Source organism: Bacillus sp. CR71, assembly GCF_003429245.1.
GTDB classification, from domain to species: Bacteria; Bacillota; Bacilli; order Bacillales; family Bacillaceae_G; genus Bacillus_A; species Bacillus_A thuringiensis_S.
In genome coordinates this window covers 1527688-1585358 of record NZ_CP031748.1, presented here as the reverse complement: position 1 = coordinate 1585358, position 57671 = coordinate 1527688, and the positions used below count along the sequence as shown (strand labels likewise).

Genomic DNA, 57671 nt, shown 5'->3' with positions numbered 1-57671 from the left:
CAACTTTCTATTTCTGCTATTATCGGATGTCTATGTATTTTCCTGGGCATGATTTTTGTTGAATGGCCTTCCAAAACAAAAAAAGAAGCGCAGGCTGCGTGAAGTTATGCTTGTAACTTCCGCATAAAAGCCTTAGCGCTTTTTTTATCTGTAATTTCTTCCTCTTTCAATCGTTCTAATAACGCAACGAAATAACTACCATCAAACTGCAATTGATGTTTAATTGTCGCTTCTATTGCTGCGTTCACAATCCCATCAGACGCACCAGTATATCCTTGTCCGAACATAATAAACCCTTGTGCTTCCTCTGATAATTTAAATCCTTTCGTATGTAAGAATGAAAGATAATCTTCTACTGTTTGCATGTTATTCCCACCTACTCAAAAATTCTCCATCTCCTATCATACATGTTTTTACACGCTATGAGAATGAAATTTCTTTGACAACTTTGTAAATCGCTCTTCTAATTCGCTTGCAATGGAGGATTTCCTAACAATCTGAAGGAATATGTACAGTGGAACTTATTTCATATTAAAGGGGAGACACGATGAAACAAGCACTATTAATTATCGACGCTCAACAAGAATTAATTGATGGAAATGAGCAAGAAAATGAAGTTTTTCGTAAAACCGAGCTATTATCTACACTAAATACAGCCATGCAGAAAGCAATAGATTCCAATGCTCTTATTGTTTTCGTAAGAGATATCGATGTTGCTTCTGGCAGCGGAGAAGGATTTGAAGTACATAATCAAATTCAAGTACCTCAGTCTGCAATCTTTATTAATAAAGCAGCAACCAATTCATTCTACGGCACTTCTTTACTTGAACTTTTAAAAGAAGAGAAAATTGGCCATATCGTTATCGGTGGATGTAAAACAGAGCATTGTATCGACACCGCAGTTAGAACTGCGACTGTACAAGGATTTGATGTTACATTAATTAAAAACGGTCATTCCACAACTGATTCTAACGTATTATCTGCAGAGCAAATTATTGCTCATCACAATAAAACTTTACACGGTCATTATAACGTTGATCATTTTTCTATGGTGAGAGATATCGAGGAAGACCTCTTTCAGCCAACTCATGACCAATATCGTGATTAAATTAGCTCAAAAAAGAATCCTTCATTTAAAAGGATTCTTTCTTTATCCAAAAATTTGTGCTGCAATACTATATAGTTCACTATTTCTTTTTATTAACCGATTACTATTTTTCATCATAATTGGTGGTGTATTCACCTTTTTAAAACCAGCAATCTCTAATTCTTTCATGAAATCGTTCTTTCCTTCTGGTACATCCATTCTTAATTTTCCATTATGCCCTCTTGCTAAATCATGTACCATTCTCATCGCCATCGCATTATTTTTAGCAACGACTGGTCCTATTATTTTATTTTCTGGCGTTTGTATACTTATACCGTATCCTACTACATTTTCTTTCGTATCCTTTACAACGACACACTGCTCACTTTGCATAATTCTTTGTTTTAAAAACTCGTTTCGGCTTGTCCCAAATGCGCCTTTATCTATTTTTATTATTCCTTCTAAATCACTCTCTTTATAAACCATCATATATTCTTCATTTTCTGCACATTTATGATTCGCATTGTACGAGTTACAAATATATTTAGAAACATAGCTTACTACCCTAAATCCTAATGTTTCATATAAGGGCTTCCCTTCATCCGTAGCAATAAGCATACATGGAGTTTGAGCTGATACGCTATTCATACATGAATTCGTTATCATCTTTCCAATCCCTCTCCCCTTATAATCTGGATGTACAATTACCATTCCAATAGATGCCAACGCCTCCCCGTATAATATAATTGCTGCGCTAGCAATAAGTTCCTTTCTCTCATTCCAGACGCCGTATACAATACCTGAGTTAAAAACTGCTTCAATTTCTTCTCTGTTATAATCCCAGCCAATATAAGAAGATAACGCTACAATATCGCCTATTTGTTCTTTCCTAAGACGCTCCACCCTAATTTCCAATTCAATCATACTCCATCCCCTTATCTAGACATTTAAATCATTATTACTAAATCAACTTGTACATGTTTCCCTTTATTTGTCACACACATATGTTATTTTGACCAAGACTATATTGTAAATGAGGTGACAACATGCCCATTACGAATCGATTTTCTACCACCACTAACGGCGCACTCGCTATTACAGGTAATACTTTAGGCTTAAGTAAAATTAGTAATCAAAACCGTGCTGGTACAATCGGGGCCATTGGTGCGTTCGTAACTACGAATACAGCTTTACAAGTTCCTACTTTTCCTGCTGGTACAACATTAAACTATACACAAAATAGTTCTACCGCTATTTTAAATATCCCTGCTGGCAGTACTATTCTTTACGCAGAACTCATATGGGGAGGAAATTATTTAACTCGCGATCAAAATATTACAAGTGTTCTAGGAAATCCCGTTTCATTTACGACACCCGTTTCAACATACTCAATTACTCCTTCAGCTGTTACAGCTTCAAATCAAACATTCGTTTCAAACTCTATTACATTTGGCTTTTATACTCGTTCAGCAGACGTAACAACTCTTATTCAAGCGGGAGGTTCTGGTTCCTATACTACAGGAGCTGTCCCTGGACTTGTTGATCCTTTAGATGCTTCAAATGGATCTATTAACTCGGCTGGATGGACACTCATTGTCGCTTATCAAAACGGAACATTGCCTGCAAGAAACTTAACCATTTACGTAGCTGGTAACCGTGTTTCTGCTGATACTGGTAGTGCAGATGTAGCTGTTTCAGGATTTTTAACACCCGCAGGAGGACCTGTAAGCGGGAGATTATTCTTAAGCTCCACTGAAGGAGATGCAGATTTAACCGGGGATCAAGCATTATTTGGACCAAATTTCAGTTCATTAAATGCTTTATCTGGGCCAAATAATGCTGTAAATAACTTCTTCGGTTCTCAAATTAATAATGCTGCTGGAAACTTAGATACAACTGGGACATTTGGAACGCGAAATCAAAGTGCTTCTACAGGCACAAACATCTCCGCTGGGAGACAGGGCTGGGATATTACTTCTATTGATATTTCTCCTTATTTAACAAACTCACAAGTGTCCGCCGCAATCCGTTTAACAACTAACGGAGATGCGTATATGTTAAATACAGTCGGTTTACAAATCAACATAAATTCACCTACTATACAAGCAACGAAAAGCGTGAATAAAAGTGTTGCTGCAATTGGAGATATTCTCACTTATACAGTTACGATCCCTAACACCGGACTTCTTCCGGCGAATAATGTTACCTTTACAGACATTCTCCCTAACGGGACTTCCTTTATACCTGGCACTGTAACAGTAGATAATGTCCCGCAAACAAACGCAAATCCCGCCGCTGGTATATCTCTTGGAACAATCAATAATGGTGCTTCTCGTACAGTAACTTTCCAAGCTACTGTCGTTTCTCTCCCAAGTCAAAACCCTATCTCTAATACCGCTAATATTACATTTCAATATACACCTATCGCCGGAGGAACAACCTTTAATGGTCTTGCAACAAGCAATTCTGCTGGGACACAAATTAACCTGGCAGATATTAATGGAACAAAATCAGTCAACAAAATCTTTACCGATATTGGTGAAACATTAACTTACAGTATTGCCTTAGCTAATATAGGAAATATCGCTGCAACGAACGTTATATATACGGATCCAATCCCTAGCGGAACTACTTTCATTCCAGGAAGTGTAACTGTTAACGGAGTTACTCAAGCTGGAGCGAATCCCGCTAATGGTATATCAATTGGTTCGATTGCCGCAAATTCCACTACTACTATTTCATTCCAAGTGCTCGTTCCTTCTATCCCTCAAACAAATCCAATATTAAATAGTGGAACAACAACATATCAATATATTCCTATACCAAATCAACCTGCAGTAAGTGGGACTGATACGACAAATATCGTATCTACTCAAGTGAATAACGCTACTGTAACAATGGTAAAAGCAGTAGATAAAAATTTTGCAGATATTGGTGATACACTAACGTACACCGTTTCTTTTACAGGTACAGGTAATACAAATGCGAACAATATTATTTTTACAGATGTCATTCCTACTGGAACAACTTTTGTTTTAAACAGTTTAACAATAGATGGCACTACACAAGTGGGCGCAAATCCCGCTAACGGCGTGAACATTGGATCCATCCCAAGCGGCACAACAAAAAATGTTACATTTCAAGTAGTAATAAACACAATACCCGCGTCAAATGTCGTATCTAATGGATCAAATGCTTCTTATCAATATACCGTCAATCCTATCCAATCACCCGTTACAAAAAACATTTCTTCTAATCTCGTTTCCACTCAAATTAACAATGCGAATGTAACATTAACAAAATTAACTAACAAACAATTTGCCACAATTGGTGAAACGATAGGTTATACAATTCTTATTACAAACAGTGGAAATACAGCCGCTAATAACGTACAACTAACAGATCCACTTCCAAATGGAACGATATTAACATTAGGTTCGGTAACGCTCAACGGCGTTTTGCAAAATGTAGATTCTCTCGTTGCTTTACCTATTGGCACAATTCCTGCTGGAGCTACTTTTATCCTCTCTTTCCAAGTAACAGTTATTAATATTACTTCACAAAATCCTATCCTTAATAACGCTTTTGCCTCTTACATTTACACTGTAAATCCAGGTCTGCCACCAACTTCAAAAACAGCAAATTCTAATTCTGTTACATCTACAATTAGACTAGCAAATCTCCATGCTAATAAATCTGTAGATAAGACGTTTGCGGAAGTTGGCGATGTATTAACTTACACCTTTGCTCTTACTAACGATGGAAATGTTGCAGCAAACAACGTATTACTATCCGATTCCATCGCGAATGGCACTTCCTTTGTACCGAACAGTGTTATAGTTAACGGTGTTACTCAGCCGGGCATAACACCAGCTAGCATCAATATTGGTAGCATCAATGCTAATACTACAATTACAGCTTCATTCCAAGTAGTAATAACTAGCATTCCAAATCCAAACCCTATTTCAAATAGCGCTTTCGTCTCCTACAACTTTATCGTTGATCCAAACGCTTCACCTGTAAATAAAAACACTACTTCAACCACTACATTTACTCAAGTAAACGATGCAAATGTCATTTCAGCAAAAACAGTGGATCAAGCGTTCGCTACCGTAGGGGATATATTAACTTATACTGTTACTTTGACGAATGCAGGAAGTGTTTCTGCTGATAGTCCTACTTTCGTAGATACAAATCCAGACGGTACTACCTTTATTCCAAACACTTTTCTTATTAATGGTGTACTCCAAAATAACGCAGATCCAAATATAGGTGTTCCACTACCTTCCATTCCTGCTAACGGCTCACTTACCGTCTCTTATCAAGTAACCGTCACCTCTTTACCAACACAAAACCCAACGATAAATTCATCTAGTACACAGTATAGTTTTATTCTAAATCCGGGAGATCCACCAACTATAGAAATATCTGTAAGTAACACTGTAAGTACACAAATTAATTTAGCTAATGTAGTTATTGTCAAAGAAGTAGATTTAACTATCGCCGATGTAGGGCAACCAATCACATATACAATTTCTTTAGCTAATCTTGGCAATACTACAGCAAATAATGTTATTGTTACTGATATAATCCCTAATGGCACCACTATCGTACCAAATAGTATTTTTATAGGTGGTGCTTTACAACTAGGTGCAGATCCCAGTACCGGTCTTCAAGTCGGCTCCATTCCTTCGGGTGGTTTTACAACGATTGTTTTTCAAATAAGTGCAAATGGGCTACCTTCACCAAATCCAATTCAAAACAGCGCTTCACTTCAATATAGCTTTATCGTTGATCCAAATTTACCCGCTCTTGTTAGAAACGCTGCTAGCAATATAGTAACTACACAAATTAATACTGCTAATATCATTGCTACAAAGCTAACAAGCACAAACTTTGCTGATGTCGGTGATATCATATTATATGCGACTATTTTAACAAATAACGGGAATATCCCTGCTGCTAATGTAACGTTTACAGATATCATTCCAGCGGGTACCCTCTTCATTCCTAATACTGTAACGATTAATAATGTCCCTATAGCTAATGCAAATCCTGCTAACGGCATTTCGATTGGTACGATAGGAGCAAATTCATCACGCACCGTTGCATTCCAAGTTTTTGTACCAACTATCCCTGCTGTAAATCCGATTACAAATCAATCAGGCACAACATTCCAATATACGTATGATCCATCCAAACCCGCTGTGATGCAGATGGTTGCTTCTAACACTGTACAGACAACTATTAATAACGCCTCAATTGCCGCTACTAAATCGGCAGATAAACAGTTTGCTAACGTAAATGATATTATTACGTACACGACTACTTTAACGAATAACGGGAATACACTTGCATCAAATGTAATATTTACAGATGTAATCCCAAACGGGACATCGTTCATTCCTAATAGTGTTACTGTAAACGGGAATGCACTGCCTAATGTCAATCCAGCTAGCGGAATTGCAATCGATCCAATAGATCCGAATACAAATACGATCATCTCGTTCCAAGTACAAGTAAATTCTATCCCGAACCCGAATCCAATCCCGAACCAAAGTAATACAACGTATCAGTATGTCATAGATCCTAACTTACCTCCAGCATCCGCTAATGCGCTGAGTAACGTAATAACAACTCAAATCAATAATGCCACGATTATCGCTACAAAATCAGTGAACACACCGAATGCTACAATTGGAGATATCGTTACTTATACAATTGCAGTTACGAACACAGGAAATATCCCTGCTAGTGCTACAGTTTTAACAGATGGGCTTGGACCTGGTGCATCCTTCATCCCAAATTCCGTTACAATAAATAACGTTTCCCAACCTGGATTAGATCCTTCATTAGGGATTCATTTAGACGATATTTCACCAGGAAACACTACTTTCATTACATTCCAAGTGAAAATTCTGGCTATTCCACCTAGTGGAACTTTAACGAATAATGCTCTTGTAAACTACGAATATGCAGTGAATCCAGCTGAAACGCCAGCTATTGGTAGTACCGTTACAAACACAACAGTTACACCGATTATTGACGCTACTTTAGTAATAAATAAAAGTGCTAGTACAACTTTCGCTACGATTGGTGATACAATTACATTCACTTCATCTGTTACAAACACAGGAAATACTACTGCGAACAACATTGTTTTTACAGATACAATTCCAAACGGTACTACCCTTGTCCCAAATAGCTTTAAGATAAATGGTGTAACCGTCCCGAATGCAAATCCACAAAACGGTATCAATATTGGTAACTTAAATTCAAATGCATCGGTTACACTCAGTTTCCAAGTAAACATCACAACGCTTCCAAACCCTAATCCAATTCCGAACAAATCATCGCTTCAATATAGCTTTATTGTTGATATAAATGAACCGCCTGTTTCACGAACAGTTCAATCCAATACAACTTTTACGCAAGTAAATTCAGCTTCCGTTATCGCAACGAAAACTGCGAGCAGTGCATTTGCCGCTGTTGGCGATACAATTACGTATACAACTACTCTCACTAATAGCGGAAATACTACCGCAAACACACCTGTTTTTATCGATATATTACCACCTGAACTTTCATTCGTTCCTGATAGCGTACAAATTAATACCATCCCACAACTTGGATTTAGACCAGATAGCGGAATCTCTTTAGACTCAATTCCAGTTGGAGGAACGACAACAATTAGCTTTCAAGCTATCGTTGGCTCAATACCAGCTACAAATCCAACTTTGAACCAATCCAGTACGACATACTTGATCATTGTTGACCCTACCCAGCCACCGGTGACAGAAACAGCTACAAGTAATCCAACTTTAGTTCAAATTAATGAAGCAATTATTCAAGCAACGAAAAGTGTGGATCGACTATTTTCTGACGTAGCACCTGGAAATTCATTTTTAACGTATACAGTTTTATTAGAAAATGTAGGGAACACAACTGCTACGAATATCATTTTTACAGATCCTATTCCAAATAACACAATATTTATAGAAGATAGCGTTCGAGTCGGCGGAGTTTTATTGCCTGGGGTAAATCCAGCGAATGGAATACCAATTGGGGATATTATTGCAGGAGATTTTACAAACGTCACCTTCCGCGTTCAAGTAGTTAGTATTCCAAATCCAATTTTCACAATTGGACCTGGTGGACCAAACTCACCGGTTGTAAATAGTGCCTCCATTGACTATCAATTTATTACAGGACCTAATTTACCACTCGTTTCAAGAAGTACGACATCCAATCCCGTTGCGACACAAATAAATTCCGGAGAAATTGTGGCAATCAAATCTGTAGATAAAACTTTCGCAACGATTGGCGATACAATTTCTTATACAATTACATTAAGTAACCCTGGAAATGTCACTTCACAAAATATAATTTTCACAGATATTTTACCTGACGGAACGACATTCATATCTGGCACTCTTACAAACGATTCTGGTACACAGCAAATCGGAAATCCAGCTAGCGGGATACAGATTGGAAATATAAACCCAAATGGAACGGCCGTTATTTCTCTCAACGTACTTGTTACAAACATTCCAAGTATAAATCCTATCTCTAATTTTAGTTCCATACAATTTGAACATGTGATTGATCCTAGCCAACCTTCTGCATTACAAACAGCTGTATCTAATACAGTTTCAACGACCATTAATAGCGCAGTATTAACTACAACAAAAAGTGTTGATAAATCTATTATTTCCGTCGGGGATACACTTACGTATACAACGACTATTACGAATACAGGAAATACACCAGCTACAAATATAACTTTTACAAGTGCGATTCCTCCTAGTACTACTTTTGTACCAGATTCGGTCACTATAAATGGCATCCAGCAGCTTGGTGCACAGCCAGCACTCGGAGTAAATATACCAAATATCGCTCCTGGTGAAACAGTAACTGTTACTTTCCAAGTAAATGTGATTTCTGTTCCCCCTTCAAGCTCAATTATGGGTAACGATACAATTTTATATTCTTATACTGTTGATCCAAACGGAACTCCTGCTACTACTTCTACTTCAACAAACATTGTTACAAACCCTGTATTAGATGCTATGATAATGATGATTAAATCAGTTGATCAAACACTTGTAACGCTAGGTGATACCATTACCTATACGACAATTTTAACGAATAATGGTAATACAAATGCAACGAATATTACTTTCACCGACCTTATACCAGATGGTACAACGTTTATTACTGATAGCGTTACAATAGATGGCATCACGCAAATTGGTCTTAATCCTAATATAGGTATAACGATTGGAGCAATTGCTCCTAACAGCTCAATATCTATAGCATTTCAAGTGACGGCTACTTCTACACCTGTTCAAAATCCTATTGCCAATTCCGCTAGTGCTTCTTACACATTTATCGCTGATCCAAATGCCCCTATTGTTTCAAGAAATGTTACTTCAAACACAGTGTTCACTACGATTAATACAGCTACCATTCTTTCATTAAAACAAGTCGATAAATCCTTTAGTCGTATTGGAGACACACTCACTTATACTGTCGCTTTAACAAACAATGGAAACTCATCCGCACAAAATATTATATTTACAGATACAATGCCGAGCGGAACTACTTTTATTGCAAACACATTCTCTATTAATGGGGTTCCTCAAAGTGGTGCGGATCCATCGAATGGTGTGAATATTGGGACTATAACAGCCGGGACTACAGTAACCGTTTCGTTCCAAGTTACTGTAACGTCATTACCAACGGAAAACCCCATTGTAAATTTCTCATCAACATCGTACCAATTAGTCTCACCACCTGATGCAGAAACTTCAATTAGCAATCCTGTTTCAACGCAAATTAAAGAAGCCATATTATCCATGACGAAAAATGAAAGTGTATCCTTTGCAGATATCGGGCAAACTGCTTTTTATACTACTTCTATTACCAATGTAGGAAATACCGATGCAACTAACATTGTTTTCACAGATGTATTACCAAGTGGACTCACATTTGTTCCTAACACATTAACTGTCAATGGCGTTTTACAACCTAACGCGAATCCAAATACAGGTGTATTACTTGCAACACTTCCACCAAATGAAATATATAGTATCGTCTTTCAAGTGACAGTGAACAGTATTCCTCCTAGTAACCCAGCACCAAATACAGCATCAACGACGTATGAGTTTACTGTTGATCCAGGTAATCCGCCAGTATCGAGTACAGCTACTTCCAACACTACACTCCTTCAAATAAACAACGCAACTATTATTAGCACAAAAACAGCAGATCTTACTTTCGCGGATGTTGGTAATACAATAACATTTACACTTAACCTCCCTAATACCGGGAATGTGACTGCAACTGATGTAACTATTATTGACATTCTTGATAGTAATTTAAGTTTCGTTCCAAATAGTTTCACAGTTAATGGGCAAACCATCCCAAACGCTGATTTATCTACTGGTGTAAATATTGGTTCCATTAATGGTGGTAATACGGCAATCGTTACATTCCAAGCAACTGTTATTACACTTCCAACACTTAATCCCATTTCTAACTCTGCTTCTATCACATATCATTATGTCGTTGATCCTAGCCAGCCACCTATTACAACTTCCAATCAATCTAATACAACGACAACACAAATTAATAGCGCTACCCTTACTGCACAAAAAAATTCAAATGTATCTACGGTAGATATCGGGCAGGATATTACCTACACCGTTACAATTACAAATAGCGGAAATGTTAGTGCGACGAATGTTATTTTTACCGACCTTATTCCAGACGGAACTTCCTTTGAACCGAATAGTTTTACACTGAACGGAACTAGCATCCCAAATGCAAATATCATTACAGGCGTTCCAATTGGTGATATTGCGCCAAACGAATCTGTCATCGTAGCATTCCATATTAATGCCAATGAAATTCCGCCTATAAATCCAATTACTAATCAAGCTAGCGTTAGCTTTCAATATATCGTTAATCCAGCTAATCCTCCAGTTTCAAAAAACATTACTTCTAATAGCGTTTCAACACAAATTGAAAGTGCTATTTTAAATACGATTAAAATAGGAGATACAGCATTTGCAACGATTGGTGATACGATTACGTATACAACAACTATTACGAATACAGGAAATATCCCAGCTAACAATGTTGTATTCTCAGACCCTATACCATCGTGGACACAATTTGTTGCAGGATCAGTTGTTGTTGATGGAACTCCATTAACATCCGCTTCTATCATTGACGGCGTTGGCATAAATACAATAACTCCAAATCAAATCGTAACAATCGTATTCCAAGTTCAAATTGTAAGCAACCCAACAACGCTCACACCTGAACTCCAAAACTTAGGATTTGTTAACTTCCAATATAACGTAGGCAATGCATTACAGGCTCAACCTGGCAATGTGGAAACGAACGTCTTCGTTACCTCTATTAATTCAGCAATACTTTCAGCTGTAAAAACTACTAATACAGCCTTTGCAAATATTGGAGATACAATCACTTATACAGTTTTGATTCAAAATAATGGCAATACAAACGCTACGAATGTAAATTTCTCAGACATGGTTCCAGCAGGAACAACCTTTGTTGAAAATAGTTTTACTGTAAATGGAAGTAGCCTTCCAGGCGCAAATCCAAATAACGGAGTTAATATCGGAACAGTTAACGCGGGTAGTTCCTTAACCGTTACTTTCCAAGTCATTGTTACATCAACCCCACCTTCAAATCCGATTACAAACGTAGCATCTATTCAATACGCATTCATCGTTGATCCAGCCTCTCCTCCTGTTACAAGTACGATAAATTCTAATAGCGCTTCAACACAAATTAATAACGCGACTGTTACAACTGTTTTACAAGCAAATCGAACAATCGTATCTATCGGAGATGTAATTACGTATACAGCAACATTAACGAATACTGGAAACTTCCCTGCAAACTCTGTATTACTCATAAACGGAGTTCCTGAGGGAGCATTATTTGTTCCAAATAGTGTCACGCTCAACGGAGTTTCACTTCCAGATGCAAGTCCAACTCTCGGTATTCCAGTTGGTATTATCGCACCAGGTGATTCTGCTACTATTACGTTCCAATTTCTCGCTAGTTCTATTCCACCGCAAGGAGCAATTATCAATCAAGCCATTACAAGTTACACGTATATCGTCAATCCAAGTCAACCTCCAGTTACAGCAACATCCTCATCTAATACGGTTAACACAGCTGTTGTTGATGCATCGTTATCCGCAATTAAAAATACAGATTCTCTCGTACAATCTACTGACGGTACAATCACTTACACAGTAGTCGTTCAAAACAACGGAAATACTACTGCAAATACAGTTACTTTAACAGATTTGGTCCCAGAAGGAACTGCATTTATTCCGAATAGCGTAACTATTAATAGTGTTTCCGTTCCAGGTGCCGACCCTAACGTAGGAATACCATTAAACCCCATCGCACCGTCAGAAATCGTCACTGTAACATTCCAGGTTATCGTTCAATCTATTCCAAGCGTGAACCCAATTTCTAATACAGCCCGTATTGACTATACTTTTATCGCCGATCCAACTGCTCCTATCATCTCTCGAACAATTACTTCGAATCCAGCTTTCACACAAATTTCGGATGCGACTATCCTTTCTTTAAAAGCAGTCAATGCACAACAAGCAACAACAGGTGATATTTTGACTTATACAATAACATTAGAAAATACAGGAAATATCCCAACTACGAATCTCACATTTTCAGACACTATCCCTCAAGGGACTACCTTTGTAGAAAATAGTTTTACACTTAACGGAACAGCTATACTTGATGCCAATCCTAATGTAGGTGTTACTTTGCCTAACCTAGCTGCAAACGCTACGCACCTTATTTCGTTCCAAATTCTTATTAACGATTCATTCTCGCAAGAATCAATTACAAATCAATCCAACACAACTTATACAATTCAGCCAGACCCAGGGCAACCGCCTATTACTGAAACATCTACTAGTAATATCGTCATTACAAATTTCGTGCAAGCACAATTGACAATTACAAAAACATCCAATCCAACAACTGTTGATATTGGCGGAACTATACTTTATATTTCTGAAGTAAAAAATATCGGCAATGTTGACGCAATAAATATTAATTTCACAGATTCTATTCCAGCTGGGACTACATTCGTTCCCGATAGTGTCACAATTAACGGTATCCTTCAGCCAGGTGTAAATCCAGAAAACGGAATACCGATTGGAACAATTCCAGCAAACAGTTCCAAAACGATACTATTTCAAGTGCAAACAAATAATCCACCTACTGAAACCGAAATTGTAAATCAATCTTCAGCAACTTACCAATATGTAAGTATTCCTGCAGCCCCACCAGTAAATCGTTCTGCAAATTCTAATATCGTTACAACATCACTTCAAAATGCAAATATTATTTCTGTTAAAAGTGCGGATGTAACTTTCGTATCAATCGGGCAAATTATTACCTACACAAATACACTTCAAAATATAGGAAGCGTTCCAGCTAACAATACCGTTTTCATTGATAACATTCCAGAAGGTACTATATTCATTGAAGATAGCTTAGCAATAAATAATGTAATTCAGCCTGGCGCTAATCCTGAAAACGGAGTAACTCTCGGCACGATACAACCAAATGAAACAGTCACTATTTCATTCCAAGTACAACTTACAAATATACCAGAGGGCAATACAGTCATTAATATTTCAGACACTTCGTACGAATACCAAATTGACCCTAGTTCTCCAATTATTCAGCGTAGATCGTTATCAAATGCAGTAAATACTGAAGTGCGGACGGCAAATGTTAGTGCCAGTAAATCCGCCAATAGATCCATTACACGCATTGGTCAAATCATCACATATACAGTCGCAGTTACAAACGCCGGTACAGTACCTATTACAAATACTCTCCTAATTGACGCAATTGCAGCTGGGACCACATTCGTTCTAAATAGCATTCTTGTAGATGGCATACCGAGACCTAATGAAAATCCAATTACCGGTATCAACCTTGATATTATCCTTCCAAATAATACAATTATTGTTACTTTTCAAGTAAGCGTAGTCTCTATACCGCCACAAAATAACATTAATAATATCGCAGTCATTCACTATGAGTATGAACCAGACCCAAGCGCACCACCAATTTCAGAAACGACATCTTCCAATAGTACAAATATACAATTTATTGATGCTATTCTTATTGCTACAAAATCCGCTAATACTGTATTAGCTAACATTGATGAAACCATTGAATATACAGTATTCATTCAAAATAACGGATCGACTACAACTAACTCCATCTTTTTTACAGATACTATAGCGGATGGAACAGTATTTATTCCAGGAAGTGTAATAGTTAACAATACTGTACTTCCTGCAGCAGATCCGAATATCGGCTTTTCCATTCCTAATGTCGCAGCAGGTCAAATAGCTACAATAACATTCCAAGTTTCCGTTACGAATTTACCTGTTGTAAATCCAGCACCTAATACTGCAAACATCGTCTACGACTTTATTTTCAATCCTGACTTTGCACCAATTCAAAAATCTACTACTTCCAATACTACTTTCGTTCAAATTAATGATGCTGATATCGTTTCACTTAAAACTGTTGATTTGACCTCTGTAACAATTGGTGACATTTTAACTTATACAACAACTTTAACGAATACAGGGAATACGGATGCCACTGCTGTTGTATTTACAGACAATATACCTGATGGAACAACTTTTATTGACGGTAGCGTTTTAGTAAATAACATTCCTCAGCTTAACGCCAATCCAAGTGCAGGTATACTTGTAGGAACGATTACTCCTAACACTTCTATCCCAGTCACATTTTCTGTTACCGTCGTAGCTCTTCCTGCTAGCGGCCATGTTCAAAATCAATCAACTTCTCGTTATACAATAAACGCGGAAGAACAAATATCGACTAGCAATATTACCTTCACTGAAGTTATTTCTGCTAATGTAATTGCGACAAAAACAACGCCTATCCAATATGCTGACTTACAAACTATCATCCCTTATACAATTTCCATCATAAATAACGGAAATATACAAGTCGAAAACATTATTGTTACAGATATCATCCCAGCAAATACGAGCTTTATAGAGAATAGTGTTATCGTGAACGGCAATGCTCGGCCAAATGACAACCCTCTTAACGGTATACAAATTGATAACATTCCGCCTAATACGACAGCAACTATTCTATTCCAAGTACGGGTTACTTCGATTCCACAAACAAATCCAATCTCTAACACGAGTACAATTGAATATGAATACACGGTACCAGATCGACCACCTATTACCGAAACTATTATTTCATCAGCTGCCGCAACAGAAATTAATCACGCGAATTTGAATAGTAATAAGGCTGTTGACCTTGCATTTGCAACGGTTGGTGATACGTTAACGTATACGATTACACTAAATCAAACCGGTAATGTTGCAACAAATGATGTAAACATTCAAGATATTATTCCTCAAGGTACTACGTTTATAGAAAATAGCGTCATTGTAAACGGAGAAGCTCTTCCAGGAGTGAATCCAGTAAGCGGCATACCAATTGGCACTATAATTGTTGGTGGAGATGCTATCGTTTCATTCCAAGTAACTGTGACTTCTATTCCAACACCAAATGAACTAAACAACAACGCAATTACTACTTTTAACTATATAGTCAACCCAAATAACGTACCCGTTACAAATACGACTACAACAAATACCGTCACAACTACTGTCCAAAATGATAATGTCATTGCCATAAAATCTGTTGATGTAACGAATGCCTTACCTGGTCAAACTTTAACGTATACAATTACGATTACGAATAGCGGTAATGTAACGATTGAAGACCTTCTTGCCATAGACACCGTACCAATAGATACGACTTTTGTTGCTGATAGTGTTACGATTAACGGAATCAATCAGCCTAATGAAAATCCTGAAAATGGTATTACGTTAGGAAATCTTGCTCCTAATGAATCTGTTATTATTACGTTCCAAGTGACAATATCTTCTTCTACTCTTCAATCTACAATTAATAATGATGCTTCTGTTTCCTATACCGTTATCATTGATCCAACAAAACCACCTATTACAATTACAAAACAAACAAATACCGTTACAACGACAGTCATTGATCCGATGGTTCGCATTGAAAAAACAACTGACAAATCTATTGTCGTTATAGGAGATATCATTACATTCACATTAGCGGTATTTAATCACTCCCCCATTCCGACAATCAGTACTTCTGTTATAGACAGCATTCCAGCTGGTACAACATTTATAGAAAATAGCGTAACAATTAACGGTACTTCGGTTCAAAATGTTCGTCCAGACACTGGTATTAATATTGGTTCTTTATCTGCAGATACAGTAGCAACTATAACATTTCAAGTTCTCGTAACTTCTATTCCTTCAAACAGTACAATTATAAATTCTGCAACAGTTACCGCTGCTTTTCAATTGACACCACAGGATCCAATTATTACTTTCATTGTTAATTCAAATATTGTTCGTATACCAGTTCAATTTGTAACTGCAACAGTCATGAAAAACGCTTCCGTCAGCTCCGCTTATTTAAACCAATACTTTGATTACACGGTGCGTATTACAAATACTTCCGAAATTTCACTCTCAAATATTTCTTTACAAGATACCATTCCAGCAGGTTTACAATTTATAAACGGCACTGTCTTTATTAACGGTGAACGCTCTCCACTAGCGAACCCAAATATCGGTTTCCTAGTTGCCACTAATTTAGAGCCAACTGAAACAATTATCGTGTTATTCACCGTACAAGTAATAAGTCCACCTATTAATAATCAATTTAAAAATACGGCCAATATTTCGTTACAACTTCAAGTCTCGCCTACCGATCCACCAATTACAGTAACCGTTACAAGCAACGAAAACATCGTCACCTTTGTTCCAGAAAATCCAGACGAAACACTTCCAAATTTAAATTGCTTCTTTGACGGTGAACGCTTCATACGGATTACTCCCCAAAATGCAAGAAATTACCTTTGGACTTGGATTTGGTGGAATTAAATTAAAAAAGAGATTGTAGTTTGGTTGAAACCAAATTACAATCTCTTTTTCATTGCCTTTATCACACTACGTTATAACTCGTCCAAGGATATACAATTAAGCATCACCTCAAGTTATTTTAGTCGTAATAAGTTGGCCAGCTTCATTAATAGTAACTTTCCATTTCACTCCACTAGCTGTCTTCATGATTATGCCTTTACTTGCCTCTATTTCAATATCTCCAAACATTCTTCCACCAGTTGTAGCTAACCAAGCATTCCCATTTTCCATAGAAGACCTTGCAAAAATGCGATTAATTCGAAAACGCTTATGATCTTGAGAATAACCACTTAATGTAATTCTTACTTTATATAGTTGATTCGCCTTCATATTCGATATAATTGTATCGCCTACATTTAATGGAACATCCGATGCGATAACCCAATTTCCAGTTGCGCTTAATGCATATTCAATTTTAATTTTTTTCGCGCTTTCTCCCCATCCAAAATACATTCCAAAACAATTTAACATTTGTATTGGTTTTTTCGTAAAATCCAGTTCAATGACAACTGGATTACTATCTGGAACGTCAATATAGTTTACACTTTGTTCATCTATTAAATTAAAGCAATTTGCGAGATTTCCACCGTACGGTACTTTCCCACTTACTTGCTTAACAATATACTTTTGCTGAGCATTTACTAATATATCATCTTGATTGCCTATTAAGTGAGGTTTATTTAACGTAATCGGTAACTGAATTCGAAGAGATTCTTCATAGGTAGACTTACAAACATTGTATTGCCCTTTATCTACAATAGTTGTCGAAAGCAGATTTGAAAAAAGGTAGTTACGATGAGAATTAGAAGAAAATTCAATGACAATTTGTTCACTACTCATCCGGTACGTATCCCAAATCATACAATCAAATGTATTATACGCACCTGAGCAACGAATTACTTTTTTCGTTTGTTGTCTACATTGCACTTGAATATCATGAAACGTATTTCCTGAACTTTCATTTGGCAAATCACTATTTCCATCTACTTCAATCCCATACCCGCATCCATCAATAAATATAGATTGAAATACATTGGCGTTAATCCAGCAAGGTGTATTGATATCATTTATATATTCTGTCTTCAAATGTATTGCAGTTTGAAAGTTTTTAATTTGAATAAATTTAACTTGAAAGAAACTAATAAAATCCCATGCCTTTTGACAATAAAAATGTATAGCTTTTCCTTTATACGATGGGGTTGCATTTACTATATTTATATTTGATATAACCGATTGATTAGGTACTTCGATTTGTTGTGAACCAGAAACATAAATAACAGCAGATTGAAACAATGGATTTATAACTTGAATAGTACCACCAATTACCGAAGCGTTACTTTGTAGCTCAAATGCATTAAAATCCCCATCAATTTGCAGCGTTACGGTAGGATCTAACTCTAATCTTACATTTGATTTAATAACAATTGGCTTTACAATTTTGTACGTATTTACTCCTGTAATTCTTACCGTCGAAATTCGGTTAGCTACACAATAATCAATAGCTTGTTGAATTGCTAATGAACTATCATTTCCTGAGTTCGGAACTGCGCCAAAACAATTAATATGAACGCTACTTTCTGGCACACAACCTTCTTGGGAAGAAATATATTCTGACAAAATAAATTCACTCCTCATATTACCTTTTTCATATAATATGTGAGTTCTCTCTTAAAAGTTTCTATAATAAAAAAAACAAACGACCTACCCGGTCATTTGTTTAATTCATATATATTTTTCGTTTCTTCTATCATTTTAGTTAACGAGAAATACCTCACTGCTTTCTCTCGTGCTTCGAGTCTAATAGCATTTACCTTTTCTTCATTCCCTTGTAGTTCCTCCAGTGCACTTGCGAATTCCAATTCGCAATATTCAGATACCAAAACACCTGATTCTCCATCTATTACCGCTTCATGTATTCCGCCAACATCTATTGAAACAATTGGTGTCCCTGTAGCCATCGCTTCAATTACTACCATTGGAAATACTTCACGAAAAGATAATAAAAGTAAGGCATCCATTTTCCCTATAAACTCATGCGGTTCTGAAATATTTCCTAGCATCTTTACACTTTGTCGCAATCCATATTTTTCTATTTCTTTCATAATCGATTCTTTCTCTGGTCCATCACCAGCAATATAAAACAGAAAATCATGTCTCTTTTTCAACACATTTGCAATTTTGACAAATAGTTGATGGTTTTTCTCTTTGGATAATCTAGCTAATATCCCTATTTTATATGTAGATTCTTTCTTTTTCTGCTGGAATAAAAACTTTTCAATATCGACACCGTTATAAATTGTATTTATTTTTTCTTCTGCTACATGAATTGAGATTAAATTATTCTTTTCAAACTCACTTACTGTAATAATATTGTTCACATATTTATTCATGAAATAACGAAAAAGCGTTGGCATTTTCTTTTCTAATATCGTTACATTATGTTTCGTATAAACAATTTTTATCTTTTTTTTAATAAACTTTTGAAGTAGCAAAGCATATAATACCATTCGCAAACTATTTGCATGAATAAGTTCTATCTTTCGTTTACAAATTTCGTTTCGTAAATAATAAATATTTCTCAAATGATTCCATCGACTAAGTAATATAAAATTTTCTTTTCTAGTAAGAGATTCATATAGTTCTCCATTACCTGCAGCTGTATAAATCTCAAAATCCTCATAATGCAAATTACTTTCCAATTTACAGAAATAGCTCTCGGCTCCGCCAGTTATCAATTTATCTGTCATCAACAGTATATTCATAATTGCGTCTTCCCAACTACATTGATTTTATTTTTTTTATAAGCATGATAAGCATACTTACTAAAATAGTAAAAAATTTGCACCGAATTCAGTCGTTCTTGTTCCCTTAACAATTTCCAATACCGGAAAGCTGCTCTAATTTTATTTCTAGAAACAGAATTTGTAACAATTCTATATTTTGCTAATACTTGCTGTATCCCTTTTGCTTCATACCCTTCATGTAATAAGTTCAACCATAACGCTGTATCTTCCGGCTGTATACTAGGCATTTCGACATACGGAATTTTTTCACGATCAATCATCACTGTTAAACACCCGATAATTGTATTCCCTGCTAAATAATGATAGTCAACAGATTTTGGTACACTCACTTCGCGATTTAGTTCATTACCATTTTCATCAATTAAACTATACGACGCATATGAAAAAGCAATATTCATTTCTTCCATAAATAATAATTGTGTCTTCAATTTATGCGGCAACCATATATCATCACTATCTAAAAAGGCAATGTACCTTCCTCTCGCCTCTTGAATCGCTAAATTCCGAGCTTTAGCAGCACCGACATTTTCTTTTAATGATAATAACCTAATTCGTGAGTCTCCTTCTATTATCTCTTTAATTTTTGCGGCAGATTGGTCGGTTGAACAGTCATCAACGATAATCATTTCCCAGTTTTCATACGATTGATTCTGTACAGATAAAATTGTCTCACCTATAAATCGTATACTATTATAAGAAGGTGTTATTACAGAAACATAAGGCGGCTCGTTATGTGCTGATAGACATTTTACCATCTATCTTTCTCCTTCCTTCATATATTGAAATATACTTCACAACAACTGCTAAAAATAAAAAGAACGCTTCGTTAATAATGAGTGACAATGACATCATCTGAAATAAAAATGCAATCATAGTCAATAGAAGGTATGGTTTTTCACGAAATAAAGTATGCTGCGCTAGCTTGAACATTAATATGAATAAAAACGCGCTATATAGAAGAAAACCAATTGTACCCGATTCAGACAAAATTTCTAAAAATGTATTGTGTACATATAATTTTTCATTAAATTGATACTCATAATAATTCGAAAAGTTAAAAGCACCGATTCCGATATATGGATTGGATAAATAATATTTAAAAGCAGCTTCCCATAATGTAAATCTACCACTTCCATTATCATGGGAAAAATCAGAGATTCGTTTATTTAATATGTCATCTAATTGGCCCCCCATTACACTATTCGATAAACTAAAAATAACTAAACTAAACAATACTAAGCTCATAATTATTTTTACTTTTTTAACGAAACTAGACATACATATATATACAAAAACGACAAGTACAAGAGCTAATATACCGCCCCTTGAAAAGGTTAATAGACTCGTCGTAACACATAAAATCAACCCTAATATATTGGTGATATTTTGTAAATTCGTCATATAGTACATAAAAAATATTGTATTATAGAAAATGAAAATATTAGGATCATCTAGCAATCCAATTAACCGTGGATATCCTCTATCAACTAATAACCCAGCAAAAATTTCTCTCTCTTCTCCACCGTATAAACCAAAGTATTGTAAACCGATTATATAGAGTATTAGACTTACAACATTAAATACTACTCCTACATAAGCAATAGATGATTCAAGTACCACTATTTCAGTATTCCCCAATAAATTCCTCATTATAAAATAGCATCCTAAAACGAGTAGCACGCCAAAAATCATACGAATACTAGCATTTAAATACATAGAAAGAATTCCACTTAAACAATAAATGAAATAAAACAGTAAAAATACAACTTCATGAAAATATAACTTTTGAATATGAAAGTCTTTAATTGTTAAACAAAAATATATGACTAAAAAAATCATATATACCTTCAATGAAAATCCAATATATAAATTGTATTTACTTAACATAACAAATAATATTAGAAGAATAATCCATCCCATCGATACTTTCATATTATTTCCCATAGGCTATATCCCCTGTTTCGTAATATAATCCTTTTTGCGTATTTTTCTTATAAAAGAAAGAAGAAGTTTTTTTAGCTCATAATCATATAGGAATATGGCAGCTACTACAATTAGTATATTAAGAACAAGCGCAATCAAATGATATGTATGCACTATATATTGCACTCCAATAAAGGTTACACCAAAATAAATTGTATACGGTATTACAATTTGGAATACAATTTTTTTCTTCACTACACTTACCGCTATATATCCCACTAAAGCGACGATTTCAAATAAAACCATAGCGTATGCCGCTCCTATCACTCCACCAATACTACTAAAGCTATAAAGCATAAACCCACCTATCACCAATGCTACACACTGCACAACAGTTCTTTTATTTTGACATCCACTCGTCGTTAAACCGTCAGCAATGGCAATATTTAAACTTTGTAGCACAATAAGAAATGATAATATTTGGAGTGGTTCTACTGCATTGCTCCATTCTTCATGAAAAAATATAGAAATAAAGTATGGTGCTAAATGATATAAACCGATCGTCATACATATTCCTACAATCGCCATTGATTTAATTTGAAGCAAATTTAATTTCGTATGCTCTTCTAAATTATTCTGGTTATAATGCTTAAAGAGCACTGGAAAAAATGCACCTGCAATTACCCCCGGTACTTGATATAAAGCTGCTGGCATCCGGTACGCCACTGCAAAAACACCTACCATATTTAATGGCAATGTATAGTTAAGCAAGATAGGCGCTAATTGTGGCGTACCCATTATTAAAAAACCGCTAATAATAAAAGGAGTTAATTGCCAAAATAACGCTTTATGAATTACGACTTTCATATTCATTTTCGTCTTTCTTCTCATGATATATATACTGAATAAACCGCCGATCATATACCCAAAAGCATATAAGCGAGCCGTTACATACACCGGTAACTCTCCGAAAATACAAAAACATGTAATTATAATAACAACCGATGATGATACAACTTTAATGAGCGCTATATACTTCATACGTTCCGTCAGTTGAAAATAGGCAATCCCTATGTTTTGCCAAGTTAATCCTATTAACATGAAAAACATTACGTTTATCATCATATAAATTAAATTTTTATCTACATACATATAATGAATAGAAATATAACCGATGATAGAAATAAAAATAAGTAGAATCATTCTTGTTTTTATATACGATGATAAAATCTTCTCTAAATCTGCTCCATCCTTTGCCCCTTCTCGAAGAAATGTATTACTAAGTCCTAAGTCTGTAAAAAATAACATAACAAACGTCACTGCTATGGCAACACTAAACATCCCATAATGTTGTGCGTTAAAAAAGTTTGCTAAAGCAATTAAACTGACAGCCTGAAGAAGGTTAGCTAAAATCGTGCTATAAAATAGATGGATAATATTATTTAGAATAGATCTACCCATACCAGTTCTCCTTTGCAAGTAACCTACTTACATATGTTGTTTGTTTACATATATATTTATCTTGCACCATTACCGTTCAATACAATTAAAACGGTCTTACATAAAATACGGATGTCCATCCGAATCGTTTTCATTTCAATATACTCCATGTCTAACCTCAACTTTTCCTTTGGATCAAGATTATACCCTCCATTTATTTGTGCCCATCCTGTTAAGCCTGGTTTTACCATTAAACGATCCTTAAATTCTGGAATATACGCATCAAATTCATTATAAAAAAACTCTCTCTCTGGTCTAGGACCTACAAAAGACATATCTCCTCTTAAAATATTTAAGAGTTGTGGTAATTCATCAATTCTCGTTTTTCTTATAAACAATCCAACTTTTGTAATTCTTTGATCATGTTCTTTTGCCCATTGTGGTCCGTTCATTTCAGCATCCTTTACCATCGACCTTAATTTAAATACATTAAACTTCTTCCCGTTTATACCTAAACGTTCTTGAAAGTAAATTGGAGCCCCTGATGTTTCTAAAGTAATCATAATACAAAAGAACAACATAATTGGTATCGTTAATAGTAACAATATGATTGAAAATATAATATCAAACAAGCGTTTTACACTTCGATTCAATATGCTAGGCTTTTCTTGAGCCGGAATCGTATACAACTTGGCTTGATTTGTTTCACGAATCATGGATCGTTACCCCCACATTCAAGAATATAAAATTATACCTATTAATTCACATTCTTTTCTCTTTATATCCGCTATTACTTTTTGCACTGTACGTAGTGAATCTTTTCGCTTTTTAACTGCTAAAACCACTCCATCGCACTTCCCTGCAATAATGTGCGTAGCAGGAAGGTCAAATACTTCAGAGGAATAAAAGAAAATGTAATCAAAATCTTCTTTCCACTTAGCAATCGCATTATCAAATTCATCCATAGCAATTAAGGGTGTCCCTGTGTGTACTGTTTTTTTTGCAGGAATACAATATAAGTATTTAGACAAATTACTAGAAAAAGATTCATAATTGCAGGGGGAAGAACTTATTATATCGTTTACTGTTATCATGTGATTACTTTGTAATAATACATGTAGTTTAGGGTCAGAAAAATTCACATCAATAAGTAACACCTTTTTCTTCATTTCCGCAAACACTAGCCCCATATTTACTATAAGCGAGGCAACAACACCTCTGTCCTTCGTTGAACTAACTGTGAACAGTTGTTTTCCAGATTTTTTCAGCTCGTGATATACCGTATAAAACTGCTCTTTCATCAGATCATCATGCATATTGAATGGCAGCTGTTTCTTTGTCCTAAACATCGACATGTTCACCTCGATATATAGATGATTGTTTATCAACCTCTGTAGGTTTCTTTTTTCTATTCGGTTTCATATTTATGTAACCAATAACAGAAACTGTAGTTATTTTCTCTAAATCCTGTTCCACGTATATACGTTCATCAAAATAATCTCGAAATACAGCTAAACCTATACCAACAAAAAAACTAACAATTAAAGAAATAGGAATGATTAGTTGAAATTTCGGAAACAATTTTTCGGCCTGTTCCTGTAACTCAGGATCAGTTAATACTTTCACTCCTTGTACATTTGTGTACTGTTGAAAGCTTTTTTGTGATTGCTCTGCCAATGTCTTTACTATGTCTTTCACGACTTTCGGATTGGAATCTTTTACTGTAACAGTTACAATTTGTGAGTTGTCCGTATTTACCACCGAGATTTTTTGTGCTAATTCATAACTTGATTGCTCTAATTTCAAAGTTTTTTTAACTGTTGAAATAATTAATGGGCTTTTTAAAATATCGACATACGATGTTACTAGTTGCTTATTTTCTTGTGTTTTATTTGTTGAATTTTCCTTATTAAACTCATCTAAATTCCCAACAAGAATTTGCGTTGAATATTGATATGACGGCTTTAAAACATACATAGAGATAAGAACTAAAGAAGCGGTTAAACAACACATCGTTAAAATAATCGTTACGAATCTTCTTTTCAATAATTGTTGAAAATCTTTTATACTCATTTCTTGCTTCAATTATTTCACCGCCCTTTTCTGAATAACATCCTGCAAGTCACTCTTTACAGATAACCCTTTCTCCTTTCTATCCACTTGTTTTGTTACATACTTTCCGACTCTCAATGCAAATTTTTCTACATATATATACGAAAGCATTGCAAATATAAACGAAAAAACAAGTGAAAAAATTAAAATAATAGGCAACGGTAATATTTTATGGAGCATGTATATAAGGGAAAATAACGATATAATATGATATAAATAAAGACTGTAAGAAATCTTCCCCAAATATAACAAGTATTTATTACGTAGTAAGGACGACAAAGTTGATATTGACAAGCTTAATATGACAAATAGACATGCGCTTATCGCCACTACATAGTCTCGAAATATAAAATTATTGAGCACTTTCATTTCTCCAATAAGCCCTTCATACATAAAAAGTAAAATCGCAAATAAAAACCATGCAATTTTCGTGTTTTTAGTACAATTACTATAAAAAACTATTAAATTATTTTTATACTTCGCAACTAGTGCTCCTAGTAAAAATAGCACCGTATAATGCAAAGTTAATGCATAGCTTGTTAATGTTAAGCCCGAACGAAACAAAAATAATATGATGACAGAACATATACTAAAACTAAACAATAATAGTAATGAACCCCTTAACGTTTTTCGTAAGCAAATCATCAAAATTAACGGGAAAATTATTGATATTCGCATTTCATGGACAAGCGACCAAATCACACCGTTATATGCATCTGTATTATATTTCCCAACCAATAAAATATGTTGTGCGATTAAGCTTGAAGAACTTTCAATCGTCCATGAGCGATTAAACCATTCACTTAAATAAGAAATACCATATTCACTAATTGTAGTCTGGCATATAATCGCTATAATTATTGCCACAATATAAGGAATATATATTCTGCATATACGTTTTAAAAGGTATGACCCATAGCTACTATAGTTTTTTTGAATAGATTCATACAAAACAAATCCGCTCAAAACAAAAAAGATAATAACAGATTCGTTACCACTACTAAAAATTAGACGAGCAGGTGTTTCTTTTAATAGATACACAACAAATGGTTTATTATCTTCATAACTGTAATTTTGAAATGCTGAAAAAATCATTAAATGATGACCAATCATTACTACTAATGAAGAAATCCCTCTTATAGAGTCCAATTCTTCGTATCTCTTCATCTTTTTACATCAACTCCTAATGAAATGATACTAATCATTTCAAAGCGACATCTTTATTCATATTCCTCTCCTTTCTTTTCATTCCAATTTTTCATATTAAAATGATTTTATAGTATAAATTTGAGTGTATTGTAACATTTTTTGTAATATTATGAATAGTAAATCTCAAAAATTGGTATATACCAATTTCAACCTCGAAAAATGAGTAATATTGATAGAAAAACACTATAAAAATATCTTGCATATTTACAAAATTAAAGAGATGAATAGCGTTTTTTCAATATAAAATAAAAAAGATAGCCTATATAGGCTATCTTTTTTATTTTATTTAATTACTGGCACCACTATATGCTACATGTCGTTTCTCAATTCTTTCTTCAATTTCTTTCATATTTTCTTTATTATTTAATAGTGATTGTTTATTTTCAATTAATAATTGTTTAAAAGATTTTCTCACTTTTTTTCTCATTTTCATTGTCCTCCTTGGGGGATGGTTTATATAAAAGATAAAGAATTATCTGTGTGTCCTTATAATAATTGATTGTTGTGAATTCTATTTGAACTTCATATGAAAATTCCGTTTATTTTCTGACAACTTTGTGAACACGAAAAAAAGACTCTCTAAAACTATGTTGAAATTAATTCACTTCATTATAAAAATTACTATTTCCATCAAATTTTATCATTATATCTTGTCGAAACATTTATATATTTAAAATTGATTTCGACATAATTTTATTTACTATAATACTGTTTATAAAAACAAAAAGAAGGTGTTGCATAAGTCAAAGTTCGACTTATGCAACATCCCTCTTTCTAAACTATTTATAGCATATTTATTAATATTTCAGGTCTTCCCCAATTCATTTCTTCACAAACAAATTTAAGTTTTTCTTCATCCATTGTGTGTAGTCCCTCTTCTAGTGCACATGAAATTGGAACTTCACAGTGAATTTGTGCTAATTGCAACGAAATATTTAAGTTCTCTAAATCACTTTCAATCTTCGTACGCTGCGCTTTCGTTAATGATTCTACATTTTCTAGTACAGCGGATACTGTTCCGTGCTCTTGAATAAGCTTATACGCTGTTTTTTCACCGATACCTTTTACACCTGGATAATTATCACTTGTATCTCCCATGAAAGCTTTTGCATGGACGATTTGCCACGGCTCTACACCTTTTTCTTCCATGATTTTCTCCGGTGTGTAATATTCGTAATTTCCAATTCCTTTACGCAGAAGCATAACTGTAACGTTCTTATCAACAAGTTGAAGTAAATCTGTATCACCAGTTAAAATATAAACTTCAGCTTCATTGCAATATTGTTTTGCAAGCGTACCGATACAATCATCGGCTTCGTAGCCTTTCATACCGATAACTGGAATGGATAATTTCGCAGTCATTTCTTGCACTAAATCAAATTGAGGAATTAATTCTTCTGGTGGCGCTGCACGATTTGCTTTATAATTCGAGAACGATTCTGTTCTAAATGTCGTACTTCCCATATCCCAGCATGTAACGATATGTGTTGGTTCGATCGCTTGCGTAGCTGTTAACAAGTGTTTCATATAACCATGAATCCCGTTCGTAGGGGTTCCATCTTGTCGTTTCATAAATTGTCCGTAGACACTTGTTGCGTAAAAAGCACGAAATAATAGTGCCATACCATCAACTAATAATACTTTTTTCATAATTCCTCTCCTATTAAAAAAATAATAACCTCACGTTATCACGTAAGGTTATATAAATAGATTACCATTCTACGTTTTTGCTCAACTTTGTCTATTATACATGGTTTTTGTATATTTAGCACCATTCACACATTAAGACATCCTACTACAACAAGTATGCAATATGCCTGAATACGTATTTTTTCCAGTAGAAACAACGACAGCCTTTGCATTTCCACTAACAATATGCGAACCTTTAAAACATACATTTTCAAGCTCAAGTGGATTATAATCTTTCATCCGTTTTAATGGAATAAATCGTTTACGTTCAAGGTGATAGCAGCTTTCAAACTTCTCTATACTCGCTTCGTTTCCCGTTAACACAGACTCATTTACTAATAAATCATCTGCATAAATAATACGTACATCAGCTGGCACAGCATCTCCAGCCGAAAGAAAAATCATATCTCCAGGTACAAGTTCTTGCACTGGTATCTCCATCATTTTCAGTTCACTATTTAGCCCTGTACTACTAGAACATTCTACTCTAGATACAGTAATCGTTTCACGTTGTAATTCATCACACACACGTTGTTTTGAAAAACCTGGGATCATGCCACCAAGCTTCATCATTACTTCTGCAAGAAGTGCTCTTTTTGAAGTTAGTTCATTTCGGCCATATACTTGAATACGTTTTTGTGCCTCTTTCATTGATAGTCCGTCTCTTGTTGTTTTAAAATATGCAAATACAGATTTTACATCTCTTGTTGCAATTTCAATTAATAAATCTTTATTTTTTTGAAGCATTGTTTGTTCTTTTATTGATTTTTTACTTAGTTTATATGACGTGTTACCCACAGTTTTGTTTGCATATAACATATTATCGTCTCCTCCTTTACAACATAGGAAGAAACGCTTTGTTTCTCAATTTATCCACTTTACTGTGAAAGTGTCTAGCGCTTTATAAACGCTACATTGTGATAAATATAGAGGGAGGAACAAATCGTTTCCTGCCTACATCATATATTTTTGATTTGAAGTATATGGGTAACGGAACCGAGTCAGAATTTGACATGCTCCTCACCTCCTCGTTTAATTTTATAGTTTATACTATGAAATTACTCATAGCTTGGTAACAAAAAAGACCCCTACCCTTAAGAGAGTAGTGGCCATTACATACACAAATAAACGATTTCTAATATAATTAGAAATCTACGGACCTCTCCCTCACCGAGTTTTAGCACTGTATAGCATAGGTACATTACCAGCTACGTTAAGAAAAACCTTAATTCGATCATTCCTGTTGACCCATTGGCGTCTCTCGACATTTTTGGGCAGTAGCATTTCTCTATACAGGAGCCTCACCTAACAGAGACTTATTTTCATTACATTGAAAATGTTACTCTTATTTAAAATAGATGTCAACCGTAGCCTACAATTTTTTCAAAAGGTATGGCAAACTAACATATATAAAGTGAAACTTTAATCAGTGGGGTTTTGTTCATCCCCCACTGATTATTAGCCCTCACCAATCGGGCTGCCCGGCAAATAGCGGAATAAAATAAAAAACTTTACGTTTAAACGTAAAGTTTTTAATAAGTTATACAGCCAGCAATTACAATCCCAATTGAAAGCGATAAAAACATAAGAAAAAGACCGACTGCTTGATTATCTTCTTCAAGACTTTTGTTTATATTAAAGCGTGGTGTAAGCCACTCAGCTAAATAAAAAACGATAATTTGAGCCAAAATCCCAACTGCTCCCCACGAAATCATATCAAGAAGTGAAATTGAATTAGCTGCTGTCGAATATAAAACAATAGCTAACCCAAGTAATCGTCCTCCAAGCACATAGCTTACCGCCTTATTCCCTTGAGCCATTAACTTAAATTCCTTAACTTTCGTTGTCACTTCCATCAAGAACAGACCAATACATAAAAGTCCGAGTGTTACTGCTAAATATGATAAAAAATTAATCATTTTTCCCCCTCCTTTTTATACCTACCGGTAAATAGTACGATTCATTTCCTGTAATCTTTTCTCCCGCGCGAATACCGATACTACTTGCTTTTCCAGCAATTAAAAAAGAACCAAACACATACGACAGTTTCTCCATCCCTTTTTCTGTTTCCAAGGATACGACTGGAAGTTCTATATACTTTTGAAATATCGGCAGTGAAGTTTTATACGTTTGATGTGCATTTTGAAGCATAATATTTTCATCCTTATCGCGAATCGTAATTGTATCTCCTTCTCTACCAAATGAAGGTTTTTGAACGAAAGAACCTTTTCCTAAAAATAAATCTGGTTCTAAATATGTAGGTAACATATATTCTTTAATCCACTGTTGTTCCTCGTTTGTATAAAAGACTTCTTCTTCTGCTAACCCCCAAATAAGACACTGAATTGATTTTGGCTGAAGTAAAAATGCTGACAAAGGATTTATTATAAAAAGCTTTCCGGCTTTTACAAGTTGCAGCAGTTCCACACCTACCAAATCTCCTGTTTCAGGATCTTGATCCTCAATTAAATCTTCTATCGGATATGTTTGACGATATAAAACATCAATCTTCGCCCCATCTTTATCAACTAGAGCACCTTTCGTAATTCTAAGTTCTGACATTGGCACTACTTTATTTTCAACATGGCATAACTGACTTAAATACATAGTCGTATTCCAATCCTCAATATGTTCATGATGTGCTGTAAAAACAACATTTGGATTGTCTAATCCCTTTGTCGCTTCCATTACAGCTTTCGTAACACCAGAAGATAGTAATCGTTCTTGATCCGAGTTTGGATCATCATAACCTAGGTTTTCACAAACTTTTCCATTCATTTGAAAGCATTCCATAATAAAAGTTGGTGTATCACTATTAAACTCAAGCATTTTAATTTGGTTATCAACCGTTATAACGAAATCAAATCGTGAAATAACAGATTCAGGATATAATCCTTTCATTCTAATGAATGATAAGCTCGCAGGAGGAAAACCAAGCTCAAGAATCTGTTCGTCACTTAAATTTCGCAAAAGTCTAGCAGTCTTAAAAAATATTTTACCCATTCGTTCAGTCGCTAAGTATAATTGTTCCAAAGTCTGATTTGTTATAGAAAAAACATGAAACAAACTATATTCACATTCATATAAATCCGACCAAAAATTCGGATATTTTAAATAAAAATCTTTTCGATCCCTTATGTATTGCGACATATTTTAGCCCCCAAATCCTCCCTTTGAACCGCTTCCAATTCCACCTTTAAATTCAGCAGACGATTGATACGATTTAAACGCCGATGAATTTTTAAAAGTGGATTTATTTTGATAATATCGCCCACCATAGAAATAATGCCCACGATAACCTGAACTACTATCATCACACTGCCATACCCCAAGTTCATCATCCCAATCCCAATCAGAACAACTATTATCATTCGGTTTTGGGGGAAGATCTTGTGCGCAACCAAATAAAGTGCCAGTCATTAAAGACGTTACGACACCACCTACTAGCCATTTCGTTTTTGTCACCTTCGCACTCCCCTTTTTAAATTCTATTCCTATTATATAGGATGGCATGATAAAGTAGAAGAAAAAGGAAGAAGAGGGATGAAATGCGCTTAGAATATCGACTTAATGATGAAACGAAAGGGTATCCTGCTTTATGGAACTACGCCAATATTTCTAATTCTGAAATCATCGCACGCATGACTTGTGAATATTTTATTAAAGAGAAAAATACTTATGTTGTTACTGCAACTTCGGTTGATCCAGACGGAACAGCAGTTATTTATATTCAAAAAGAAGTTTTCGCCAATGACCCTTCAGACCCTACATACTCCCACATCGGTTTTGAAATTAGAGAACTAAGTGAAACGAGTTCAAGCTTAGTAGATAGTCAAGATGTATGGAACTACGAAGAAATTTTACCATCTCTTCATTCAGATATTATATATATTCAGCGAGACGGCATGTCTATGGAATTCTCCTTGGATTCAAGAGAGATTGATGAAGACAGAAAGTGCTACATTTATTACGGAAACTTCACAGGTGAATCAAGATAATATTGATATATCTATGCAACAAAAAAACCTTACGTATAAAACGTAAGGTTTTTATATAGCCCCACATATGCCGTTCTCTCTAGATGTCCATAAACCTGCTCTCACAGGTGGATGCTCTCACAAATGTTTGTAACTTCCTTCTTAAAAAGATGGCATGTTAGCTACATTTAAATATTGAACTTCCATATTAAACTTATTGGTTTAAGACATGCATAAGCTACGTACACCGTAGGAATTTTATATAAGGTTAGTTGAAATAAGACCCCCGCACGTGCCGCTCCTCGTAAATGTCCAAAAACCCGCTACTCGCAGGTGGATGCCCTCACAGTTACCGTACATCTTCCTCCACAAGGAAGGCTTGATGATGGTCGCTAAATATTGAGCTTCCGTATAACTAACATCGGTTTTAGACATAAATAAGTTACGTACACCGCAGGATGTATTATTTACTTGTCGTTATATTATCACATTGTTTCCAATGTGTAAAATACAAAGTTTTTCGAGCAATCTCTTGCTTGTGACCTTATTTTAATACAAATTATTTTTGCATGCAAGTGATTAATCTTCTTCTTTTGCAATTTGATTTTCTGGATAAGAAATCCAATCACTCCAGCTACCCGCATACAATTTAACATTTTGGAATCCAGCCAATTTTAACGCAATGATATTTGGACATGCCGTAACACCAGAACCACAATATACAATGGTTTCCTTATCTTTCGACAGATTTTGGAATCGTCCTTGTTGCTCAGCTTCATTCTTAAATTGTCCTGATTGCAACATTCCATCCTTCCAAAAATAGTTTGCTGCTGTCGGAATATGTCCTGCTTTATGATCGACAAGTTCCTCTACACCAGCATAACGTTTTGGCTCTCTTGAATCAATTAACGTAACATCTGCACCTGCCTGGATATTCTCTCTTACTGTTTCCATCGATACAAGCATATGATCTTGTATGTTTGTTTTGAATGTTTTTCGTATAACAACAGGAATTTCCGTTGTTGTCGGTAGTCCATTCTCTTTCCAAACCGGGAAACCACCATCTAATATATATACTTTCTCATGTCCTACATAGTTACATAACCACCATAAACGAGCAGCATTTGCACCAGCTTGACTGTCATACGCAATTACTGTCGTATGTTCATCAATACCAACCTCCGAAAGCTTGTCCGCAAACTCTTCAATGCTTGGCAACGGGTGGCGGCCACCATGCTCTACTATAGGACTTGATAAATCTAAATTCAAATCAAAATATAAAGCATGAGGAATATGTTCTTCTTCATACTTTTCTCTACCCCAATTAGGATTCGCTAAATCAAAACGACAATCGATTACACGGACGTTCTCATCTTCTATATGCTCACGTAACCATTCGACTGTAACTATCATCTTTAACGACCTTCTTTCTCTTGTAAACGACTTACATACTCCATAACCATTTCTTCTGTAACATATTTACGCTGCAAGGTAACACCATTTTTTGCAAGATCATTAATTTGCTTTGTTACAACATTAATGACATCAACCGAAAATTCTTTCCCATTTGACGCAAGAGATACGGCTGCTTCAATAGCTGCTTCACGCTGCGCATCTAATTGTAAACATGCTTTTACACTTTCATTTTGTTTACGAGAATGTGCTGTAATTGCTTTATGTACTTCCATCTTCTCTTCCCCCTAAATAAGTTATACGTTCTAATTCAATTCCATTGCAAGCCGAATCATATCACGGCATACAATGCCATTTTCAATAATCTCTTCTTCATAATGCTTCGAAAAGTAATCAAAATCAATAGAAAAAATACGAAATCCACATTTTTGATATAAAGCAAGTTGTGAAACACTAGAATTACCTGTACCAATTTCCAGTTTTGACATACCATATCCTTTAGCAGTTTCTACAGCATGACTTACTAGCTTCTTTCCAATCCCTTTTCCTTGCACATGCTCTGCAACCGCAATATTCATGATTTCCATCGTCTTTGGCCTTGTTTCTAAAAGAACATATACACCGATAACGCTACCCTCTTGCTTTGCTACGTATGTTAATCCTCTTTGTACATATGTAGCTATTTGCCGTTCACTTGGATCAGCAAGTAGCAATAAAGACTTCGGTATAGCTTCTTCTTTCGAAATATACTCTATTACTACACCCATAAAAATTCCCCTTTCTCTATTGTTCTAAACCCTCCTTGTCTACCATAAGTAATAGAAAGGAGGGGTTCATCATGGACAACAATGAGAAAAAATGCAACGTCATCTCTATTGATGGAAAGAAGAAGAAAAGCGACACGTATTCCTACCCAAAATTAGTAGTAGAAAACAAAACATATGAATTTTCTTCATTCGTCTTATGCGGTGAAACACCAGATGGCAGACGACTCGTTCTTACTCATATGATTTCTACCGATGAATTTGCTGGATTTGTCAAATCTTTAGATACTGTACTGCAAAAGAAAATTGAACGAATCTTTTTCTCATAACGACTATATAACATAAATTTCTTTTTCAATCTCTACTAACTGCTTTTGCAATTGTTCTTTACTTTGTTCATATAGAGATACATCGATCGTTTCAGCCAATGCAAACAATATACTTTCATAATAGTTCATCACATCTTGTTGCATCACTTTTTGGAATAAGTTCCACTTCATATCCCATTCTTGCTTATAATGATGAACAAATAAATCTTTTTCATCGGCTACATAGTTTGATACGAGCGGTTCTAATACAGATTTAGCGTCTTCTTGCATAAAAGCTTTGTCATTCTTTTCAAAAAAGCTTTTCTCATTTTTAAAATGTGCCAGTGCTTTTTTGAAATCTTTTATTTCAACTGAAGGGAACGGTTCTTTATGTGTAATATCTTTATATTCATACTCCACTGTTCCATTCATAGAAATTGATTGATTTTCTACTTTACAGTTCACTACAATTTCGTCCTTTGCACGCTTCATCGCTTCGTCTATCCATTTTTCAAGACGTAATGATGTCGCACGCATTTCTTGTAATAAATCATGCTGAATAAATGCTACTAATTCCATAACACACTGTTGCAATTGTGTTTTCACATTTCCATCCGTTCGAAGTGACGCCGGATTAATAAATTCAGTAAACACATCGTTATAGCGTAGGAATAGACGCTGTTGCACGTAATAAAGCAACTCTTTCACTTCATTTTGCATCGCCTGTTCTTCAGCAAGTACACTATATGATGAAATGATATGAAGTAGTTGACCACGCTCTGCTTCATATTTTTTCGTTTGCTTCTCTTTCTCTTCATTCCCCTGCTTTGCACCATTTATCATGTTTACTAAAAGCTGATCTGCCCCTTGCAACGCACCATATAGAGCATGCACAGAAACAAGCATTAAATCTCTCATCATAAAGGACGTAAATGATTCCTCAAACTTAGTAATTCCAGAGTTTTGTAAAATACCATACTTCTCTTTTTCAACATTCTTTCCTTGTTTCTCTTCAAGCGCACATAAACTTGAAATTGCAAATAAACGCGGATTTCTAATACCGTATTGCAGTAGCTGATCTGCGATATAACCTTTTACCATTTCAAGTTCTTCTTCAGACTCTGCTAAATCCGCCGCATTAATTAAGAAGAACATTTTATCAAGGGCAAAGGTATCCTTTACACGACCAAGCTGAATTAAAAATTCACGATCAGCACGAGAGAATACATGGTTATAATATGTTACAAATAAAATAGCATCTGCGTTTTTAATATACTGGAATGCAACATCCGTATGGCGAGCATTAATAGAATCCGCTCCAGGTGTGTCTACAAGCGCTACTCCCTGCCTTGTTAAAGCACAATCATAATAAAGCTCCATATACTCAACGAAGCATGATTTTTCTTCGTTCGCTACATAATCAGAGAACTCTTCTAATGTAACTTGTACTTGTTCTCCTAAATAAGTAGAAACTGCATCATACCCTTTTTGTACCGCTCGTAAAAAGCTAAATGTTGTTTTTTGCTTCCCAGTTGGTGAAGGATATTTCATAACTTTATCAATTTGTGCTAACGCCTCATCTAACGTAGTAATCTCATAATGAAACAGCTTATAAACAGCTTTCATATCTTCTAATAAAGCTTGCTTTGATTTGAATTGAACCATTACTGTTCCGTGTGGTTTTTCCTCTGTAACCGGCAAAATTTGATTAATCGTTGCCGTCGTCGGATTTGGTGATACAGGAAGTACCTTCTCACCTAGTAAGGCATTGGCAAATGATGATTTCCCAGCACTAAAAGCTCCGAATAACGCTACTGTAAATTGTTTCGTTTCCACACGACGCCTTTTTTCTATTACCTCTTGCTGTACATGTTTCAGCGCTGGCAATGGCTCTAATATCATTTCAGCTTTCTTCACTTTCTCTAATATACGCTGAATATTTAAAACTGCTGTTCCTTTTATCTCTTCTTCATGAGCCGCCCCGTTATCATTTACAATCTCCTGCTCTTGTAGTGTAAATTTCTCACTAACAATTTGTTTTTCACGTTGCAATATCTCCTCTATTTGCAATCCTTCTGGTGTAGCAATACGCTCGCGCCAAATATTTTGTAAATAACTTTCATATGTCTCTAAATTGTTACTGTATTGTAATTCCGTCTCTTTTGCCGTTTGCAACATCGTATATTTTTCAATCTCTTGTTCCATACGAGCAACTGCTTCCTTCACCTTTTGCTTTAAAACGACTGCACTTTTATCAAAAATTTGCTGAGCTTTTGTAAAATAACGTTTCTTCAGTTCATTCGCTACATCCGCTGTATAAAGAAGTAAGTAATCACCTGTGAAACCTGCGCCTTGTTTAATGACTTCAGCTAACATTTCTGGTCCAAAAGCAATTTCTAAAGCATATATGTCTTTCCCAATTTCCTCCGTGAACAATCCTTCTTCTTTTAAGAAGGCCACAATAAATTCTTTCACATGAAAATCAAGTTGCGTTTCAACAGTCTTTTGAAGGGCAGAATAAAACGCCTCTACACGTCTTTGTTTTTCTTGCTCCGTCTTTCCTTTTGCAAATAGCAAACCAACTTTAAACTTTGTTAATTTCGTTTCTAAATATGCATTTGCCAATTCTCTCATTTCAAATGGCATTAAATACGCGTTATCTAATATAGCTTGTAAACCTTTTATAAATTCGTTTCTCACATGAGATTCTTTACTAGCCTCGCGATGTTTAATTTCCGTTAGCTCTTCTTTCTTTTCAACTATTTCTGAAATCGAAAGCGGTGATGCTAACTCTTCCTCATATGTCAAAAGAGCTTTTTCATTTTCAGAAAGAATAAACGAGAAATGTTCCCCCATTAAATATTCTGTTTCTCGCTCCATTCCATCTCTTACATACTGCTCTTTTTCTTTCATAATAGATGTAATTAATGTTTCTAAGCTTCCAATTTCATTTTGTGGATGGTTCATCATTCTTAATGACGTATAATAAACTCCATCTACTTCAATATCCCAGTTAGAGAACGATTGTTTTACACTATCTTTATAATCCTCAAACGATAATTCATTTTCTTTATGTTTATCTATTTGATTTACAACGAGATAAACCGTTTTATTACGTTGTTTCAATTCTTTAACAAATTGTAAATTCACTTCCGATTGGACGTGATTATAATCCATCATATAAAAAATTACGTCTGCTAGATGCAGCGTTGATTCTGTCGCTAATTGATGGGCATCATCTGTTGAATCAATCCCTGGTGTATCAACTAACATAACACCCTCAGGAATTGGCGCATCATTCCGATAAATATGAACACCAATTACCTCATCACCGTCTTTACAAATTTGTTTTAATTCTTCCGCTGAATATGCACCATCATATTCGTACTGTTCTCCAGATTTAATCGTTACAACAACACGATCAAATCCCTTTTCAATTTTAACGACGTTAGCGCTTGTCGGAATTGGACTTGTTGGTAACAACTGTGCTTTATATAGATGATTCATCATCGTTGATTTCCCTGCAGAGAAGTGACCGCAGAACGCTATCATAAGCTGTTCTTGTTTATATTTTTGAATCACCTCAAACAACTTTAAACTATTCTCTGCATCGCCGTGTTTTTGCCACTCTTCATAAAAACAAACAAGTTTTCTCATACCGTTTGTCTGTACTATGTTTGTCATCCCCTTGTTCCCCTTTATCCAAGATGTATATACTTTTCCCTGCTATTTGCGAGCTCATAACCAGTGAGAGTTACACCTACCCATTGATTACAGTTTCACTTTACTATCATACTAAATTTTCAGCATATTCTCATTAAAAATAAAAAATCCCTTTCATTCTTTTTACAAATGAAAGGGATTTTATGTCATATCACTCATTTTGCTGTTCCTACTCCATTTAAAACATACTTTGTAATAACTGCATATACAACGACTGTACCTGCTACTAATGCATATACCATACTTACGCACCAACCTTTTTTGATAATGATTATCACTTTTGAATACAGTTTATCATTAAAGAGAATCATTATCAACACTTTTCATAAAGAAAGCCCCTTATAGGAAGGAGCTTTACTGCCTGTTTTGAAGAAGGTTAAAACTTGTTGTGCACTCTTATTATATCTCATAATACGCATCTTAACAGTTTTAAAAATTGGAAATTACCTATATACCCTCTTCTTTACATTTTGTATAATAAAAGGGAATTACTTAACAAGGAGGAAAATAATGACACAAAACATTTCACAAGGCGAGAGGATACATTCCATCGATATTATTAGAGGAATAGCTGTATTAGGTATTTTTCTTGTTAACTGGCCAATTATTGCCGGGGTTGACTCACGTGATATTACAGGAATTTACGAAGGGATAGACAGCTATATTCGCCTATTTTACGATATGTTTATTCAAACGAAATTTTATACAATTTTTTCGTTTTTATTCGGATTAGGTTTTTATATTTTTATGAATCGTGCTGAGGCGAAGACCGATCGTCCAAAAACTTTGTTTGTTCGCCGCTTACTTATCTTATTATTATTTGGGTTCTTACATTACGTTCTTTTATGGGACGGTGACATTTTACATACTTATGCAATTACCGGGTTTTTCTTATTTTTATTTTACAAAAGAAAGACACGTACTATTTTAATATGGTCAATTGTACTATTAAGTTTCATGCAATTGTTCACATTATTAGGTTCTCTTGTCATGTTATTAGTGCCGGTAGATGAACTAGGCCTTTCCATAGCCATTATGCCGTTAGAAAACTGGGGCTTACAAATTACAGACAGATTCTATTCTTTCTATTCTGAAGCAATAAGTAACAGTCTTATTATGCTTCCTGAAACACTAGGATTGTTTTTACTCGGATTATATGCCGGTAAAAAAGACATTTTCCGCCGTGCTAAGGAATTAGATCCAAAACTTAAAAAATGGCAAATCATTATGTTCATTTTAACATTACCGATGTGGTTTATTATGGTTTACTTCTTTATGAACAATCAACCATACACACCATTTTCACTTATGGGTATTACGATGATAAGCGGAAAGACATTGTTCATCTTCTACATTGTCACGTTAATGCGTTTATTACAAAAAGAAAAATGGCAAACAGTATTACGTCCATTCCAATACGTTGGACGAATGGCGTTAACGAATTACATCTCACATACAATTGTTACATTACTTGTATTTGGGCTACTATTCAAAAATGATTATCTTGCTCCATTATGGGTTGGACCACTATTCTGCGTCGGTTTCTACACGTTACAAATCTTTATTAGCCGCTGGTGGCTTTCACATTACCAATACGGGCCACTTGAGTACATTTGGCGTCTTGGTACTTACGGGAAAATGATGCCACTTAAAAAGAAAAGCAAGGTCTCATAACGAGACCTTGCTTTTTTACGCTTCTCTTACTGCACTTTGCATAGACACCGGCTCTTCTTTTACTTTCACTTTGCGCTGCGGCACCATATTAAATACGATATTTAACAATACTGCTGATGCACTTCCAAGTACAATTCCGTTATCTGTTAAAATACGAATGCTTTCTGGAAGTTGTGAGAATAATGTAGGAACGACTGTTACGCCAAGCCCAATTCCAACAGAACATGCAACGATTAATAAGTTTTCTTGTCTTCCAAAGTCAACGCTACTTAACATTTTAATACCATATGCCATAACCATACCAAACATTGCGAGCATAGCACCGCCAAGTACTGACTTCGGAATAATTGTTGTGATAGCTGCAATTTTCGGAATAAACCCAAGAGCGATTAACATACCACCGCAAGTATAAATAATAACGCGATTTCTTACTCCAGTTAATTGAACAAGTCCTACGTTTTGAGAGTATGTTGTATATGGGAACGCGTTAAAAATACCACCTAACACCATCGCTAATCCTTCTGCACGATACCCTTTTGTTAATTCTTTTTCACCGATTTTTTTATTGCAAATATCAGATAATGCAAAGTATACACCTGTTGCTTCTACAATCCCTACACAAGCAACGAGAATCATTGTAATAATTGGTGTTAATTCAAATGTTGGTGTACCGAAGTAAAATGGCTGAATACCATGGAACCAATCCGCCTCTCCAACTGCTTGCAAGCTTACTTTCCCCATAAATGCTGCAACGATAGTACCGAACAACAAACCTAATAGAATAGAAATTGAACGGATAAACCCATCAAAGAAACGATACATAATGATGATAAATAATAACACTCCAAATGCTAACGCTAAGTTTTCAAGACTTCCGAAATCTTTGCTTCCTACTCCACCAGCCATATCATTAATAGCGGCTGGAACAAGTGTAACTCCAATTACTGTAACGACAGACCCTGTTACAACTGGTGGAAACAGTTTTACAAGCTTTCCAAATAATTTCGCAAAAATAACAACGAATAACCCGGCAGCAATAATTGCCCCATAGATAGAAGACACACCGTATTGTTTTCCAATTGCAATCATCGGCCCAACCGCTGTAAATGTACAACCAAGTACAACTGGGAGTCCAATACCGAAAAAGCGATTTGATAATGCTTGTAAAATTGTCGCAACGCCGCACATTAATAAATCAATTGAGACTAAGTATGTTAACTCTTTTTGATTTAAACCAAGTCCGCCGCCTACAATAAGCGGTACGATAATTGCGCCAGCATACATAGCAAGCATATGCTGCATACCAAGCGATGCAATTTTAAATGGATGCTGCTTCATTGCTTATTTCACCTCCGCAGTTTCATGCTGTACAAATGTAACTGTGCCGTTATCAAGTGATGCAATTTCTGCTAGTGATTCAACACGAACGCCTTGTTCACGAAGCTTCTTTCCTCCATCTTGAAATGCTTTTTCAATAACAATTCCAATTCCTGCAATACTCGCTCCAGCTTGCTCTACTAAACTCATTAAACCTAAAGCAGCCTGACCGTTTGCTAAAAAGTCATCGATGATTAATACACGATCATTTTCATCGATATGATTGCGAGATAATGAAATTTCATTCGTTTCTTGTTTCGTAAATGAGTATACGTTTGCAACGTACATATTATCTTGTAACGTTAACGATTTACGTTTTCTTGCAAAGATTACTTTTACACCAAGCTCTAATGCAGCCATAACTGCTGGTGCGATGCCTGAAGATTCAATCGTTACGATTTTTGTAATGTTCTCTTCTTTAAAACGTTTAGCAAATTCTTTTCCAATCTCTTGCATAAGTACTGGGTCAATTTGATGATTTAAAAATGCATCTACCTTTAATACGTCACCAGATAAAACCTTTCCTTCGTTCAAAATCTTTTCTTGTAATACTTTCATGTTTGTTCCCCCTCTTATGCAATAAAAAACTCCAAAAGCCGCCACCACTCGTTACAAGTGAGAGACGCGCTTTTGGAGTTTCGCAAAAAAGAATGCTAAACAAGCAATATATTCGTCCTCACTCATAGTCAAAGTATTTACGGTACTTCGGTAGAAACTTGCAGGCCATATCCCCGCGATTATATGAGTGTAGCTAACTATTTATTTTATAGATGGATTATAACGCACTTTTTATACTTTGAAAAGTATTTATTAACAAAACACGTACAAATTTTATAAAAACATCATTTTCGTTCGAGTTTTGTAAACTCTTACATATTATTTCAAAGCGTCGTTAAAACAAGTGGCCCATCTTTTGTAATTGCAATTGTATGCTCATATTGCGCTGATAATTTCCCGTCCATCGTTCTTGCAGCCCATCCATTTAAATCTACTTTCGAATATCGCATACCTACATTTACAATTGGCTCAATTGTAATTACCATTCCTTCTTGCAACTCAGGCCCTTGTCCTTGTTTCCCAAAATGAAAAATTGCTGGTTCTTCATGGATCTCTTTACCTATTCCATGTCCCGTAAAGTCTCTTGCGACAGAAAAACCTTCATTTGCTACGTAACTCTCAATTGCATACCCAATGTCCCCTACATGATTACCGATTACCGCCTGATCAATCCCTTTATACAATGCATTCTCAGCTACTACCATTAACCTTTCCGCTTCCTCAGAAACATTTCCAACTCTATACGTCCAAGCAGAATCTGAAAGACCACCATTTAAGTTTACTACCATGTCAATTGTTACAATATCTCCTTCATTTAAAGGAACATCGGCCGGAAACCCATGACACATTTCATCGTTTACAGATGCACATATCGCATATGGATACCCATTGTAACCTTTCTGTTCAGATGTGGCACCATGCTGTTTTAAATACATTTCAACAAACGTATCAATCTCTTGTGTCTTTATACCTGGCTTTATCATTTTCGCAATTTCTTTATGACATGAAGCAAGTAATTTTCCAGATTCATGCATCAAATCTATTTCATTTTTCGTTTTAATTGTAATCATACTACCTCTACCTTTCCTTGCTAAACCTACTATTTACTACTAAAATTCTATCATACACATCTTCTTCCACAATTTCCAATTACAAAAGCAAATATCCTTTATCTCTATTTTCCGAATATAAATTTTTAGTTAATTCGATTTTTAAGATGTTATATCTAGTATTTTTTATTGATATTTACTTATAAACAAAGTATAGTGTTACCATACTATTAAAAGGAGGATTATTAAAGATGATGCACGCAGGAAGACTACGTCAGCAAACTTTGAACAATAAGTAACTTAATATGTTCAAAGGCTCTGTTTTCATAAAGCAGAGTAAACGGGATTAGTCTGCACATTTTTAATAATCTTCAACGGAAGAGTACACTTTCCACATGAAGAAAGGCAGATATACGTCTGTCTTTTTTTCGTATATTTTTTCATACAAAGAGAGGCGTTTATTCATTATATCCTCGTTTACTCTTAACCACAGACAGAAGCTCGTCTGTGGTTTTTTTATGATTACATTTCCTTATATCTCGCTACTTTAATCATATTGATGTAGTTAGAAACAATTAGTAACAGAAAACATTAAAATTAGAATAAACATTTGGAGGAAATGGGAATGAATACACTTAAAGTTAAACAATTAGCAAATAAGGAAGGACTAAATATATTAGAAGATTCAATAGTAATTAATGAATCTGGCGTTGACTTTCAAGTAGCACACGTTAAAGAACAAAACGGAGATAAATGGATACTAAGAATTCCTCGTAGACCAGAATCTATGAGACATGTCCAACGAGAAAAAAAAGCATTAGAACTTATGAAAAAACATGTAGAATTCCAAGTTCCTGATTGGTCTATATTCTCTGAGGAACTAATCGCTTATAAACAACTAAGTGGCGTTCCTGCCGCTACTATCGATATAGAACGACAAGAATATATATGGAACTTTAATGAAAAGAATGCACCAACTGAATACAATATTTCATTAGGAAAAGTTCTAGCGAATTTACACTCATTACCTCAGCAAAAATTTAATAATATAGGTGTTGAAATTCTTACTGCTAATGAATTAAGAACTTCTATGAAACAAAGGATGAATCGAGTGAAGGAACAATACCACATCAACCAAAACTTATGGGATCGTTGGCAAGCATGGCTAGCTGAAGACTCTTTTTGGCCATCTCATGTAGGAGTAAAGCACGGGGATATACATCCAGGTCATATCCTGATTGATAAGAAAAATAATGTAACTGGCTTAATCGATTGGACAGAAGTAGGGATAGCTGATGTATCTATCGATTTCGCTTCCCATTATCTGCTCTTTGGGAAAGATGGACTAACAAAGTTAATTAATTCTTATGACAATTCTGGCGGTAAAACTTGGTCAAGAATGGATGAACATATTATCGAACTTCTAACAACAAGTAGTATCACTGTTGCTGAATACGCTCAAGTATCAGGTTTGAAAGACATGCATGAAATAGCTGTACACATGCTATCAACTGAAAGTTAATGAAGTTGCAAAAAACAGAAGAACCCTCTTCTGTTTTTTGTTATTTTCCACATATATAATTCATTTTCAAAAACTCAAAACAACTACCGTTTGTTTTTTGTATAAACGTCCCAACTGCTTCAAACCCTGCCCTTTTATATACTTTAATAGCTCTCTCATTAAATTTCACTACTGATAGTGTTATATAATTGCACCCATATTTTTCTTCACTAAAAGCTAGTCCCGCATTCACGAACTGTAAACCAAATCCATTGCCAGTTATATCAGGTCTCATTCCAAGTCCTATATCAACCGTTCCATTATTCATTTTACAAACAGTAAAAAAACCAATGAGAGTGCCATTTTCCTTTACAGAAAATGTATGATTCCCTCTACTCTCATCATGTAAAAACTCATCTAAATCTTCTTCATCTGCCGCTATATCATAAAAAGAATATTTCCCTTCATAGTGCCAGTTATATGCAATCTCTTCCGCTTCTTCTTGCGTCATTACTGTATATGTATAAAGCATTCTTTTATCCCCCTTAAAAAAAGAGCTGCAATTAAGCAGCTCTTTTTTATAACTCATAAATTTCTTTATACTTCGCTTCTAAATAATCTGCTAAGTAGTTTGCATTTAATCCTTCGCCTGTCACATCTTCTAAAATTTCAAGTGGCTTTTTCGTTTTACCGTATTGGTGAATATTTTCTGTTAACCATTCACGAATTGGTGTTACGTTTCCTTCTTCTAATAATGCGTCAAAGTTCGGAATGTCTTTTAACATTCTTTGCTTAAACTGTGCTGCATACATGTAACCAAGCGCATAAGATGGGAAGTATCCAAATGAACCACCAGCCCAGTGAACATCTTGCAATACACCTTGTGCATTATTTTCCGGACGAATGCCTAAATATGCTTCCATCTTATCATTCCAAGCTGCTGGTAAGTCCTTCACTTGTAATGTACCATCAAATAATTCTTTCTCAAGCTCATAACGAACCATAACATGAAGCGGGTATGTAAGCTCATCTGCTTCTATACGAATGAATGACGGTTTCGATTCGTTAATTGCATCATAAAACTCATCGACTGACATATCATCAAATTGACCATTGCTATACTCTTTTAATAAATCATAATTCTTCTTCCAGAATGATTTATTACGGCCGATAAAGTTCTCAAAGAATAATGATTGTGATTCGTGAATACCCATAGATGTACCACTGCAAAGTGGTGTACCTTCAAATTGTTCTGCAATATTTTGTTCATATACTGCATGACCACATTCATGAATTGTTCCAAAAACAGCCATACGAAAATCTTTTTCATCATAGCGTGTCGTAATACGAACATCCCCTCTATTTAATGTAATTTCGAAAGGATGTACTGTTTCATCAAGACGACCTGCTTCAAAGTCATAATTCAATTGCTTCAATAATTCTAATGTAAAGTTCTTTTGTTTTTCTTTTGAAAATCGTTCCGATAAAGCACTTGTTTTTAATCCTTTTTTAGACTCAGAGATTTCTTTTACAAGCGGTACGATGCGCTCACGAAGTTGACCAAATACGTGATCTAAAACTTCCACTGTAATACCTGGCTCATACATATCTAATAATGTATTGTATTTATATGTTTCATAACCCCAATATGTAATAAATTTCTTTTTAAATTCCACAATTTTTTCTAAGTATGGGCGGAACATTTCGAAATCAGATTTTTCGCGAGCTTCTTCCCACACACTCTCCGCTTTCGCTTCTAATTTCACATAAGCCTCATATTCAACTTGTGGAATTTTTTTATTTCTATCATATTCTTTCCGGCACTCTTCAACCATTTTCTTCGTCGTTTCAGAAAGTTTATCTTCGCGTATTAAAGCTTCAAGCTCTGTTAAATAGTTTCTCATCTCATCTGAAGTCGACATAGCAAACACTTCTGACGAAAGCATACCAATTACTTCAGAACGCTGATCCACACCTTTTTTTGGTGCACCTGTTCTTAAATCCCAAAACATTAAACTTAATGCTTCTCCATAATTCTGTATCTTCTTCACGTATGTTAAAAATTGTTTTTCTACTTCATATGTAGCAACTGTCATCGTATAAAAGCCTCCTTTTTCTACCTCAAACTTAATTCGACACGGAAACATAAATTCCTTTTATAATAGAAAAAAGCTTGGCAAGCGCCAAGCTTTTTCCTTATAATTCTTTACCTTCTACTGGCAGTACATTTTTCACAGCTGCAACTACTTTCTCATCTTCTGAATCAGATAAGAAGATTGATATAGCACCTTTATCGTCGCTCGTACGAATTAAACGTCCAATCCCTTGACGAAGTCGTAAAATCATATACGGTACATCTACCTCCCAGAATGGATCATTTACGTGCTTACGTTTCGCTTCAAACACAGGATCGTTTGGAGGGAATGGTAATGACCAAATGATAACATGTGATAATGATGAACCTGGAATATCTAAACCTTCCCATAAATGAACGGCACAAAGTACAGTCTCTTCTTCATTTTGGAAACGAGAAACGAGCTGACTAATTTCCTGATCTCCTTCATATAGGAACGGAACTGACATTTGTTCTTTACTTACATATTCTTTAAACGCTGCAAGTTCTTGTGTTGTACGGAATAATACAAGCGTACGTCCATTTGTTTTTTGTATATTTTCAAGTGTATATTGACACTTTCTTTCCCATTCATTTTCTTTCGTATGCGATAGTAAGTTTACCGCCATTTGCTCCTCATAATCAAACGGTGAGGCAACTGAGAATGATAAGTAATCTTTTACCCCTAGACTATTTGCTGTAAATGCGAATGAATCGTTGTTCGATAATGTCGCAGAAGAGAAAATATACGGGATTTTCTTCGAGAATACTTTCTCTTGTAACACCTCTTCAACTGCACGCGGCATAATAACTAACGTGAAGGCACCATCACCTTCTTCACCCCATGTAATTACATTTTTCTCGTGCATAAACAGACGAAGTGAATGTTCTAACACATCTAAATGCTCATCAACGATATTTAAGTCATACGTGTTTACTGTATGCATTTCACTTTCAAATACTAATGCATCACCGACTTCACCAATTTTTGCATAAAGTCGCTTCGCTTCAGCTGTTACTTTTTCTGTCACAGTAATTTCTAAACGATCAGAACCGGCAATTTCCTTTTTATTCTCTTGTAACACATCAAAGAATCGCTCTGTTTGCCAAATTGTTTCTTCTACTAAATGTGCAAACTCCTCGCGAATATCGTTTTGCAACAATCTCGTTAAAAGTTGCTCCATCATCGTTTGCTTTAAACGGTATGTTAAAGCTTTTTGAGCTGCATATTCTACAAGATGTCCTTCATCGAATACAACGCAGCTACTTTCTGGTAATAATGGAATTTGCCCTTCACGCTTACGAGCATCGTACGTCCAAATATGATCCATATAGAAATCTTGAGAACAAATAATTAAATCTGCTGCTTTACGATAATGTTCACGAGAAAGAGTTTGTCCACAGCGATGACGAGAATCACAAGTAAAGCAATCTTGGAAGTAATCCCAATTTACTTTTGACCATTCTTCGTCATTTAAAAGTGGAAATTCTTTTCTGTCACCATAGTGAGTAAAGTTTTGCATCGTACCATGATCAAATACAAACTGTGGTAACTCATAATATACGTCTTCAATTACTTCTGGAGCTCGTCCACTTATAACATCTTCAAGTTTACGTAAGCATAAATAATTATCCATTGATTTTGCAAGCCTTACATCAACAGAGAGCCCTAATGCTTCAGATAACTTAGCAATGTCCCCTTCTTCTTTCACAAGTTGCTCAATTAACGTTTCATCTGCACAAGCAATAATAGCTGGTTTCCCAGTATAACGCGCGTAACAAATTGCATATAGAAGATATACAATTGTTTTCCCTGTTCCTACACCCGCTTCTGCGAACATAACTTTCTTTTCTTGGAAAGCGCGTTCTAACTGAAACGCCATAAAAATTTGTTCATCACGCTCTTCAAAGCCTTTTTCCGGAAGGATGTCGTAAAATACATCTCCAATCCACTCATTCAACTTATCATAAAAATTATCTTGTTTTCCTACTTCAAATGGTAATCTCTTCTCAGTAAACATCCTTAGCCTCCAACCAAAAAGTTTTTCTATAAAAAGATAATAGCAACTGCTACGCATATGTATGCATTTGCTTTCCCCTGTTGCCATACATAGAAATTCACGAAAAAAAATTTTCCTTTCGAAAAAGGAAAATTTTCTTCTATATTAATGACTTTAAATACCGTTTATCAATCGCTGTTTCATGTGAAAGAGCTGACAAATATTCTTCTTGTGCTTTTTGTATTTCATCTACAATCGCACCTTGACTATCCACTTCTTTTCCGAGCTCATCATACGTACGGTGAATAGCTTTTTGAATCATTGATAATTGGAAACTATCCATATCACTTCCTCCTTTACGCATTACATAATAGCCAGTATATGCGCGCTGGAGGAGTTTTATACTATGAATTACGCGGTGGACGTTTTCCGAAGTATTGGTAGTAATCTGTACGGATAAATCCGTTAAACAGTTTACGCTTCTTCGACGCATCTTTTCCGTAACACTTCTCAAATGCTTCGTAGCTTGTTAATACATACGCTGACCATGTATCTAACGGACGGAATACTTGTCCCATTTCTTTATACAGTTGTTCAACGAGTGCTTTTTCACTTAAACGTTCTCCGTATGGAGGATTCGTTACAACGTAGCCATAATCCTCTTTTGTTGTGAAATCTTTTACCTGCATTTGTTTAAATGTAATTAAATCACCTAAACCTACTTCTTCTGCGTTATCTTGAGCAACTCGAATCATACGATGATCAATATCTGATCCTATGATTTGTAATCGTTGATCATAGTTCGCTAAATCTTCAGCTTCTTGACGCGCTTCACGCCAGTTTTGTTTACCTACCCAGCCCCACTCATCTGATGCGAAACCACGGTTAAATCCTGGCGCAATGTTTTGCCCAATTAATGCCGCTTCAATCGGAATTGTACCTGATCCACAGAATGGATCAACAAATGGACGATCTGGCTTCCAGTTTGTTAATTTAATTAAAGACGCAGCTAATGTTTCTTTTAACGGAGCTTCCCCTTGATCCATACGGTATCCACGTTTATGAAGTCCAACACCACTCGCATCAATTGTTAATGTTGCAATATCCTTGAGCATTGCAATCTCGATACGGAATAACGGACCATCTTCTTCAAACCAAGTTGTACGTTTATATGTTGTTTTTAATTTTTCAACGACAGCCTTTTTAACAATACGTTGGCAATCCGAAACACTGAATAATTCAGATTTTAAAGATTTACCGATAACAGGGAACTCGCCATTCTCTGGAATATAATCTCCCCAGTTTAATGCTTTCGTTTTTTCAAATAGCTCATCAAATGTTGTTGCTTTAAATTCGCCAACTTTAATTTTTACACGATCCGCAGTACGTAACCATAAATTCGTGCGACAAATCGCCTTTTCATCTGCTTCAAATGTTACTTTGCTGTTTTCTACTTGACATTCATAACCAAGATCGCGAACTTCTCGGGCAACTAACGCTTCAATACCCATTGCCGCTGTTGCAATTAAAGTAACTTTTCCCATTTGCATTCACCTCTTATGTATATTCAAACAATAATTAATAGCAATTGTTCCTATTAATCATTACATTTTACGAAAAATTTTCTCATTAACCATTTTAACTCATACTTTATAACTTCATACAAATAAAAAGCCCTCCTCTAACAAAGGAGAGCTGAGTTATTTCATAGTTGGTTCATAACGTTCTGTAAGCCATGTTCTGTTCCTTTGTACTACAAACGGCCCACGCCTCGTACTCCGGTGGCAATCATCTATCTACAGGTTATAAAACCTGTCCTTTCCCGTCGTTCATTTCCTTGGAAAAGATTCCCCTACCATTATTTGGGTTTCTCGCTCGTGGGGTTTACCTCGTTCCACTCCTATCATTTCTTCAAGGACTTCGTCACTGTGGCACTTTAAAGGTAGTCAAACCATATCCGAAAGGACTTAGGTTTTTTCCCTGCCGTTAAACCAGCCTTACAGCCAGAATACCCTAGCTTATGAATTGGCTAGGCACGAACACTACAGCCATCTCAGGCCGTGCGAGCATGGACTTTCCTCTACAACGTTGGCGTTGCAGCGATTACCCAAACGTTATGACATCCATTAGTATAGTGGAAACAAAAAGATTTTGCAACGTTTTTTTCTATGTAAAATGCTTAAACCTTTTCCCACCTTACATCATTCGTATAACTTACTTCCAAATACAGCTTTTTCTAAGTTAGATAAGCGTTTTAAAATATCCGTATTCGTGTTGTTATAAACCGGTTGTGCAACTGGTGTTTGTACAGGTTGTTGTGGAACTTGCGTTACTGCTAGTTTTTGTTCCTCTAATTCACGCTTTAAACGAGCATTTTGTTGCTTTAATTGCTCAAACTCTTTGTGGAAAGCTTCATAGTCTTTAATGATCATATCAAGAAACTTATCTACTTCTTCTTGCTGATAACCTCTCATACCTGTTTTAAATTCTTTTTCTAAAATATCTTTCGCTGTTAATTTAATTTTATCCGAAATCATTTTCTTCACCTCAAATTTTTACCAAAACTTTCATTAACTAAATTTTTTCAGAAACAATGCTTTTTGTCAATCATATATACGAGTACTATATTACATATTACTCTGCATTATTCCACTGTTCCTCTTCTATTATATCTTGTAACTCAGAAAAAAGAATGAAATAACTGTGATAATTTTCTATTTCCCCTTTTTTCTTTGCTGTTTCTACAATATATTTGGGACTTCCTGGTTTTTCTTCATCGTATACCGCTAAAAGTGCATCACTTTTTTCAATAAAAAATTGATTTTTTAATTTAAATTGCTCTGGGCTTTCATACTTCCGTTTCGTGATACTATCAACATGGTCTGCTTGAGAAAGAATAAATTCGTAATATTCACGATTATCTTCTTTCCAATTTTCTTCTTGTTCTAAAAACGGAGTGAATACCGCTAATTTTAAATCTGGATATTCTACTTGAATTTCAAAAACAACTTCAGCAGCCCATAATTCTACACCTAACTGGCCGCTTATTATAACCCATTCTAAACCATCTTCTACAAAAGTGGTTAATTTACGGTGTAATGCCTTTTTTATACACCCCACCCCTGGATGATCATTTTTAAATATTCCAAGTTCAAATGGCTTATATCCTGTTACTGCAATAACTTTCATATCAACACTCCAATTACAAAAAAAGAACTAGCATTTCGCTAGTTCTAACATATCATTTACTTTTTAAATATTCCACCAACGTTTGGTCCGATATTTGGACCTACTGGTGATACATTGTTTGGTAAAAACGGTGATACATTTGGTCCTGGTCCAAATGGAGATATTTGATGACCGTGGTGATGATGACCATGGCCACACGGTCCACATCCACCGCCGAATCCTGGGTCGATTGGGTCCACAACATTTACATTTGAATTTGTTTGTGGGAAGAAGTTTTGGTTTTTAATTTGTTGATGATGTACATGTGTTGTATGTGTTGGGAAAATGTGTGGCACCACCGTTGTTGAAAAAGAGTGTGTTACGCATTGTTTCGTCGGATGAACGACAGGAGCAGTTGTACAAATAGGTCCTACAGGCTTATGCCCTCCAAAACAAGGATGACAATGATGCATAGTTTTTTCTCTCCTCTCTCGTTAAAAAAATCTGATTACACTTTACAGTATGAGAAAAGAGAGAAAGCCGTTTGTTATATATACCCATTTATTACAAGGAAATTTGTCTAGTCCTTTATTTCATATACCATACTTTCATAGACAACTCTTCAACATTACTTACCAAAAAAGCCTCCAACTTGCTTTACAATACCTGTCACCTGATTCATCGCATTCATCATTTGTCCAGCTGTATTCATCATTTTATTTACATCATAGTTACCATCGGATGTTTTAAATTGAGAAACAAAACTAGAAAACTGACTTGGCTGTTGTTGCTTTTGTTTACTCTGCGTCGGGTACGGCTGTTTTGGTGGATAAAACATCGCTTGTTGATTAGCATAGGGCGATGGTGGTGGCATATAATATTGCGAATTCATATAAGGCTGCTGCTGTTGTTGATTCATGTATGGTTGCTGAGCTTGTGATTGTTGAGCTTGATTCACATAAGGTTGCTGCTGTTGTGATTGTTGAGCCTGATTCACATAAGGTTGCTGCTGTTGTGATTGTTGAGCCTGATTCACATAAGGTTGCTGCTGTTGTGGTTGAGCTTGATTCATAAACGACACTTCAAACGGTTGATAATAATTTTGATTTCCATAATAAGGCTCGAAAGGATACATATTATACCGTAAATATGTATCCGTATTATATTGGTACATATTTTGCTGTGCATATGGATTTGTTTGCTGATATACGTTAGATTGTTGAAACATGCATTCTCTCCTCCTTCACATAAGTTTCTACATATATAATATGTACCTATAAAATAATATGTGTGATGGAGTATCTGTCTATTTTTGTCGGAAGTTTAAATTTTTAAAAAATTAAAAAAGAAAACCCTTCCATGCTATGATAATTAAGAAGAAGATTCTCATGGGGGAGGAATCAACATGGTATTAGGGGATTTAAAACAAGCGTTTTCTCAAAAAAAGGGGTATTGCACAGAGAATGCAAATGAATTATTAGACTTTGCGAGACATTGGTATCTCGAAGGAAAAATATGCATTTCAGATTATCGAACATTAATAAAAGAATTAGAAATAAACGGCGCAACAAAACCTACAACAATGACAGAAGCATAAAAATAACAAGAGGGTTCTCCCTCTTGTTATTTACATTGCTCAACTATATTTTGCAAAGTATACGAAATGGCTTGGTGTGTTTCAAAGAATCGTTTACCTTTACCTTTATTTACAAAACATTGTAACACATTCGTTTGTAAATTATCGTATACTTGATCAATTTGCTGTACATGTATATACTTTGGCTTTTCTTCTTTAATCCACGTATAAGCTAATTCTTTCCACTTCTTTAATTCCTCATCTACCATGTCTACAAATGGTTTCATATCCTTATAAAAGTCGTATTCGATTAGTTCTCTTTTTTTTATATTCGCTTCATTATTATACTGCATGAGTTTTTCTGAAGACTGTATTAATGCTTCATTCTTCATCTCTTTCCCACCTTATTATGCACTCACTACGACGTTTTGAAATGTCTTTACCCAATTCCCTTTTTCTTCGTGATGCACTAATTTATTTTCCATATGTTCAATATGCATTTCTGTTATTTCTATCTTATTACATATTTTTTCACTCGCATCCTTTAATGCATGATTCATTCTAATCCCTATATTCATTTCCAGCAAATCGAGAGAACTTAACATTTGATCCATTTTTTTCATTACATCTTCCTTCTGAACCATCGCCATATACAAAACGCCTCCTTCTTTGCTTTTCCTTTGTCATGTAATTTCGCCGAACGATTCACCACTCCTGCCCACATGACAAAACTAGTTGTTATTCGTCAAAGAAATCATTTCGTATGTCATTTATAGAAATGGTAACAATACAAAAAGGAGGTGTAGTACAATGGCAAAGAACAAAAATGAAAAAAAGAAAAACCAAAACAAACAACAAAATAAACCCGAGACTGGCAATCCAAAGCTAGATGGTCCAAACTTCCCTGCTACATAAAGCGAGACTTTATTACGTACGGTTAAATTTCAAGTCACCCTTAATCTCCTACTAGCATTACGTTTTGAGATTAAAGTCGTAGCAAGCATAGCAGGATTATTTCAAATTAAGAAGTCCCGTCTTCAAAATGGAAGACGGGACTTCTTTTTCATTATATCATGAACTCATCCATCCTTTTAACGAAACGATTTACGATAGATATCCTATAGATTTGTTCCCTCTTTCTCCTATACCATTCTGTTATATTAACTTCCTCTTTAGGTTCTTCAAGTACAAATAGCACATTCATTTTCATATTTGCACAAAACCAATCTCTCATTTCTATTTCTTCATGTAAAACAACAGGATAACTATCTCTAAGTGCTGGCGTACACGATTTTCTAGTTTCCTTTGAGTAAAATTCATAATCTTCTCTAGACCCAGTATGTGTAGTTTGCACTGCAAACTTATAAAACGAACCATTATAAATTGGATGAAACAATAACCATGCTAATTTTTTTCCCAGTTCTATACGCTGTTGTAACGTTTCAAATTGATAAACCGAAAATCCATACATCCTCCCTTCAATTGTTGGGAAGATAACTGCACTAATATGAAATCTTTCTTGTACTTTAAAAAGTGCAGTATGGAATACATGTTTTTTAAAATATGTGCTCTCAATGACTGGTTTTTGAATTTTATTTTGTTCATTTATAATAAGGGCTGTTATAAGCCTATTCATATCTCTTTTCTCCCAGAAAAGTAACCATTCTTTTTCCATAAAAATTGATACGCTGAAATATTGCAACAAATGAAAGAGAGGTGTACGTCTCTTCTTACTTTCCTCATACAATAATAGCTGAGGAAAGGCATCTAAGAAAATAATCCAATTAGCTTGTTCGTACAGAAGAAATAAATGTTTTTTTACCGTTTTAGGTAAAACAGTAGCATAATATCTCCCTTCTAAATCGGTCATATTCCATCCCGCATTTCTCGAAACCATACTCGCTAAAAAGGCCCACCTGATTTCACTATTTCTTAAATAATATTCTTGATAAGATTGTGTCCGAGAAATATTGTCCACATTAGCTATTTCTGTTTTCTTTGTAATATTGCGAATGATTGCTTTTTCTTCCTCTGTACAAAACTTTTTTTCTCGATTTTGTTTAATTTTCATATAATCATTCCATGTCAACATAAATAAGTCATCATACCTTTCATCAAAAAGGTCACATCTTTTTTCATTTTTTGATATAATCACCTTTGTAAGTAATTCTTAGTAAGTTGGGAGTGGACACACTATGACCATTCGTTACCCAAATGGAAAAAGGTATAATCAAGCTTCACAACCTCAAAAAACACCTATAAAAACACATACTTATAGCAACAGAGGTATGTCCCTTGAAGAGGAATTGAATGAAACAAATCAATATTACTTAACCCATAATATTGCATGTGTACATAAAAAACCTACACCTCTTCAAATTGTAAAAGTAGATTACCCCGCTCGAAGTGCTGCAGTGGTAAAAGAAGCGTATTTTAAACAACCTTCTACAACAGATTACAACGGTGTATACAAAGGGAAATACATCGATTTTGAAGCAAAGGAAACAAAAAATAAAACTAGTTTCCCACTTCAAAACTTCCACCTTCATCAAATAGAACATATGAAGCAAGTGGTTGCTCATAATGGAATTGCATTTGTCATTATTAAATTTACACTTTTTGATGAATTTTATTTATTAGATGCAAAACATATTATTGCATTTTGGAATCGTCAAAATACTGGTGGACGCAAGTCGATTACGAAAGAAGAAATAGAAGAGCATGGATCCTTATTATCATGCGGTTATCACCCTCGGATTGACTATATCCGTGTACTAGACACGGTTTATTTTTCGTGATAGAGTCATCACTAAGGCTCTTTTTTCGACTTTTGGGGAGAGAATGAAAGGTAGGAGAAAGTATAATGTCAGATAATTATCGTTCTCGTACAGAACGAAATCATGTGAAAAATCAAGAGAAAAAAACACATAAAGAAGAAAAACCAAAGAAAAAAGGCTCCTTTTTCAAGAAATTCCTTATAGGTTGTCTACTTCTTGGTATCGTTGGTCTCGTAGCCGGCGTTTCCGCTTTCTTTGTTATGGTAAAGGACGCTCCAAAATTAGACAAATCCAAACTCGTTAATCCTTTATCAACAAAGTTTCTTGATAAAAACGGGAATTTCTTCTATGAATACGGTGCTGAAAAACGAACGCATGTTACTTATGATCAAATTCCAAAAGTAGTTGAAAATGCATTCCTTGCAACTGAGGATTCGCGTTTCTATGATCATAATGGAATTGATTTTAAACGAACTACAAAAGCAGTTATGGAAAATGTCACTGGTGGTTTCGGTTCCCAAGGTGGTAGTACGATTACACAGCAAGTCGTTAAAAACTATTTTCTAACGATGGATAAAACTGCTAAGAGAAAAGTACAAGAATGGTACTTATCTTATAAATTAGAGCAACAATACTCTAAACATGAGATTTTAGAAATGTACTTAAATAAGATTAATTTAGGTAACCGTTCATATGGTATTGCGACAGCAGCGCAAAAATATTATGGTAAAGATTTAAAAGACTTGCAATTACATGAAGCTGCTATGCTCGCTGGTTTACCCCAAGGTCCAAACATTTATGATCCAACAAAAAAGGAAAATGTTGAACGAGCAACAAATCGTCGTAATGTTGTATTATCATTAATGAATCGACATGGTTATATAACAAAAGAAGAAATGAATAACGCCGTTAAGATCCCAGTAACAGAGGGCCTTCAACCGTCTTCAGAAGTAACTGAGATGAAGTATCAAGCATTTTTAGATGCGGTTGTAAAAGAAGTTGAAAAAGAATATCCTGATGTAAATATCGGTTCAGATGGTTTAACGATTCATACAACACTTGATCAAGATGCTCAAGATTACGCTGACAAAATTATGGATGGCAATCTTATTAAGTATCCAGACGATCAATTCCAAGGGTCATTCGTATTTATGGATACACAGTCTGGAGAAGTTCGAGCAATTGGTGCTGGACGTAAAGAAAGTAAGTCTACTTTCAAAGGTCATAATATGGCAACTGATTTAAAACGCCAAGTTGGTTCAACAATGAAACCAATTTTCGACTACGGTCCGGCAATTGAAAATTTACAAT

The 57671-nt window shown here is 35.1% G+C and carries 48 protein-coding genes, 3 other RNA genes and 2 riboswitches (2 of these 53 only partly in view); of the genes, 11 read left to right on the top strand and 40 right to left on the bottom strand.

The genetic code is table 11. From position 1 onward, the window contains the following. Positions 1-102, top strand: partial view of a DMT family transporter gene (locus DOS87_RS08200; RefSeq protein WP_063675165.1) — the 3' end only. 804 nt of this gene lie to the left of the window's left edge; only the last 102 of its 906 coding nucleotides appear in the window; its start codon lies off the left edge, out of view; its stop codon occupies positions 100-102. A gap of 2 nt (positions 103-104) precedes the next feature. Here the strand turns inward: DOS87_RS08200 and DOS87_RS08195 are convergent, their stop codons facing one another. Continuing rightward, complete coding sequence (locus DOS87_RS08195; RefSeq protein WP_001195212.1) at positions 105-365, bottom strand: DUF6123 family protein; 261 nt, start codon at positions 363-365, stop codon at positions 105-107. Positions 366-547: 182 nt separating this feature from the next. On the opposite strand from DOS87_RS08195, the gene DOS87_RS08190 reads away from it, so the two are divergent. Beyond that, positions 548-1108 (top strand): cysteine hydrolase family protein, encoded by a 561-nt coding sequence (locus DOS87_RS08190; protein WP_000806325.1) that lies wholly within the window; start codon positions 548-550, stop codon positions 1106-1108. Positions 1109-1150: 42 nt separating this feature from the next. Here the strand turns inward: DOS87_RS08190 and DOS87_RS08185 are convergent, their stop codons facing one another. Continuing rightward, positions 1151-2011: a GNAT family N-acetyltransferase gene (locus DOS87_RS08185; RefSeq protein ID WP_000571020.1), complete on the bottom strand. Its 861-nt coding sequence runs from the start codon at positions 2009-2011 to the stop codon at positions 1151-1153. Positions 2012-2133: 122 nt separating this feature from the next. Between DOS87_RS08185 and DOS87_RS08180 the strand changes: the two genes are divergently transcribed. Continuing rightward, the gene (locus DOS87_RS08180) at positions 2134-17166 is read left to right on the top strand and encodes a beta strand repeat-containing protein (protein ID WP_208730237.1); all 15033 of its coding nucleotides are present in this window, start codon (positions 2134-2136) and stop codon (positions 17164-17166) included. Positions 17167-17274: 108 nt separating this feature from the next. Here the strand turns inward: DOS87_RS08180 and DOS87_RS08175 are convergent, their stop codons facing one another. The 15 genes from DOS87_RS08175 to DOS87_RS08105 form a co-directional block, all read right to left on the bottom strand. Next, entirely contained in the window at positions 17275-18822 is a 1548-nt protein-coding gene (locus DOS87_RS08175) for a glycoside hydrolase family protein (RefSeq protein ID WP_000006070.1), read from the bottom strand. Between the two features lie 92 nt (positions 18823-18914). Beyond that, the gene (locus DOS87_RS08170) at positions 18915-19967 is read right to left on the bottom strand and encodes a glycosyltransferase family 4 protein (RefSeq protein WP_001023692.1); all 1053 of its coding nucleotides are present in this window, start codon (positions 19965-19967) and stop codon (positions 18915-18917) included. Further along, on the bottom strand, positions 19964-20764 hold the full coding sequence (locus DOS87_RS08165) for a glycosyltransferase family 2 protein (protein WP_000237677.1): 801 nt from the start codon (positions 20762-20764) through the stop codon (positions 19964-19966). The genes DOS87_RS08170 and DOS87_RS08165 overlap by 4 nt, the downstream gene beginning before the upstream one ends. Next, positions 20739-21953, bottom strand: coding sequence for an O-antigen ligase family protein (locus DOS87_RS08160; protein ID WP_000527867.1), 1215 nt, complete (start codon positions 21951-21953; stop codon positions 20739-20741). Before DOS87_RS08160 ends, DOS87_RS08165 begins: the two co-directional genes overlap by 26 nt. A gap of 3 nt (positions 21954-21956) precedes the next feature. Continuing rightward, positions 21957-23393, bottom strand: a complete 1437-nt coding sequence (locus tag DOS87_RS08155; RefSeq protein ID WP_136803974.1) for an oligosaccharide flippase family protein — start codon at positions 23391-23393, stop codon at positions 21957-21959. Between the two features lie 56 nt (positions 23394-23449). Next, on the bottom strand, positions 23450-24088 hold the full coding sequence (locus DOS87_RS08150) for a sugar transferase (RefSeq protein ID WP_000617647.1): 639 nt from the start codon (positions 24086-24088) through the stop codon (positions 23450-23452). 18 nt (positions 24089-24106) lie between these two features. Then, on the bottom strand, positions 24107-24727 hold the full coding sequence (locus tag DOS87_RS08145) for a CpsD/CapB family tyrosine-protein kinase (protein WP_041488115.1): 621 nt from the start codon (positions 24725-24727) through the stop codon (positions 24107-24109). Then, complete coding sequence (locus tag DOS87_RS08140) at positions 24714-25457, bottom strand: YveK family protein (protein ID WP_000807060.1); 744 nt, start codon at positions 25455-25457, stop codon at positions 24714-24716. The genes DOS87_RS08145 and DOS87_RS08140 overlap by 14 nt, the downstream gene beginning before the upstream one ends. Then, the gene (locus DOS87_RS08135; protein WP_000833052.1) at positions 25458-26651 is read right to left on the bottom strand and encodes an acyltransferase family protein; all 1194 of its coding nucleotides are present in this window, start codon (positions 26649-26651) and stop codon (positions 25458-25460) included. Positions 26652-26979: 328 nt separating this feature from the next. Next, the gene (locus DOS87_RS08130) at positions 26980-27120 is read right to left on the bottom strand and encodes an FbpB family small basic protein (protein ID WP_001228048.1); all 141 of its coding nucleotides are present in this window, start codon (positions 27118-27120) and stop codon (positions 26980-26982) included. Positions 27121-27476: 356 nt separating this feature from the next. After that, entirely contained in the window at positions 27477-28343 is an 867-nt protein-coding gene (locus DOS87_RS08125; RefSeq protein WP_000757068.1) for a 5'-3' exonuclease, read from the bottom strand. 132 nt (positions 28344-28475) lie between these two features. After that, a complete protein-coding gene (locus DOS87_RS08120) occupies positions 28476-29201 on the bottom strand; it encodes a P-type ATPase actuator domain-containing protein (protein ID WP_000964950.1) in 726 nt (241 codons plus the stop codon). Positions 29202-29538: 337 nt separating this feature from the next. Further along, a riboswitch (M-box (ykoK) riboswitch) is annotated at positions 29539-29702 on the bottom strand. A 212-nt stretch (positions 29703-29914) separates the two neighbouring features. Continuing rightward, positions 29915-30301 carry a DUF350 domain-containing protein gene (locus DOS87_RS08115; protein WP_000606873.1) on the bottom strand — a complete coding sequence of 129 codons (387 nt, stop codon included), beginning with the start codon at positions 30299-30301 and terminating at the stop codon, positions 29915-29917. Continuing rightward, the gene (locus DOS87_RS08110) at positions 30294-31532 is read right to left on the bottom strand and encodes a glutathionylspermidine synthase family protein (RefSeq protein WP_208730236.1); all 1239 of its coding nucleotides are present in this window, start codon (positions 31530-31532) and stop codon (positions 30294-30296) included. The genes DOS87_RS08115 and DOS87_RS08110 overlap by 8 nt, the downstream gene beginning before the upstream one ends. 3 nt (positions 31533-31535) lie before the next feature. Next, positions 31536-31847 carry a hypothetical protein gene (locus DOS87_RS08105; protein ID WP_000169030.1) on the bottom strand — a complete coding sequence of 104 codons (312 nt, stop codon included), beginning with the start codon at positions 31845-31847 and terminating at the stop codon, positions 31536-31538. Positions 31848-31930: 83 nt separating this feature from the next. Between DOS87_RS08105 and DOS87_RS08100 the strand changes: the two genes are divergently transcribed. Continuing rightward, positions 31931-32380 carry a hypothetical protein gene (locus tag DOS87_RS08100; protein WP_001235522.1) on the top strand — a complete coding sequence of 150 codons (450 nt, stop codon included), beginning with the start codon at positions 31931-31933 and terminating at the stop codon, positions 32378-32380. Positions 32381-32434: 54 nt separating this feature from the next. Here DOS87_RS08100 and ssrS (DOS87_RS08095) read toward each other — a convergent pair. The 5 genes from ssrS (DOS87_RS08095) to DOS87_RS08075 all read right to left on the bottom strand — a co-directional run bounded on the left by ssrS (DOS87_RS08095) (position 32435) and on the right by DOS87_RS08075 (position 34539). Continuing rightward, positions 32435-32618: non-coding RNA, 6S RNA (gene ssrS, locus DOS87_RS08095), on the bottom strand. A 21-nt stretch (positions 32619-32639) separates the two neighbouring features. Beyond that, positions 32640-32822, bottom strand: a non-coding RNA gene (ssrS, locus tag DOS87_RS08090) — 6S RNA. Positions 32823-32938: 116 nt separating this feature from the next. Beyond that, a complete protein-coding gene (locus DOS87_RS08085) occupies positions 32939-33772 on the bottom strand; it encodes a sulfurtransferase (protein WP_000637581.1) in 834 nt (277 codons plus the stop codon). Positions 33773-33774: 2 nt separating this feature from the next. Beyond that, positions 33775-34047 carry a YpbS family protein gene (locus tag DOS87_RS08080; protein WP_000451820.1) on the bottom strand — a complete coding sequence of 91 codons (273 nt, stop codon included), beginning with the start codon at positions 34045-34047 and terminating at the stop codon, positions 33775-33777. Positions 34048-34077: 30 nt separating this feature from the next. Next, positions 34078-34539: a GNAT family N-acetyltransferase gene (locus DOS87_RS08075; protein ID WP_000539328.1), complete on the bottom strand. Its 462-nt coding sequence runs from the start codon at positions 34537-34539 to the stop codon at positions 34078-34080. Positions 34540-34610: 71 nt separating this feature from the next. On the opposite strand from DOS87_RS08075, the gene DOS87_RS08070 reads away from it, so the two are divergent. Beyond that, positions 34611-34865: a DUF3931 domain-containing protein gene (locus tag DOS87_RS08070; protein ID WP_000369740.1), complete on the top strand. Its 255-nt coding sequence runs from the start codon at positions 34611-34613 to the stop codon at positions 34863-34865. A 3-nt stretch (positions 34866-34868) separates the two neighbouring features. Here the strand turns inward: DOS87_RS08070 and DOS87_RS08065 are convergent, their stop codons facing one another. Beyond that, positions 34869-38528 carry a dynamin family protein gene (locus DOS87_RS08065; RefSeq protein ID WP_086412903.1) on the bottom strand — a complete coding sequence of 1220 codons (3660 nt, stop codon included), beginning with the start codon at positions 38526-38528 and terminating at the stop codon, positions 34869-34871. Between the two features lie 194 nt (positions 38529-38722). Next, a complete protein-coding gene (locus DOS87_RS08060) occupies positions 38723-38887 on the bottom strand; it encodes a hypothetical protein (protein ID WP_153587184.1) in 165 nt (54 codons plus the stop codon). 190 nt (positions 38888-39077) lie between these two features. Here DOS87_RS08060 and DOS87_RS08055 point away from each other — a divergent pair, with 190 nt between their 5' ends. After that, on the top strand, positions 39078-40241 hold the full coding sequence (locus DOS87_RS08055) for a DUF418 domain-containing protein (protein WP_000193087.1): 1164 nt from the start codon (positions 39078-39080) through the stop codon (positions 40239-40241). Between the two features lie 15 nt (positions 40242-40256). Here the strand turns inward: DOS87_RS08055 and pbuX are convergent, their stop codons facing one another. The 3 genes from pbuX to DOS87_RS08040 form a co-directional block, all read right to left on the bottom strand. Further along, the gene (pbuX, locus tag DOS87_RS08050; protein WP_000809215.1) at positions 40257-41579 is read right to left on the bottom strand and encodes a xanthine permease PbuX; all 1323 of its coding nucleotides are present in this window, start codon (positions 41577-41579) and stop codon (positions 40257-40259) included. Between the two features lie 3 nt (positions 41580-41582). After that, entirely contained in the window at positions 41583-42176 is a 594-nt protein-coding gene (locus DOS87_RS08045; RefSeq protein ID WP_000866482.1) for a xanthine phosphoribosyltransferase, read from the bottom strand. 105 nt (positions 42177-42281) lie between these two features. Next, positions 42282-42383, bottom strand: a riboswitch (purine riboswitch). 116 nt (positions 42384-42499) lie between these two features. Then, the gene (locus DOS87_RS08040) at positions 42500-43246 is read right to left on the bottom strand and encodes a type I methionyl aminopeptidase (RefSeq protein ID WP_000628413.1); all 747 of its coding nucleotides are present in this window, start codon (positions 43244-43246) and stop codon (positions 42500-42502) included. 604 nt (positions 43247-43850) lie between these two features. Here DOS87_RS08040 and mphL point away from each other — a divergent pair. Then, positions 43851-44747 (top strand): macrolide 2'-phosphotransferase MphL, encoded by an 897-nt coding sequence (gene mphL / locus DOS87_RS08035; protein ID WP_001094261.1) that lies wholly within the window; start codon positions 43851-43853, stop codon positions 44745-44747. A gap of 40 nt (positions 44748-44787) precedes the next feature. Here the strand turns inward: mphL and DOS87_RS08030 are convergent, their stop codons facing one another. The 10 genes from DOS87_RS08030 to DOS87_RS07985 form a co-directional block, all read right to left on the bottom strand. Next, a complete protein-coding gene (locus DOS87_RS08030; protein ID WP_000967501.1) occupies positions 44788-45258 on the bottom strand; it encodes a GNAT family N-acetyltransferase in 471 nt (156 codons plus the stop codon). A gap of 46 nt (positions 45259-45304) precedes the next feature. Continuing rightward, positions 45305-46822 (bottom strand): carboxypeptidase, encoded by a 1518-nt coding sequence (gene ypwA, locus DOS87_RS08025; RefSeq protein WP_000215105.1) that lies wholly within the window; start codon positions 46820-46822, stop codon positions 45305-45307. Positions 46823-46922: 100 nt separating this feature from the next. After that, positions 46923-48860 (bottom strand): ATP-dependent DNA helicase, encoded by a 1938-nt coding sequence (locus DOS87_RS08020; RefSeq protein WP_208730235.1) that lies wholly within the window; start codon positions 48858-48860, stop codon positions 46923-46925. Positions 48861-48999: 139 nt separating this feature from the next. Then, complete coding sequence (locus DOS87_RS08015; protein WP_000376895.1) at positions 49000-49182, bottom strand: DUF3921 domain-containing protein; 183 nt, start codon at positions 49180-49182, stop codon at positions 49000-49002. Positions 49183-49243: 61 nt separating this feature from the next. Further along, positions 49244-50383 carry a THUMP domain-containing class I SAM-dependent RNA methyltransferase gene (locus tag DOS87_RS08010; RefSeq protein WP_000521224.1) on the bottom strand — a complete coding sequence of 380 codons (1140 nt, stop codon included), beginning with the start codon at positions 50381-50383 and terminating at the stop codon, positions 49244-49246. A gap of 180 nt (positions 50384-50563) precedes the next feature. Further along, positions 50564-50954: RNase P RNA component class B (gene rnpB / locus DOS87_RS08005), an RNA gene on the bottom strand. Between the two features lie 86 nt (positions 50955-51040). Next, positions 51041-51376 (bottom strand): cell division regulator GpsB, encoded by a 336-nt coding sequence (gene gpsB / locus DOS87_RS08000; protein ID WP_000622431.1) that lies wholly within the window; start codon positions 51374-51376, stop codon positions 51041-51043. A gap of 97 nt (positions 51377-51473) precedes the next feature. Then, positions 51474-52028 (bottom strand): SLOG family protein, encoded by a 555-nt coding sequence (locus DOS87_RS07995; protein WP_000862927.1) that lies wholly within the window; start codon positions 52026-52028, stop codon positions 51474-51476. 56 nt (positions 52029-52084) lie between these two features. Continuing rightward, positions 52085-52480 carry a CotD family spore coat protein gene (locus DOS87_RS07990; RefSeq protein ID WP_000546293.1) on the bottom strand — a complete coding sequence of 132 codons (396 nt, stop codon included), beginning with the start codon at positions 52478-52480 and terminating at the stop codon, positions 52085-52087. A 155-nt stretch (positions 52481-52635) separates the two neighbouring features. Further along, on the bottom strand, positions 52636-53235 hold the full coding sequence (locus DOS87_RS07985; protein WP_118961696.1) for a YppG family protein: 600 nt from the start codon (positions 53233-53235) through the stop codon (positions 52636-52638). A 177-nt stretch (positions 53236-53412) separates the two neighbouring features. On the opposite strand from DOS87_RS07985, the gene DOS87_RS07980 reads away from it, so the two are divergent. Then, a complete protein-coding gene (locus DOS87_RS07980) occupies positions 53413-53604 on the top strand; it encodes a YppF family protein (RefSeq protein ID WP_000242652.1) in 192 nt (63 codons plus the stop codon). Positions 53605-53630: 26 nt separating this feature from the next. On the opposite strand, the gene DOS87_RS07975 is transcribed toward DOS87_RS07980, so the two are convergent. Continuing rightward, complete coding sequence (locus DOS87_RS07975; RefSeq protein ID WP_000786936.1) at positions 53631-53975, bottom strand: YppE family protein; 345 nt, start codon at positions 53973-53975, stop codon at positions 53631-53633. Between the two features lie 15 nt (positions 53976-53990). Further along, entirely contained in the window at positions 53991-54233 is a 243-nt protein-coding gene (locus DOS87_RS07970) for a hypothetical protein (RefSeq protein WP_001252036.1), read from the bottom strand. An 85-nt stretch (positions 54234-54318) separates the two neighbouring features. On the opposite strand from DOS87_RS07970, the gene DOS87_RS30495 reads away from it, so the two are divergent. Continuing rightward, the gene (locus DOS87_RS30495; protein ID WP_003277508.1) at positions 54319-54498 is read left to right on the top strand and encodes a hypothetical protein; all 180 of its coding nucleotides are present in this window, start codon (positions 54319-54321) and stop codon (positions 54496-54498) included. Positions 54499-54649: 151 nt separating this feature from the next. Here DOS87_RS30495 and DOS87_RS07965 read toward each other — a convergent pair whose 3' ends face one another. Beyond that, entirely contained in the window at positions 54650-55675 is a 1026-nt protein-coding gene (locus DOS87_RS07965; protein ID WP_003277507.1) for a DUF2515 domain-containing protein, read from the bottom strand. A gap of 103 nt (positions 55676-55778) precedes the next feature. On the opposite strand from DOS87_RS07965, the gene recU reads away from it, so the two are divergent. Together recU and DOS87_RS07955 are read left to right on the top strand one after the other, a co-directional pair. Next, on the top strand, positions 55779-56381 hold the full coding sequence (recU, locus tag DOS87_RS07960) for a Holliday junction resolvase RecU (protein ID WP_000155599.1): 603 nt from the start codon (positions 55779-55781) through the stop codon (positions 56379-56381). A gap of 65 nt (positions 56382-56446) precedes the next feature. Further along, positions 56447-57671, top strand: partial view of a PBP1A family penicillin-binding protein gene (locus DOS87_RS07955; protein WP_208730234.1) — the 5' portion only. 1475 nt of this gene lie beyond the right edge of the window; 1225 of the gene's 2700 nt are visible here — the first part of the coding sequence; it begins with the start codon at positions 56447-56449; its stop codon lies off the right edge, out of view.

Coding starts and splice junctions, on each gene's coding strand:
- DOS87_RS08045 (WP_000866482.1), bottom strand. CDS start 42,176: ATGAAAGTATTACAAGAAAAGATTTTGAACGAAGGAAAGGTTTTATCT.
- DOS87_RS08100 (WP_001235522.1), top strand. CDS start 31,931: ATGCGCTTAGAATATCGACTTAATGATGAAACGAAAGGGTATCCTGCT.
- DOS87_RS07965 (WP_003277507.1), bottom strand. CDS start 55,675: ATGTTGACATGGAATGATTATATGAAAATTAAACAAAATCGAGAAAAA.
- DOS87_RS08065 (WP_086412903.1), bottom strand. CDS start 38,528: ATGACAAACATAGTACAGACAAACGGTATGAGAAAACTTGTTTGTTTT.
- DOS87_RS07980 (WP_000242652.1), top strand. CDS start 53,413: ATGGTATTAGGGGATTTAAAACAAGCGTTTTCTCAAAAAAAGGGGTAT.
- DOS87_RS08120 (WP_000964950.1), bottom strand. CDS start 29,201: ATGTTATATGCAAACAAAACTGTGGGTAACACGTCATATAAACTAAGT.
- DOS87_RS08075 (WP_000539328.1), bottom strand. CDS start 34,539: ATGGGTGTAGTAATAGAGTATATTTCGAAAGAAGAAGCTATACCGAAG.
- DOS87_RS08170 (WP_001023692.1), bottom strand. CDS start 19,967: ATGAATATACTGTTGATGACAGATAAATTGATAACTGGCGGAGCCGAG.
- DOS87_RS08135 (WP_000833052.1), bottom strand. CDS start 26,651: ATGAAGAGATACGAAGAATTGGACTCTATAAGAGGGATTTCTTCATTA.
- DOS87_RS08010 (WP_000521224.1), bottom strand. CDS start 50,383: ATGGGAAAAGTTACTTTAATTGCAACAGCGGCAATGGGTATTGAAGCG.
- DOS87_RS08020 (WP_208730235.1), bottom strand. CDS start 48,860: ATGTTTACTGAGAAGAGATTACCATTTGAAGTAGGAAAACAAGATAAT.
- DOS87_RS08115 (WP_000606873.1), bottom strand. CDS start 30,301: ATGATTAATTTTTTATCATATTTAGCAGTAACACTCGGACTTTTATGT.
- DOS87_RS08155 (WP_136803974.1), bottom strand. CDS start 23,393: ATGGGTAGATCTATTCTAAATAATATTATCCATCTATTTTATAGCACG.
- DOS87_RS08055 (WP_000193087.1), top strand. CDS start 39,078: ATGACACAAAACATTTCACAAGGCGAGAGGATACATTCCATCGATATT.
- recU (WP_000155599.1), top strand. CDS start 55,779: ATGACCATTCGTTACCCAAATGGAAAAAGGTATAATCAAGCTTCACAA.
- mphL (WP_001094261.1), top strand. CDS start 43,851: ATGAATACACTTAAAGTTAAACAATTAGCAAATAAGGAAGGACTAAAT.
- DOS87_RS07985 (WP_118961696.1), bottom strand. CDS start 53,235: ATGTTTCAACAATCTAACGTATATCAGCAAACAAATCCATATGCACAG.
- DOS87_RS08145 (WP_041488115.1), bottom strand. CDS start 24,727: ATGTCGATGTTTAGGACAAAGAAACAGCTGCCATTCAATATGCATGAT.
- DOS87_RS07970 (WP_001252036.1), bottom strand. CDS start 54,233: ATGGCGATGGTTCAGAAGGAAGATGTAATGAAAAAAATGGATCAAATG.
- DOS87_RS08085 (WP_000637581.1), bottom strand. CDS start 33,772: ATGATAGTTACAGTCGAATGGTTACGTGAGCATATAGAAGATGAGAAC.
- DOS87_RS08150 (WP_000617647.1), bottom strand. CDS start 24,088: ATGATTCGTGAAACAAATCAAGCCAAGTTGTATACGATTCCGGCTCAA.
- DOS87_RS07975 (WP_000786936.1), bottom strand. CDS start 53,975: ATGAAGAATGAAGCATTAATACAGTCTTCAGAAAAACTCATGCAGTAT.
- DOS87_RS08130 (WP_001228048.1), bottom strand. CDS start 27,120: ATGAGAAAAAAAGTGAGAAAATCTTTTAAACAATTATTAATTGAAAAT.
- DOS87_RS08165 (WP_000237677.1), bottom strand. CDS start 20,764: ATGGTAAAATGTCTATCAGCACATAACGAGCCGCCTTATGTTTCTGTA.
- DOS87_RS08080 (WP_000451820.1), bottom strand. CDS start 34,047: ATGGAAGTACATAAAGCAATTACAGCACATTCTCGTAAACAAAATGAA.
- DOS87_RS08195 (WP_001195212.1), bottom strand. CDS start 365: ATGCAAACAGTAGAAGATTATCTTTCATTCTTACATACGAAAGGATTT.
- DOS87_RS08040 (WP_000628413.1), bottom strand. CDS start 43,246: ATGATTACAATTAAAACGAAAAATGAAATAGATTTGATGCATGAATCT.
- DOS87_RS07990 (WP_000546293.1), bottom strand. CDS start 52,480: ATGCATCATTGTCATCCTTGTTTTGGAGGGCATAAGCCTGTAGGACCT.
- pbuX (WP_000809215.1), bottom strand. CDS start 41,579: ATGAAGCAGCATCCATTTAAAATTGCATCGCTTGGTATGCAGCATATG.
- DOS87_RS08180 (WP_208730237.1), top strand. CDS start 2,134: ATGCCCATTACGAATCGATTTTCTACCACCACTAACGGCGCACTCGCT.
- gpsB (WP_000622431.1), bottom strand. CDS start 51,376: ATGATTTCGGATAAAATTAAATTAACAGCGAAAGATATTTTAGAAAAA.
- DOS87_RS07995 (WP_000862927.1), bottom strand. CDS start 52,028: ATGAAAGTTATTGCAGTAACAGGATATAAGCCATTTGAACTTGGAATA.
- DOS87_RS08070 (WP_000369740.1), top strand. CDS start 34,611: ATGGACAACAATGAGAAAAAATGCAACGTCATCTCTATTGATGGAAAG.
- DOS87_RS08125 (WP_000757068.1), bottom strand. CDS start 28,343: ATGAAAAAAGTATTATTAGTTGATGGTATGGCACTATTATTTCGTGCT.
- ypwA (WP_000215105.1), bottom strand. CDS start 46,822: ATGACAGTTGCTACATATGAAGTAGAAAAACAATTTTTAACATACGTG.
- DOS87_RS08110 (WP_208730236.1), bottom strand. CDS start 31,532: ATGTCGCAATACATAAGGGATCGAAAAGATTTTTATTTAAAATATCCG.
- DOS87_RS08160 (WP_000527867.1), bottom strand. CDS start 21,953: ATGGGAAATAATATGAAAGTATCGATGGGATGGATTATTCTTCTAATA.
- DOS87_RS08190 (WP_000806325.1), top strand. CDS start 548: ATGAAACAAGCACTATTAATTATCGACGCTCAACAAGAATTAATTGAT.
- DOS87_RS08185 (WP_000571020.1), bottom strand. CDS start 2,011: ATGATTGAATTGGAAATTAGGGTGGAGCGTCTTAGGAAAGAACAAATA.
- DOS87_RS08015 (WP_000376895.1), bottom strand. CDS start 49,182: ATGGATAGTTTCCAATTATCAATGATTCAAAAAGCTATTCACCGTACG.
- DOS87_RS08030 (WP_000967501.1), bottom strand. CDS start 45,258: ATGCTTTATACATATACAGTAATGACGCAAGAAGAAGCGGAAGAGATT.